Below are 57,671 nucleotides of genomic sequence, written 5' to 3'. Positions count from 1 at the left end.
CACCCCGACCGGCGACGCCCTCCTCGACGAGACGCTCGCCCGGCTCGGGCAGCGCGACGGGGACAAGTTCGCCCAGCTCGTGCGCGACCGGAAGCTCAACCCGGAAGCGGCGGTGGGCAAGCGGCTGGCCGAGGCGGGGATCCTCGGTCTGCAGGACGCCCGCCTCGGTGGGCTGGTGCCCGCCAAGCACCCCACCCTCGACCCCGCGCCCGAGCAGGATCTGCGGGCCCGGCTGCGCACGGCCCTGACCGGCGGGGCGGCGACCGACCGGGACCTGTCGATCCTGTCCATCCTGGTCGGCCTGGGCGTGCACAAGACGGTGCTGGGGCCGGACCTGCCCGAGGTGTCCGCCCGCGAACTGCGAGACCGGATCAGCGAACTCGGCGCCGCCTCCCCCGCCGGGGATGCCGTGGCCTCGGCCATCCGCACCATCTCCGTGGCTGTCGCAGCGGCCGGGGCCATGGGCGCGATCGGCTCGAACTGAAACAGCCCTGAAGAACACCGACCCCGGCCACGTCCGCGGCCTGTCAGCCACGCGGACGTGGCCGGACCCCTGTCGAGCACAGCAGCATTGAGGACGCTCGCCAGGGGCTTGGCAGCCCCACTCACCTACCGCTCGGCACCAGTTCCCGACAGCACCGGAATTCCCTGCGCCGTGAGCTCATCCGCGGTGTCACTGGCGGCTCCGTCCGTCACCACGCCGGCAACCTCCGAAAGCGCCACCACGCCGTAACGCGAAGCGGTACCGAGTTTCTCGGCACTGGCCAGGACGTAGGTCTCCGCCGCCCGACGTGAGAGAGCGCGCTTCATGGCCGCCTCGTCGGCATCGCCTGTGGTCAGCCCGTGTACGGGATGCACGCCGGTGACCCCCAGCAGGAAAATGTCGGCCGAGATGCCGGCAGCGGCCTCGACGGCAGCAGCGCCACAGGTCACCGCCGAGTGCTTGAACAGGCGCCCACCGAGCATGATGACCTCGACCGCCGGGTGGTTCAGCAACTCGACGGCAATGGTCGGACTGTGGGTGACAACCGTGCACTCAAGATCCAGGGGCAGCGCTCGGACAACTTCGAGAGTGGTTGTCCCGCCGTCGAGAATGACCACACTGGAAGGCCGCACGAGAGTCACGGCGTGGGCCGCGACAGCGTGCTTGCTGTCGGGGGCGACGGTGGTACGCCCGTTGTAGTCGGCCAGAGCCGGAGAAACAGGAACGGCTCCCCCGTAAACCTTTTGACACAACCCAGCAGCGGCCAGCTCTCGCAGGTCGCGACGGATGCTGTCTTCGGACAGCCCGAGTTCGGCCGCCAGGTCCTTGGCCACGATCTTGCCGTCGGTGCGCAACCGGGTCAGGAGGAGGTCTCGTCGTTCCGCCGCCAGCATTCGCACTCCTTCACGTTCTTGCACGTTTGTTCACGATGCTTCTATCGTAGCGGTCATGACGAACAAGCCCATGATGATCCTGATCGCCGGCCCCTACCGTTCCGGCACCGGTGACGACCCGGAGAAGATGGCCGCGAACCTGGCCCGTCTCGAGGCCGCCGCCTGGCCGGTCTTCGAAGCCGGTCACGTGCCGATGATCGGCGAGTGGGTGGCCCTGCCGGTGCTGCGCTCGGCCGGGGCCGACCCCTTCGACCCGAACCACCCGCTGAGCGAGAAGGTCATGTACCCGACCGCGGAGCGCCTGCTCGAGCACTGTGACGCCGTGCTGCGCCTGCCGGGAGAGTCGAAGGGGGCCGACCAGGACGTGGCGATCGCGCACCGGCGAGGCCTGCCCGTGTACCACCGCGCCGAAGAGATCCCCGCACGCTAGTTCAGCAGCAGGTCGAATTTCTCCGCCTCGGCCCGTGCGGTGGTGTCGGAGACCAGCTTGGAACCGTTGTCCTGCACCCGCACGTACTCGTGGTCGACATCGGCCTGCAGCGTGACCGACCCGTCGTCGTTGCGCAGCACCCGGAACTTCTCCCACGGCCCGAGTGCGGTGCGGTTGGCGATCAGCGGCTCGGCGCCGGAGTTCTCAGCGGTGACCAAGGTGCTGTTCGCCTGGGCGCGCAGAGCGACCAGGCCCTCACCGGCGTCTTCGATCTCGAACTTCTCCCACGGCCCGGCCGAGGCGATGGTGGCGTTCAGCGGGGACTTCCCGTTCGGGTCGGCCTGCACCCACTTGCCGGTGGTGCGCGAGCGCAGGGCGATCGTGTCACCGTCGGCGGGCAGCGGTGACGAGGCGGTCTGGTGGCTGATCCCGAGCAGGAAGTTCAGTTTCGCCGGGGTGAAGTCGCTCTGCAGTCGGCCGCCCTGGGCCACGTCGGACAGGAATCCGGCCGGCTTCGGGTTGACCCCGTCGCAACTGCCGTTCGGGATGCCGATGTGCACCGAATTGTCTTTGTTACCAGTGATGGTGAAGTCTTTCACGCCGTTCACCGCGTAGCCGTAGCCCATGGTCGAACCCTCGAGCGTGTTGCCGGTGACCGTGCCTCCGGTGACCACGGTGTCGGTGCACGACCAGACCCCCGGGCCCATCGCCAGGCCGATCTTGATCAGCGCCCCGTCGGCCCGGACGGTGTTGTCCGAGACCACGGTGCCCTCGTAGTTCCCGTCCATCGGGCCGTAGTCGACCATGTTGATACCGCCCAGCAGCGTGCGGTTCTGGGCAATGATCGTGTTGTTGCTGACCGTGGACCCGGGGGCACCGAAGACCACGATGGCGCCGTCGGTGGCGTCGGTGATGGTGTTGTTCTTGACGGTGCTGGTGCCGCAGGCCAGGGAGATGCCGTCGGCCCAGCCGTCCGGCGTGCCGGAAGGCCCGATCTGGTTGCCGGTGACGCTCGCTCCCTGACAGCCGGGCACACCCTGCCGGACCACCCCTTCGGCCAGATGCAGGGCCGACCAGCCGCGCGGCTCGAGGAATCGGCTGTTCTCGACCACGAGACCGGTGACGTCGCCGCCGATCTCGACCAGGCCGCTGCCGCCCGCGATCCGCCCGAGGGCCGGCCGCCGGCCGTCGACCTGGATGCTGCGCAGCTTGATGCCGCTCTTGCCGCCGCCTTCGATCGCGGTGGCCTGCTCGGCACCGGTCACCCGCAGCGTGGCCCGGGTGTCGCCGCCGGGCCGGCCCTCGGTCTCGATGGACTGGTTGGCCGCAGAGAACTTGACGGGCTGGGAAAGGTCGAAGGTGGCCCCCGCGCACAGCGTAGCCACCGCACCCTCGCCCGACAGCGCATTCTGAATGTCCTGGCCGGTGCCGGACTCCAGGCAGCCGGCCGGGTTGGCCGCGGTAGCGACGGTGGTGCCGATCACTGCCAGGAGGCCGGCGGTGCCGACCGCAGCGGCTGCGAGGGTGCGTGGTCTGAGCACGGAAATTCCTTAACTGAGGACGTTTGTGGTGCGAAACGGCTCTCAGGCTAAGTATTCGTGCACAAAGGATCGGCAAACCGATCGATAAGGCGGATCTTCGTTCTTCTTGACCTGCCGGAGTGGTGCCCGCCACAGTTGTGAGGCAAGGCTTTACACCCGGAAACTACCCACCAGACCCTGCAGATGAGCGGCCAGCTGTTCCAGCCGAGCGGCGGCGTCCTGAGCCGTCTGGGCATCGTTGGTGGTCCGTGCGGCCACGGCCGAGACGCTCTCCACGGTGGTGTGGATCTCCTGGGCGCTGCGGGCGGCCTCGGAACTGTTGCGGCTCATCTCCTGGGTGGTGGCGCTCTGCTCCTCGACCGCCCCGGCGATGCTGGCACTCACCTCGTCGATCTGCCCCACCACGCCCTGGATCTGACCGATCGAGGAGGCCGCCGACTCCGTGCTCGAGCGGATCGCGTCCACCCGGTTGGAGATCTCCTCGGTGGCCCGCGCGGTCTGCAGGGCCAGTTCCTTGACCTTGGTGGCGACCACGGCGAAACCCTTGCCCGCCGCACCGGCCCGGGCTGCCTCGATCGTCGCGTTCAGAGCGAGCAGATTGGTCTGTTCGGCGATCGCGGTGATCAGCTGCACGGCCACCCCGACCTCGGCCGCCGTCGACTCCAGTTGCACCACTTCACTCTTCGCCGCCCCGGCCACCTCCACCGCCTCGGCCACCACGCTCGCGGCCCGGCCGGCGTTGCGGGCGATCTCACCGATCGCCGCGTTCAGTTCCTCACTGCCGGTGGCCAGTCCGTGGATGCCTTGCGTCACCACACCCGTGGCGGTAGAGGCTTCGCCGGCGCGAAGCGCGGTTTCGTCGGCAGCGCTGCGCAACCGGCCGGCCACCGCGGTCAGCTCGCCGGCCGATCCCGAGAGCGAACCCGAGGCGTCGTTGATGGACGAGATGGCCCGGGCCACCTTGGTGCAGAAACGGTTGAACGCGGCGCCCAGCTGACCGGCCTCGTCGTCCCGAGACTCGTCCAGCCGAGCCGTGAGATCCCCGTCCCCGTCAGCGATCTGGGCCATCCGGTCGCGAGCCCGCTCGAACGGGCGCAGCACCCATCGACTGATCAGGAACGTGACGATCCCCGCGGCGGCCAGGGCGAGCAGGGCCATCAGGACGGTCATGGTGCGCAGCCCGTGGGCGTTCGCCAGGACCGAGGAGGCGGGCACGGTGACCAGCAGCGACCACTTGTCCCCCGGCCCCAGGTTCAGCCCGTTCGCCACCACCAGCTCGTCGGTGCCGTCGAGTTCCAGCCACTGAGAGGTGCTCTCACCGGGCGCCAGGTCGCTCACGATGGCCGAGAGGGCCGCCGAGCTGTCGTTCAGTGCAGAGGTGGCCTCGAACCCGGCACCGCTCGCCACCACGGCGCCGGCCGTGCTCACCAGGGTGGCACGACCGGTGCCGTAGGGAGTGATCTTGGAGACCAGCTCCTGCTGGCTGTCCAGCAGGATGTCCACCCCCGCGACCCCCACCGTCCGGTCGCCGATGATGATCGGGACGGAGACCGAGGTCATCAGGACGTCCACCCCGTCGATGGCGTACGCGTACGGCTCGACGACCTTTTCCTCCCCGCTCTCGAGCGGGACGGTGTAGTAGTCGCTGCTCCCGTCGGTCGCGTCGTAACTGGTCAGCGCCTGCGACTTGTAGGAGCCGTCCGCCAGGTCGGTGTAGACGTAGGTGATGTAGCGGCCGCTGTCGTCGCTGTGGGGCGTGTTCACATAACGGGCGTCCTTGCCGTCGAAAGCGTTCGGCTCCCAGCCCGCCCAGGCTCCGTACAGATCCGGGTGCTCCTTGAGCGTGCCCAGCAGAGTCGCGTCCCCGATCGCCCGGCCGTTCGCCGCCGCGCGCTCGGCCACCATGGCGCTGGCCAGCCCCCGGGCGACCGTCAGCCCGTTGAGCAGTTGCGCCGCGGCACTGTCGGCACCCCGGCCGGCCAGTTCACCGGCATAGAGTTCGGCGTCCTCCTTGGCCCGCTTCTGCACCTGCAGCGTGACCACCAGAGTCAGCCCGCCCAGCGCGACGACGAGGGTGGCCACCACTCCGACCACAAGTCGCGCCTTGAGCGTCGACAGAAACTTGGGCATGGATGAGTCCGTTCTTTCCGTGGTGCAGGGCTCCTCGAGGCCCAGGGCCCTGACCTTGAGCGCGGGCCGTCAGGGGTTCAAGAACCCTGGGGTACGGTCCGACTCCCCCAACATGAGCGAGAAGATCGCCCCCGACGAGCACGTCTGCCCCGGCGAGACGGAGCCCGATCCCCAGGGCCGCACCGAACTGATCAACCCGACCAACAAGCGTCCGGACGGATACACCAAGACCTGCAGCACCTGCGGGGTGCGGATCGCGGTACGGCGCGTCGATCAGAGACTGCCCTACTGGGCCATGGCCTGAGGAAGTCAGACCTGGGTCGTAGACGGACAAGACTCAGGTCTGACGCCCCGCGCCTCTCGTTTCAGCAGGATGGGTGACTGTCGCAACACCCGTCCGAGCGAGAGGCAGTGCAATGAAGAGGAAGACCACGGCCGGAGTGCTGGTTCTGGGCGGGGCGCTGATCGGCGGTGCGCTGCTGGCCCCCGCGGCCCAGGCCGCCACCGGCTCTTCGTTCGTGGCCGCCGAACTGCCCAAGGCCGGGAACCAGACCGCCTACGTGCAGCGTGCCGACACGGTGACGGTCTACCGCAACGGCAAGGTGCAGGCCGAGCTCACCGTCGAGTCCGCCGCCCACCCCCGGGGCAAGGGCAAGCTGGTGATGACCGTCGAGGCCAAGAAGGACTTCTCGCTGCGCGCCGGCCAGTTCCTCTGGGAGGACGAGGGCGGTGCCGACAACGAGGCGGTCAACCCCGAGCGCAAGATCAGCGTGCCCGCCGACACCACCAAGACCGTCACCATCGCCTTCGACGGGGTGGGCGACGGCGACGCGATCTGGGTACCGAACGAGACCACCGTGGCCGGGGCCTGGCTGATCAAGGGCCGCGAGGTGGAGGGTGCCGCCAACCTGCTGCCCGCCAGCTACGTGCAGCGCGGCAGCACGGTCACCGTGTACAAGTCCGGCAAGACCGTGGCCCGGCTGACTCCCCAGGACGCCGTGCTCGAGGACGGCAAGGGCACCCTGACCGTGAAGGTCGAGGCGCTGAAGAAGTTCAAGGTCAACCCGGGCGCGTTCGTCTGGGAAGACGCCGACGGTGAGGACCACGCCGCCGCCAAGGGCCAGAAGAAGGTCACAGTCAAGGCCAGGAGCACCAAGACGATCACCGTGAAGTACGCCGACGTCTCCGAGGCCGGCGGGGTCTTCTGGGCCCCGCGCGAAGACCTCGTGGCCGGTGCTTGGAAGGTCGGCTGACCTCCCCGAACGCGCGCGAGGGGCCGCGGTGTCACCGCGGCCCCTCGCCGGACATCACCTGAGCATCACTTGAAGAGCTTGCGAGCCTTCCCGAGCTTCAGGAACACCGTCTCGCCGGTGGCGTCGTCGAGAGCATCGTTGTCGGTCGAGACGTAGACCTCGCCGTCACCGCCGATCGTCAGGCCCTCGAGCTTCTCCTGGGTCCAGCCGTTGGTGGCCTGCAGGTGAGGCAGCACGTCCACGGCCAGCTTCTTGGGCAGGACGGGCAGGGTGCCGGCGGCCGGGTCGGTCTTCGGCAGCTCGACCGTGTAGATCCGCTTGATCTTGGCGTTCGGGCCGTTGAGCTTGTCCCGCTCGATCACGGCCAGACGGCCGTCACCGACCGCGGTGATCTCGGACAGGCCGATCCAGTCGCCCGCAGTGGTGGTGGTCTCGAGCTGGTAGCCGAACCACGTCCACGTGCCGGTCTTCACGTCGTAGCGGCCGATCCGGGCCACGCCCTTGGGGTCGGTCGAGACCTCGCGCTGCAGAACGGCGTAGACGTGCTCGCCGGACTTGTCGCTGACCGCCGTGACTCCCTCGAAGCCCTGCGACTTCAGGCCCGCGGCGACCTCGGCCGGAAGCGCCACGGTCTTCTCGACCACGCCCTTGCGATCGAGGAGGACGAGCTTGTTCTCGGCCCCGGTGGCGCCCTCGACCGCGAGCCAGTAGCCACCCTGCGGGCGGGCGAAGATGCCCTCGGCGTCCAGGCCGACCGGCTTGCCGTCGGCGTCCTTGACCTCGAGGCGGTCCTTGACCTGGGCCGGGGTCCGGCCGGTGTCGATGGACAGGATCGCGGTCGGGCTGTAGGCCGCGTCGGTCACGCTGACCAGCGTGTCGGACTTGCCGGGGACGGCGGACAGGGCGCCCAGGGTGCCCCAGCCGATCGGCCGGCCCTTCTTCTCCTTGGACTCGATCTGTGGGAAGGCCGGGGCCTTCGAGCCGATCTTGAACAGGGTCACGGCCGAACGCACGCCGTTCTCGGCCTCGTCGGTCTCGCTGGAGACCGCCAGCAGACCGCGCGAGGGGATCGGCAGGATGCCCTCGGGCCCGTTGGTGGTGGGCAGCACCTGCACGAACTTCGGGTTCTTAGGCTTGTCCACGTCGTACACGGCGACGAAGTTGCTGCGCTCGGAGCCGACGAAGGCGTACTTGGTGCCGTCGAACTCGGCGGTGGCCAGGCCCTCGGGCTCGACCCCCTTGTTGTCGGCGCGGTTCTCGGAGTGCAGGCCGACCTGGATCGCCAGCTTCTCGAGTTCGTTGCCGGAGTCGTAGCTGACCTTGCCGGTGCGGCTGTCGAACACCGTCCAGCCGCGCGTGCCGCCCTTCCAGTCACCCTCGTTCGCAGTGGCCAGATAGCGGTCGTCCAGCCAGGCCACGGCGTCGGGCTCGCGCGGCAGGTCGACGATGCGGCCGCTCTGGTCGATCTTGCCGTCGTCCTTCACGTCGATGTCCTCGACGGTGGCCTTCCCCGCGCTGAACACCTTGGTGATCTTCTTGGCGGCCGCGTCGATCAGGACGATGCCGTTGTTCTCCTGCAGCGTGACCGCGAGGTCGCCGCGCTCGTTGAACGAGACGTACTCCGGCTCCGGGTCGACCGGGGTGTCCAGGCTGGCGGCCACGAACGACTTCAGGGCCGAGCCGTCCGGGTTCACCAGGTCCACCCGCGACGCCGTCCAGGTGGCCGGGTCGGAGGCCTTCTTCAGGTCGATGACCTGGACGAAACCGGCCGGGAGCTGCGGAAGGTCGCCCTCCTCGCCGCCCGCCGGGGTGGCCTCCTCGTCACGCTGGTTCTCCATCGCGATGGCCACCCGACGGCCCTGCTTGTCCACGGCGATCGAGTCCGGCTGGCCGCCGAGGTCGATGCTGCGCACCCGGGTACGGTCGGAGATCCGGACGATGTCGACCCGGCCGGAGGCCTCGGTGAAGCTCTTGCTGGTGTCCACCACGACCAGCACGTAGCCACCGACCACGGTGACCGAGGTGGGCTGGTCGTCGGCGTCGCCGAGTTCCTTCAGCGAGAGCGTGCCCAGCCCCTTGACCCGGCCCGGGTCGGAGATGTCGAGGAAGCCGATGCGCTTGCCCGCCGCATCGGTGTAGATCATCGTCCGGCCGTCCTCGGTGACGGTGGAGATCTCGGCCACCGTCTCGTCGCCGATCGCGTCGCCCGCGGGCCGGTTCTGGAAGACCGGGTAGGTGTCGGTGCGGTTGAAGAACTGCTCACGTGAGCCGGCGCTGGCCGACTGGGCCGCGGCGACGAACGCCGAACCCGCCAGGGCCGTCATCGTCAGGACCGCTACCCCGCGGCGGGCCCGGGCCCCGAACTGCTTCTTTCCCACGTCACTCCTCGTATCGTCCCCGGTCGCGACCACCGGGCAGCGCGGCCGGAGCCTGCCACGCAGGGGTGATCCACGCTCGTCCAGCGGATGAACGGGAGTCGACGAACAGCGTGCGGTGGCCTCAGATCAGGACTTCCAGGATCAGGTCGCGTACGGCGGTGGCCTCGAATGTGGCTGCGGAGACGGACGAGTCGGAGCACAGCAGGACCGGGCCGTCCGCCGGGTCGGCCGCTGCCCGGCCGTGGCTTCCCCGCACCAGAGCCCCGTCGAGCGGCACCACCTTCATTGCGTACCTCAGTCCGCTGAACTTCTTGGCCAGGGTCAGCGCGGCCCGGGCCTTCACGAAGCGGTCCTGCGGATCCATGAACAGTTCGGCCGGGTCGTAGCCGGGCTTGCGGTGAATCTCCACCCCCTTCGCGAAGTCCGGCGCCCGCGCATCGTCGAGCCAGTAGTAGTAGGTGAACCAGGAACGCGGCGCCGCCACTGCGACCAGTTCACCGCTGCGCGGATGGTCCAGCCCGTGTTCCTTCTTGCCGTCCGCATCGAGCACCAGGTCCACCCCGGGCAGCTGGGCCAGCAGATCGCGGACGCGAGGAACGTCGCGTGGATCATTCACGTAGACATGGGCCAGCTGATGGTCGGCCACCGCAAAGGCCCGCGAGACCCAGGGGTCGAGATACTCCATCCCGGCCTGGGTGTAGACCTCCAGCAGCCCTTCCCGGCGCAGCATCCGGTTGATGTCCACCGGCTCGTCGACCGCGGTGATGCCGTATTCCGACAGCACGACCACGGTGTAGCCGCTCTCCCGGGCATATTCGACGAGTTCGCCCGCCACTCCATCGATCTCCTTGGCCGCGGCGATCGCCTCGGCGCCGTCAGGACCGTAGCGCTGCAGGTCGTAGTCGAGATGCGGAAGGTAGCAGAGCGCCAGATCCGGTCTCTGGGTCCCGATCAGCCGGCGGGTCGCCTGGGCGATCCAGGCCGAACTGCTTATGGACGCTGTTGGGCCCCAGTACGTGAACAGCGGGAAAGTGCCTAGTTCGTTCGTCAGTTCGTCGCGCAGCGCCGGCGGACGGGTGTAACAGTCGGCGTCCTTCTTGCCGTCGGCGTGATAGATCGGCCGAGGTGTGACGGTGAAGTCGGTGCTCGCACCCATCGCATACCACCAGCACACGTTGGCCGCGGTGAGGTCGGGCCGATGACGACGTGCCGTCTCCCAGACCTTTTCGGCCTCGATGAGCCGATTGTGCTGGCGCCACAGATAGACCTCACCCTGATCGCGGAAGTACCAGCCGTTGCCGACGATTCCGTGCTCGGTGGGAAGCTTGCCGGTCAGATACGTGGCCTGCGCACTGCAGGTGACAGCCGGAAGAATCGTGCCCAGCCCGGCCTGGAACCCCGCGTGGGCAACGCTTGCCACCCGGGGCATGTGGGCCAGCAGACGCGGCGTGAGCCCGACGATGTTCAGCACCAGCACGGGATTCTTGCTCATCGCAGCGGCTCCAGTCCGAGTTCGGTGAGGCGGTCGGCGGTCCAGTTGAGCTCCCCGGCGATGCCTTTGGTGAGAGCCTGCGCCGATTGAGGACGATCGGCGCCAGGAAGCACGGACCACGTGTAGGTCTCGACATCGAGATGGTGGGTGCGCGCGCTCGGCCCGCCGACCAGGGCGCGCAGGGTGCTGCGCAGTTCGGGCTGAGTGGTGCGCTCGGTCTGGTCGAGCGGAAGGTGATAGTGCACCCGCCACTCCTGCTGGGGGTCGAACGACTCACCCGTGTGCTCGGTGAGGTCGTCCTCGCCGTACCCGTCCCGCTGCCGGATCTGGTGCATGAACCGGGGTTCGGCGAAGTCCTTCAGCCAGCTACGGTCAGATTCGTTCACCCGCAGAGCATTCGAGACCTGAGCCTTGAACACGGAGACCTTCTCGGCGTCGCACAGATCCAGCACACCTTCGTCCTCGAACTGAGTGGCGAGGTGACAGGCGTCCAAACACATCCCGATCCACTCGGGAACCGCGAGCCGAGAGACTGCCCGGACACCGGCGTCCATGGTTTCGACCACACACCCAGGTTCCGGCTCCACGGCCAGCCGCACCGGCCGTCCGAAATCTCTGGCCAGGGCCTGAAGCTCGTCGGCAACCTGATGCATCGGCTCGTCCGCCGAAGCCGTTCCTTCCGGAAAGCGCGTGCGCCAGCCGAACGGGAGGGTGGAGATACTGCCTTCGACGGCATCTTCGGGAAGAAGCCGATGCAGCACCCGGGCGAGATCTACGGTGTACTCGAGGCGTTCGGGTTCGAGCCAGTCCGGGCGGTAGACCGCGCCTTTCACCACCTCGGCCTGGAACGCTCGATAAGGGAAGCCGTTGAGGGTGACGACCTCCAACTGCTCCTCCCGCAGCGCGCTCCTGAGCAGGCCCAGAGCTCGAGCGTCCGAGGCCAGCAGTCGCGCGACCGGTGCGGGCAGCCACAGGCCGACGCCCAGCAGCGGCCAGCCGAGCAGACGTCGCACCGGCCCGGCAAACGTGTGCAACTGAGCAATGATGCCGACCAGGTCTTCGGCCGGATGCATGTTGGTGCAGTACGAAAGGTGCACCGTGCTGCCGTCCGGGTGCCGGAACCTCATCAGGGCCGCTCCCCGCGCAGGATCGAGTTGCCCTGCGAGAGTTCGTCGTTCTTCACCGCATCGAGATCGAGTCGCCCGCTCTGCGCGAAGAACGTGACCGGGTTGTCCCAGACCACGCGGGCCACCTCATCCTCGGGAAAACCGCCGTCCAGCATGGCCTGCGCCGTCTTGGCCACTTTCAGCGGATCGCTGCGCCCCCAGTCTGCGGCCGAGTTCACCACCAGCCGCTGCGTGCCCAGTTCGCGGGCGAGCAGGACCATCCGGCGCTCGTCCATCTTGGTGTCCGGATAGATCGAGAAACCCGCCCAGACCCCCGCGTCGAGAACGACCTTGGCCGTGAGCTCGTTGTTGTGGTCGACCAGCACCCGCTCGGGCGCGATCCCGGACTCCTTCACCACGTCGAGGGTGCGCCGGGTCCCGGCCAGCTTGTCCCGATGCGGCGTGTGCACCAGCACCGGCAGCTCGAACTCGACGGCCAGCGCGAGATGGGCGGCCAGCAGTTCGTCCTCCGCCGGGGTGATCGAGTCGTACCCGGTCTCCCCCACCCCGACCACGCCGTCCTTGGCCAGGTAGCGAGGCAGGATGTCCATCACCTCGGCGCGGAAACCGGGATCGTTGGCCTCTTTCGGGTTGAGGGCGATGGTGCAGTGGTGGGCGATGCCGAACTGGGCCGCCCGGTACCGTTCCCAGCCGATCAGCGCGTTGAAGTAGTCGACGAACGAACCGGCGCTGGAGCGCGGTTGCCCGAGCCAAAAGGCCGGCTCGACCAGCGCGGTCACGCCGGCCGCCGCCATCGCCTCGTAGTCGTCGGTGGTGCGGGAGGTCATGTGGATGTGAGGTTCGAAGATGCGCATGGCCAGGCTCCTCGGGATCGGCAGGTGGCTCAGTGACGGGGCCGGCTCTGCAGCGCTGCGGCCGCGGCCCGCCGGCGTTCCGGGTCGCTCGACTCCAGCTCGCTCTCGATGCGCTTGATCTCATCTTCGGTCTCGGCCGGGTACCGGTCGATGACCGTCCAGACGTCCGGGGCCACATCCCGGCCCGCGCAGACCCGTTCGAGCACGAAACCCGCCACCATGCGGGCGGTCCGAGGCGTGGCCCGACGGGTGATGGCCGGAATCCGCTCCAGCGGCACCTCCATGAAGACGCACTTCATCAGCACCTGGCCGACCTCGTCGTCGTCGAGCCTCTGCACGATGGAGGGCTGGGCGCAGGCCGTGACCAGACGGGGATCGTTGCTGCGGAACGCATCCCGGGCCAGGGCGACCAGCGCATCGTCGGCGTTGAGCTGCTCGGCCGAGTGGAGAATGGCCAGACGCTCGTTCACATCGCCGTAGCGGTACAGGCCGGGTATCTCGGTGCGGTCGGGCAGCGCCGCCAGCAGCCGGATGCGCGCCTGCTCGTGCCCCGCCCCCACCTTGCGGGTGACCATCGGGAAGAGCCGGCGGATGGTGGCCGGTTGCAGCGTGACCTGCCGCAGGGCTTCGTCGAGCCAGACCTCGGCATCGGTGGCGATCATGCACCCTCACTTCGTCGTGGTGGCGTTCTCGGCTGCCTTCAGGAACTCGATCGAGCGGGGAACAGTGGTGTGCGCAGTGTGCGAGTGCCGCGAAAGTTCCACGGCTACCAGTCCTTCGAAGCCCTTTAGGGCATCCAGCGCGGGCGGGAAGTCGACATCGCCCTCACCGAAGTCCAGGTGCTCGTGAACACCCCGGGGCATGTCGTCGATCTGCACGTAGAACAGCTCGTCCCGAACGTCTTTGACGACCTCGGGAATCGGCTGCGGCTCGGTGACCAGGCAGTGCCCGACGTCAAGAGTGAGCCCGAACAGGGGGTGGCCCAAGGTGTCCCGCAGCCGACGCCAGTCGTCCACCGAGGCCACCAGCATGCCCGGCTCCGGCTCGAAAGCCAGCTTGACCTGTAGGGGCTCGGCCGTGAGCAGTACCGCCTCACACCCCTCAACCAGCCGCTGCCAGGCCGTTTCGGCGCTCACCCCCGGCCGCCGCACCCCCGACCAGAACGAGACGGCCTCGGCTCCCAGGTCGGCCGCAACCCGCGTCGCGATCCGCAGGAACTCCACCCGCCGCTCCCGGCCCTCGTCACTGAGCAGCGTGGGCTCGTGCTTGCGCCGGGCGTCCAGCACGAACCGGGCCCCGGTCTCCACCACCACCGCCAGCCCCAGATCGCGAAGTCTGTCGGCGGTGACGGCTACTCTTCGAGGCAGATCAGGACCGAAAGGATCCAGGTGATGATGATCCAGACTCAGCCCCACCCCGCTGTAGCCGTGGTCGGCCAGCATCCGCAGGGCATCGTCCAGCCGATGGTCCCCCAGCCCGTTCGTGACGTAGGCGTAGCGCAACCCCATCACGTCACCCGCCTACGCCGCGCCAGCATCCGGCCCGCCCGCCACACCACCAGCAAACCCGCGCTCGTCCCCGGCCTTCCCGTCGCCGCCGTGAGCGCACTCTGCAGCGGGATCATCCCCATCACCCCGGTACCCACGATGCGCTGAACGTTTTGGGGCGAAGGATCCTGAGCCGCGGCCCATGAGGCCCGCACCGAAGGGACGGCGTAGACGGCGGTAGCCAACACCGCGAGCCCCAGCGAAGCCACGCGCCCAGATGAGCTGGGAGCCAGCTCCACCGGCGGAGCGCCACTCATGTTCAACTCAGCCCCCACCCGCAGAGCCTCACTCCCACGCGAAGCCTCACTCCCACGCGAGACCCCTCCTACTTGCGTAGCCTTACCCGCTTGCTTGGCCTTACCCGCTTGCTTGGCGACATCCGCTTGCTTGGCGACATCCGCTCGCGCGGCCCCACCCGCATGTGTGGCCCTACCCGGTCGCGCGGCCCCACCCGCTTGCGTGGCCCCACCCGCTCGCGCCGCTTTACCGAAGCCCAAGGTCCCACCCACACGGGAAGCCCACCCCGCAGGCGAACTTCTCCTCGCAGGGGCGACGTCACTCCCTTGTGCGGCCCTGCCCATGACCGAGGCCCCACCCACCCAGGAAGACCCACCCACTCGCGCAGCCCTACCCACGGCCGAGGCCCCACCCACCCAGGAAGACCCACCCGCCCGCGCAGCCCTACCCACGGCCGAAGCCCCACCCACCCAGGAAGACCCACCCATTTGTGGGGCGCTGCCCGCGGCCAAGACCTCGCCCGGAGCCCCACCTGTACGCGAGCCGCTACCCGTTGGCGAGACCTCACCTACATGCGAGGCCCTACCCGCAGACGAGACCTCGTGCACATCCGAAGCCCCGCCCACTTGTGCGGCCCTGCCCACGGCCGAGACCCCACCCACCCAGGAAGACCCATCCCCTTGTGGGGCGCTGCCCGCGGCCAAGACCTCGCCCGGAGCCCCACCTGTGCGCGAGCCGCTACCCGTTGGCGAGACCTCACCTACATGCGAGGCCCTACCCGCAGACGAGACCTCGTGCACATCCGAAGCCCCACCCGCTGGCGAGGCCCCACCCACGCCCAACGCCTCGCCTAGACGCGAAGCCCAACTCACACGCGAATCTCTACCCACTGAGCGGATCGCACCTACTCGCGTGCCCCTCCCCCCGGCCGAAACCTCACCCACTTGCGAGGCCCGGCTCTGCTCCACCTGCGTGGCCGGAGGTCGCGTGGTGCGAGCGGCCGTGAGCAGGGTGGCGGCGGCGATGGCGGCGGTGGAGGCGGCCGAGGCGTGGGCGAGGGCGGGGGTGCTTCCCCCCACCTCATCTCGGCTCACCCTCGTGATCACGTAGGTGTGGGCGGCGACGAGGCTGGCCGGCCAGAGTCCGGCGCGGAAGCTGGGGCTGCCGCGTTGTACGTCGAGGAAGCGGCAGGCGGCCATGGCCCAGGGGCCGGCGGCGCTGTTCTTGGCTGCGAAATCGTAGGTCAGTACCGCTGTTCCGGTGGCCAGTGAGTAGAGGGCGGCGCGGCGGCCGGAGCAGGTCCAGGCCACCGCCAGGTCGGCCGCCAGCAGGCCTGCCCCTACGGCCAGGGCCTGGTTGCTCGAGATCCGGCCGGACGGGATGGGGCGGTGGGGGCGCTCGGCCGCGTCGATGTGGCGATCGGCGAAGTCGTTGAGCGCCATACCGGCCATGTAGGCCAGGGCTGACGAGGTCACTGCGGCGCTGGTCTCGCGCACACTGGGCGCTGCTCCACTGGCGGCGCCGAGCAGAGGGTCGCCGGGGGCGCTCAGTACTGCCGGCAGGCGCACCAGTTCGGCATAGGGGTTCACGCGCTGCCCTTGGCCCGGCCGGCCTGGTGACCTCGCATGGTGCGGCCCGGCCAGCCCACGTTGCCCGCCCCAGAGGTCTCGGCGGGAGCGGGAGCGGGAGCAGGGTCAGCCAGGTTCTGGGCCCAGGTGACCAGGCGCCGGAACTGGTGGTCCAGGCGGTGCTCGGTGCTGCCCAGTGGGTCCTTGAAGAAGAAGGCCAGCTCGTCCAGTACGCCCACCCGGCCGTTGCGGTGGGCCAGGACGGCGAAGCGGGCCAGGTCGATCACCAGCGGTGCGGCCAGCGCCGAGTCGCAGCCCTGCCAGGTGATCTGCATGGTCATCGGGGTGCCCAGGAAGCCGGTGAAACGCACCTGGTTCCAGGCCGTCTTCCACTCGCCCATGTCCTCGACGTAGTCGATGTGCACCGGGGCCGACACGTCGGCCCCGAAGGTCTCGTGCACCGACCGGGCCTTCGAGGCGAGCTTGGCCTCGGCCCGGGCCGGGTCGGCCAGGGCCCGGCCGTCACCCCCGCCCAGCAGGTTCAGACCCGACCAGGAGGTCACCCGCAGGTTCCGGCTGCCGAACATCGAGGCCAGGGCGGTCTTCACCAGCGTCTCGCCGGTCTTGCCGTCACGTCCGGCGTAGACCGTGCCGCGGGCCCGGGCCAGCTCGTCGAGGGCGGGGATGGCCGCGCCCATGGAAGGCGTGAAGTCGATGTAGGGCAGTGCCGCGTCCAGCGCCGCGTAGGCGTAGACCGCGCTGGCCGGTAGCGGCTCGCTGCCCGCATCCAGGGCCCGGTCCAGCGCGGCGAGCGACTCGTGCACCGGCAGAACGGGCGAAACCGGTTCTGTGGAGGCGATGTTGACCACCACCACGGTGTCCAGGCCGTGCTGGTAGCGGAACGATCTGAGGTCGCGCTGGATCTGCTCGATCTCCGCCCGCCCGCCACCGCGCACCCCGGGGCGCACCCGGGCGTCGATCGCCTCCAGGTCGGGGCGCACCAGGCCGAGGGCGAAGGCGGGCAGGACACCGGCCTGGACCAGCTCTTCGGCCCGGCCCTTGAGCGGCAACTCGGCCAGGTCGTGCCCGCCGATCACGAAGTCCCGCAGGGGCGCCAGCCCGACGCCCTCGAATTCGGCCAGCTCGCTGACCATTCCGACCCTGGCCGCCGCACCCGCCTCGGCCGAGAGCAGCGCGAGCCCCGCGCTCACGGTGGTTCCGATCGAACCTCTGGCACCGATCAGCCACAGCCCGACGGTCATTGTCGGCACCTCCCCGGCACAGCACCGGGTCACCTGCGACGCCGATGTCCGTCAAAAAGGTAACAAGCCGGACGCGAGGTGACAACACTTGATGTCACAGAATCACAGCGGTGGGTAATTCTTTGTTCAGTCGCTGATCAAAGATGCCCAGCCAGGGACCAAAGCGGCGTCAGTCGTCGGCGCGGGCCAGAGCCAGGAACGGGCCGAGGGCCGCCGGGTCGGCCAGCGCGTCCCGGCTGACGGCTCGTTCCACCGGCACCCCGGCCAGGATCTTCTTCACCGGCACCTCGCACTTCTTGCCGTTCAGCGTGCGGGGCACCACCGGAATCCGGATGAACCGGTCGGGTACGTGCCTCGGGGACAGCTGGGACCGCAGGGCCTGACGCAAAGGCTGTTCGACGTCTTCAATCAAGACACCTGGAGCCACCACCAGGAAGCACAGCAGTTCGCCCTCGGTGGCCGCACCGAGCTCGGTGGTGTCGATCACCAGCGAGTCCGCCACCTCGTCGAAAGCCTCGACCACGGCGTAGAAATCGGCGGTGCCCATGCGAACCCCACCACGATTGAGTGTGGAGTCGCTACGGCCGTAGATCACGAACGAGCCCCGCGGCGTGGCGCGCACCCAGTCGCCATGCCGCCACAACCCGGGGTAGGTGCCGAAATAGGCCTCCTGCAGACGGGATCCGTCTGGATCGTTCCAGAACGAGACCGGCATCGAGGGCATGGGCCGGGTGATCACCAGTTCGCCGACCTCGTCGCGCAGATCCTCGCCGTTCTCGTCGAAGGCATGCACATCGGCCCCGAGCGCCGCGCAGGACAGCTCTCCCAGCCAGATCGGGACCGTCGGGGAGCTACCGAGAAAGGCCGTGCAGACGTCGGTTCCGCCCGAGACCGAAGAGATCCGGATGTGTTCACCGACTTCCGAACGGATCCAGCGGAAGTTCTCGACCGACAGCGGCGATCCGGTCGAGCCGATGGTCTCCAGCGCGCTCAGATCGTGCTCGGCGCCCGGGTGGATCCCTGCCTTCACCGCAGCCTGCACGAAGGGGGCGGAGACACCGAAGAGCCGAACCCGGTACCGGGCGGCCAGTTCCCACAACCGGGACGGGCCGGGGTAGGCCGGGCTTCCGTCGTAGAGCAGGATCGTGCTGCCCGCGAGCAGACCGCCGACCAGAAAGTTCCACATCATCCAGCCGGTGGTGGTGTACCAGAAGAACACGTCACCCGGGCCGAGGTCGTGCTGGAGCCGGACGGTCTTCAGCTGCTCCAGCAGGATCCCGCCGTGGCCCTGCACGATGCCCTTGGGCAGACCGGTGGTGCCGGAGGAGTAGAGGACCCACAGCGGGTGGTCGAACGGCACCTGCTCGAAGGCCAGTTCGCCGGGCTGGGAGACGAACTCGGCCCAGCTCACCTCACCGGCCTCGCGCACCGGCTGGGCGTTCTGGTCGAGGTAGGGCAGGATCACCGTGCGCTTCAGCGAGGGCATGCTCTCGCGGAGAGTGGTCACCGTGTCGCGGATGCTGTAACTCTTGCCGCCGTAGAGGTATCCGTCCACGGCGAGCATGACCTTGGGCTCGATCTGGGCGAACCGGTCGGTGACGGCCCGGGCCCCGAAGTCCGGCGAGCAGCTGGACCAGATCGCCCCGAGCGAGGCGGTGGCCAGGAAGAGCACCAGGGCGCCGATGCCGTTGGGGGCGAGGGCCACCACCCGGTCCCCCTTGCCCACGCCGGCGGCCACCAGTCCACCCCTGGCCCGCCCCACCCAGTCGCGCAGCTCGGCGTGGGTGAGAGTGCGTTCCACCCCGTCTTCCCGCACGAAAATGACCGCTTTGTCGGTGTCTTGGCGACCCGGGCCAGGAGTCAGCGCGTGCTCCGCGTAGTTCAGCCGGGCCCCCGGGAACCACTGCGCCCCCGGCATGGCGGCATCCGGAAGCACCCGCACGGCAGGCGCACTGAATCGGACGCCCAGGTATTCGGCGGCAGCGGACCAGAACTCCTCGAGGTTCTCGACCGACCAGCGGTGCAGCGCCGGGTAGTCCAGATCGCCGATGGTGACGCCGCGGTGGGGCTCCAGCCAGCGGGTGAAGGCCGCGATCTGACTGCTGCGCGCAGCCTGGGGATCGGGACTCCAGAGTGCTTCCGGGCCGCCGTCAACCGGGTGCACAGCCATCTCACAGCCTCCTCGCTCGGATAGCACCTCACCCTAGGGCCCTCTAGACTCCGGGCGATATGGCAGAACATTCGCAGAACGGGTGGCCCGTCCTGTCGAGCAACCGGCTGACCTGGTTCTCAGCGGCCGGGGGCCGGTTCGCCGCGGCCGACGCCGACGTGGCGTTCCTGGCCGCCTACCTGATCCGCTGCTTCGACGCCGAGGTGGAGAAGGTCGAGGGCCGGGTGCTGGACGACTGGTCGTGGGCCCCCCGCAACGTGCGGGGCTCGCGGTCGGTGATCAGCAACCACGCCAGCGCCACCGCCTGGGACCTGAACGCCCTGAAGCACGTCCAGGGCGCCCGGGGCACCTTCACCCGCAGCCAGGTGGACAAGGTGCACGCGATCCTGGCGCGGATCACCGACGGCCGCGGTCACAAGATCTTCCGCTGGGGCAACGACTACGTCAACGCCACCATCGACGCCATGCACTTCGAGATCAATGCCTCGAAGGCACAGGTCAGGCGCGCCCGCGCGGTGTTGCAGCAGCGACTGGAGGAAGAGGAAGACATGAAGTGGACCGACCAGATCAAGCTCACCGCCACCGACGCCAAGATCTGGGGCAAGCCCTACAAGACGGGCTCCAAGGTGACGTTCGGGCTGATGGTCCGTTACCCCACCCTGGCCCGTAAGACCCAGGCCGACCTGGCCGCCTTCGCCGCCGCCTCGGCCAAGCGCGACGCGGCCATGAAGGTGCAGCTGGACACCCTGATCGCGGCCGTGGCCGCGTTGTCCACCGGTTCGGCGCCCGAGGTCTCCAAGGCCTTCGCCGACGGCCTGAGCGCGATGCGCGCCGAGGTGACGCGGATCGATGCCGAGGTGAACGCGCTACAGGGCACCGACGTCACCGACGAGGACATCGCCGCGGACGTGGATGCGGCGATCGCCGAGGCCGAGGCGGCCGAGGCAGCCGAAGAGTCCGTCGACGTCACCGAGCGGGCCACCAGCAACGCCTGAGCATCCCGCCTCCTCGTGACCTGGCCCGGTCACGGGGAGGCGGACGTGCCCGGCCCTTCACGGGTGGGATAGAACTGTCACCCATGAAGAGAGGCCTGCCCGCGTCGTGCTGACCGTGCACCGCTGTGCGGACGGCACCGGCCTGGCCCTGGCGCTGGCCGGCCTCCTGGCCGAACCGCTGGAAGACCCGTTCGCCGTCGAGACGGTGGCCGTTCCCGCCAAGGGCGTGGAGCGATGGCTGACCCAGCGCCTCTCGCACGTTCTGGGCACCGGCACCGCCCCCACAACCGGCACTCCCGCTGCACCCGACGGGGTGTGCGCGAACGTCAGTTTCCCCTCGTCCACGGCCGTGCTGGAACGGGCCCTGGAGGAGGCGTCCGACCAGATCGCCCGGTCGGTGCGGGCCTGGGCCCCGGACCGCTCGCGCTGGTCGCTGACCGAGGTGATCGACGCCTCCCGGGCCGAGCCCTGGTGCGCCCCGCTGGACCGCCACCTGAAGGCCGGTGAACAGGACACCGGGCGGCGTCTGGCGGCCGCCACCCGGCTGGCCCGGCTGTTCGACGAGTACGGCAACGCCCGGCCGGGCATGATCACCGCCTGGGCCCAGGGCCGGGACGAGTGCGGTGACGGCCGGCCCCTGCCCGACGACCTGCTCTGGCAGGCCGAGCTCTGGCGGCGGCTGCGGGAGCGGCTCGGGGTGCCGGCCCCGGCCGAACTCCTCGACGAGGCCTGCGCCCGGCTGCGCGACGAACCGGCCACGAGCACGCTGCCGCAACGTCTCTCGGTGTTCGGCGCCAGCCGGCTGTCACCGCTGAAGATCCGGGTGCTGGCCGCCCTGGCCGAGCACCGCGACGTCCATCTGTGGCTGCACCACCCCTCCCCCGCCCTGTGGGAGGTGACCAGTGGGCTCGATCCGGCGGCCCTGCCCCTGCGCCGCAGCGACGACCCGGCCCGCACCCGGGTCCGGAACCCGTTGCTGGCGTCGATGTCCCGCGACCTGCTGGAACTGCAGCAGACCCTGATCCGCTACAGCCCGCAGGCCGGGCACCGCGAGCACCCGGCCCCGGAACCGCCCGACACCCTGCTCGGCCGGCTCAAGCGGGACCTGCGCCGGGGCGAGGTGCACGACGTGCCCGAGCGCCCGGTGCTGCATCCGGACGACACCAGCATCCAGGTCCACTCCTGCTACGGCCGGGTGCGTCAGGTGGAGGTGCTGCGGGAGGTCGTGCTCGGCCTGCTGGCCGACGACCCCACGCTGGAGCCGCGCGACATCCTGGTGATGTGCCCCGACGTGGAGGCTTTCGCGCCTCTGGTGACCTCGGCCTTCGCCCAGAGCGACCAGGCCGGGCAGTTGCGGGTACGGGTCGCCGACCGCTCCCCGCGCCAGACCAACGCGCTCTTCGACCTGCTCGGGCTGCTGCTCGAACTGGGCACCGCCCGGATCACCGCACCCCAGGTGCTCGACCTGGCCGGGCGCGAGGCCGTGCGCCGGCGCTTCGGTTTCGACGACGACGACCTCGCCCGGCTGCGGGACTGGCTGGTGGGTGCGGGAATCCGCTGGGGCCTGGACGATGCCCACCGGCAGACCTGGCACCTGCAGTCGATCCAGCAGGGCACCTGGCGGGCCGGGCTGGACCGGCTGCTGCTGGGCGTCTCGGTGGAGGGTGACACCGAGCAGCTCGGCGGGGTCATCGGCCTGGACGACGTGGACAGCGCCGGCATCGACCTGGCCGGCCGGCTGGCCGAGCTGATCGACCGGCTCGGGGCCGCGCAGGAACTGATGTCCGGCCGTCACCCGATCGCAAAATGGCTCACCGGGCTGGAGAACTCCGTGCTCGACCTGGGCGCCACCGACCGCAACACCGCCTGGCAGGTGAACCAGCTGCGCTCGGAACTGTGGGACGTGGCCGAGGCCGCCGCCGACAGCCAGGCCGACTGCAGCCTGGCCGACGTGCGCAGCGTGCTGGCCGACCTGCTGGCCGGCCGGCCGACCCGTTCCTCGTTCCGCACCGGCACCCTGACCGTGTGCACCCTGGTACCGATGCGCTCGGTGCCGCACCGGGTGGTCTGCCTGCTCGGCCTGGACGACGGCAGCTTCCCGCGCCGGGCCGACCCGGACGGCGACGACGTGCTCGGTCGCGACCCGTGGGTGGGTGAGCGCGATCCGCGCAGCGAGGACCGGCAGCTGTTCCTGGACGCGGTGTGCGCGGCCCAGGAGAAGTTGGTGATCACCTACTCCGGTTCCGACGACCGCACCGGCGCCCCGATCCCGCCCGCCGTGCCGCTGGGCGAACTGCTCGACGCGGTGGACCGCTCCTCCTGGCTGGACGACCGGCGGGTGCGTGACCGGATCACCGTGCGGCATCCGCTGCAGCCGTTCGACCCGCGCAACTTCACCGACGGGGCTCTGGGCCGCCCCGGACCGTTCAGCTTCGATGAGCCCGCGCTGGAGGGCGCCCGGGCGCTGACCCGGGAACGAGTCCCCAGCGGCCGGTTCGTGCCTGCTCCGTTGCCCCCGGCCGGCACGGACGACGTGGCGCTGGCCGACCTGCACCGGCTGCTGCAGCACCCGGCCAAGGGTTTCCTGCGCCAGCGTCTGCAGGTCAGCATGGCCCTGGCCGACGAGGAGCCGGACGACGCCCTACCGGTCGAGCTGGACAACTTGCAGCAGTGGAAGATTGGCGACCGGCTGCTGCGGCAACGTCTTTCCGGTCTGAGCCCGGCCGACTGCATCGCTGTGGAGTCGCACCGCGGTCTGCTGCCGCCGGGCGACCTGGGCCGCCTGCTGCTGACCCGGGTGGGCCGGAAGGTCGAGGACGTGATGCGGGCCTCCACCCTGGAACGCGCCGCCGCCCCCGACTCCCGCGACGTGGACGTGCTGCTGCCCGACGGCACCCGGCTCACCGGCACGGTCGGGGACGTGCGCGACTCGACCGTGCTCACCGTCACCTACTCCCGGCTGGGTCCCAAGCACCGGCTCGGATCGTGGGTGAACCTGCTTGCGCTCACCGCCACCGACCCCGCCCCGGGCTGGTCCGCGGTCACCGTGGGGCAGGGGCCCCGGGGTGGTGCGGCGCGCAGCGTGTTCGAGCCCCTCGACCAGGAACTGGCCCGGCTGGCCCTGGCCGAGCTGGTCGGCCTCTACCGCGCCGGGCTGAGCTCGCCCCTGCCGATCACCTTGAAAACGTCTGCCTCGTACGCCGAACGGCGCCTGCGAGGTACCCGGCACAAGGCTGCCGAGGGTGAGGCGGCGAGGCTGTGGCACGCCGGGAAGACCCGGCAGGGGCAGCGGTTCGACGGTGAGCAGTCCGAGCCGGAGCACTGTCTGATCTACGGCTCCGAGGTCGACTTCCCGGTGCTGCTGGCCGAGCCGCCGACGCCGGACGAGCAGGGCGAGGGCTGGGTGGCGGACGAGCCGCACCGGTTCGGGCGGGTCAGCCGCAGACTCTGGGACCGGCTGCTTACGCACGAACGGCTGGAGGGCCGATGAGTTCGTTCCCCGGCCAGCCGATCCTGAGCCGGCAGACCCCGTTCGACCTGTTCGGGGAACTGCCCGAAGAGGCCACCACGATGCTCGAGGCCAGTGCCGGCACCGGTAAGACGTTCACCATCGCCGCCCTGGTCACCCGCTACGTGGCCGAGGGCCTGGCCCGCATGGACGACCTGCTGGTAGTCAGTTTCAGCCGGGAGTCGACCCGGGAGCTGCGCGAGCGGGTACGGGAACGGCTGGTCAGCGCACGCGACGGGCTGGCCCTGGCCGACCCCTCGATGATCGACCCGAACGACCGGGTGCTGGTGCACCTGGCCGACACCGTCGACGAGGCCCGGCGCCGGCGCCGGCTCGAACGGCTGGAGATCGCCCTGGCCGCCTTCGACGCGGCCACCGTCACCACCATCCACGGCTTCTGCCAGCAGGTCCTGACCACGCTGGGCACGAACGGCGACCACGACCCGGGCACCGTGCTGGTGGAGGACATCGGCGACCTGGTGCGGGAGGTGGCCGACGACCTCTACCTGCGCAAGTGGGGCTTCCCGGGGGCGGGCACCCCCGACCTCGGCCAGGCCGAGTTCCACCAGCTCGCGATCGACGCCGTGGCCGAGGCGGCCGACCTGGTGCCCGATCCGGGCGTGGGTGGCACCCCCGGCCTGCGGGCCCGGATCGCCCAGGCGGTGCGGGCCGAGGTGGAACGACGCAAGCGCCGGCTGGGCGTGTTCGGCTACGACGACATGCTGACCCGGCTGGCCGGCACCCTGACCGATCCGCAGTCCGGGCCGGCCGCCTGCCGAAGGCTCCGGGAGCGCTACCGGTTCGTCCTGGTGGACGAGTTCCAGGACACCGATCCGGTGCAGTGGGAGATCATCCGCCGGCCGTTCCACGGCCACTCCACGCTGATCCTGATCGGCGACCCGAAGCAGGCCGTCTACGGTTTCCGCGGCGCCGACGTGCAGGCCTACCTGAACGCCTTCGAGAGCGCCGAGACCGTGCGCACCCTGCCCACCAGCTACCGCAGCGACGCCGCGCTGCTGCGGGGACTGGACACGCTGTTCCAGGGCGCGGCGCTCGGCGACGAGCGGATCCGGGTGCAGCCGGTGCAGGCCTTCCACCCCGGCCCGATGGTCACCGTCGAGGGCAGTCCGGCGCCGGTGCGGCTGCGGGTGCTGCCGCGCGACGCGGTCGCCTCCACCCAGCAGAGCGATCTGCCGCAGGCCCCGCTGGCCCGCGACGCGGTGCAGAAGGACCTGGTGGCCGAGGTGGTCCGGCTGCTGTCCGGGGCGGCCCGGGTACAGCCGCGCGACGGCTCGCCCGAGCGTGACCTGCGTCCGGGAGACATCGCCGTGCTGGTGCGGGCCAACTATCAGGCCCAGGACGTCAGCGCCGGGCTGGCCGCGGCCGGTGTGCCCGCCGTGGTCACCGGCCGGACCAACGTGTTCAGCACCCCCGCCGCGCAGGAGTGGCAGCTGCTGCTGGAGGCGATGGAACAGCCGCACCGCACCACCCGGGTGAGGCGGCTGGCCCTGAGCTGCTTCGGCGGCCACACCGCGCCGGAGCTGGACCAGCAGGGCGCGGCGATCGACGAGGAACTGGCCCTGCGGCTGCGGGACTGGGGCCACCTGCTCACCGAGAACGGCGTCGGGGCGATGTTCGAGACCGTCGCCCGGCAGACCGGCCTGCAGCGGCGCCTGCTCGGGATGCCGCGCGGCGAAAGGCTTCTGACCGACCTGCGGCACGTGACCCAGGCCCTGCAGGAGGCTTCGGAGACCAGCCGGCTCGGCCTGAGCGGGTTGTTGCTGTGGCTGCGGCACCGTCAGGAGGAGGCGGCCGGCTCGGAGGGGGCGCTGGAACGCAGCCGGAGGCTGGAGTCGGACGCCGCCGCCGTGCAGGTGATGACCGTGCACACCAGCAAGGGCCTGGAGTTCCCGGTGGTGCTGGTGCCGTTCGCCTGGAACCAGAGGGGATCGTCGCGGGACGACGTCACGGCGGTCACCTTCCACGCGGACGGCCGACGGTTCAAGGACATCGGTGGGCCGGGCTGGAAGGACTGGGGGCGCCACGTGGAGGCCGCCGACGCCGAGGACGCCGCCGAGGAACTACGCCTGACCTACGTCGCCCTCACCCGGGCGCAGTCGCACCTGGTGCTGTGGTGGGCCCCCACCCACAACACCCGAACCGCGCCGCTGCACCGCATCCTGTTCAACCCCGACCCGGAACAGCCGGTGCCGCAGAGCGTACGGGTGCCGAGCGATCCGGGTGCCCTGGCCGACTTCGAGCGTCTGGCCGGACGCAGCGGCGGCACGCTGGCCGTCGAGCTGATGCAGCCCCGCCGTCCGGAGCAGTGGGAACAGCCCGCACCACAGGCAGTTCCACTCCGAGCAGCGACCCTCGGACGGGAGCTCGACCAGGACTGGCGCCGCACCTCGTACAGTTCGCTGACCGCGTCGGCCCACGAGAACCAGGGCTCCTCCAGCGAACCGGAGGTGGCCCTGAAGGACGACGAGGGCCCGGACGAGCTCGCCCCTGGGCCACTGGACGACGGTCCCGACGAGCCCCTTCGCCGGATCGCGTCGGCCTGGAACGACCTGCCCGCCGGGGCCCGCTTCGGCACCCTGGTGCACGAGGTGCTGGAACTGGCCGCCGACGCCGGCAACGAGGACGAGTTGCGCACCACGGTCGCCGCCCGGGTGGCCCGCTCCGGACCCGCCGTCGACGTGGAGACCCTGGTGAGCGCCCTCGTCCCGGCCGTCTCCACCCCCCTGCACCTGAATCAGCTGACACTTCGGGACATCGACGCGCGAGACCGGCTCTCCGAACTCGACTTCGAACTCCCCCTGGCCGGTGGCGACGATCCGGTGACCACCCGCGTCCTCTTGTCGGATCTGGTTCCGCTCTGGCGCCACCACTGCCCACCGGGCCAGCTGCTCAGCCGCTACGCCGAGGCCCTGGACGACCTGGAGGCCGTGCCGCTGCGCGGCTACCTGACCGGAAGCATCGACGCGGTGCTCCGGGTGCACTCCGATTCCGGGCCCCGTTTCGTGGTGGTCGACTACAAGACCAACCGGCTGGGCACTCCGGACGAGCCGGTGACGGCCTGGCACTACCGGCCCAGCGCGATGGAAGAGGCAATGATCGCAGCCCACTACCCGCTGCAGGCCCTGCTCTACGGCGTTGCCCTGCACCGCTTCCTGCGCTGGCGCCAGCCCGGCTACGACCCGGCCCAGCATCTCGGTGGCGTGCGCTACCTGTTCCTGCGCGGCATGTCCGGACCGGACGTGCACAGCGAAGACGGCACTGCCCCGGGCGTTTTCTGCTGGGAACCACCCACCGCGCTGGTCACCGCCACCTCCGACCTCCTGGCCGGCCGGTCGTGACCGCCGCACTGAAGGACGAACCGGGCCACCCCCACCGCATCGCGGTGAACGCCACCGGCCTGCTCGGCGACTTCAACCGGGCGGGCATCCTGACCGCGGCCGACATCCACGTGGCCCGGCGCCTGGGCGCTCTGGGCGGCGAACCGGACGAGGCGGTGCACCTGGCCGTGGCCCTGGTGGTGCGCTCGGTGCGGCACGGTTCGGTGGTGCTCGACCTGGCCTCCGCGGCCGGGACGATCAGCCCGGACGACGAGGACGAGGCCGAGGAGCCCCTGGAACCGGCCGTCACCCTGACCTGGCCGGAACCGGGTGAGTGGGCGAAACGCTGTGCGGTGAGCCCACTGATCGGCGGGCCGCTGCGGATGACCGGCTCGAGTCTGTGGCTGGCCCGCTACTGGGAGCAGGAGCAGACCGTGGCCGCCGAACTGCTGCTGCGCGGCGCCGACCGCCCAGCCGACCTGGACGAGGAGGTGCTGCGAGCCGGCCTGCAACGACTCTTCCCCCAGGCCGAGTACGCCGACCAGCAACTGGCCGCCGCCGTCTGCGCGCTCTCCCGGGTGGGGGTGCTCGCCGGTGGGCCGGGAACCGGCAAGACCACCACCGTCTCCCGCCTGCTCGCCCTCCTGCGCGAGCAGCACCCGGAGTACCGCATCGCCCTGGCCGCCCCCACCGGCAAGGCCGCGGCCCGGCTGCACGAGGCTGTGCGTTCCTCCACCGCCGACCTGCCCCCGGCCGACCAGGCCCGGCTGGGCGCCGATCTGTTCGCCACCACCCTGCACCGGCTGCTCGGCTGGCGCCCGGACGCCCGCAGCCGGTTCCGCCACGACCGCACCAACCGCCTGCCGTTCGAGGTGGTGATCGTGGACGAGAGCTCGATGGTCTCGCTCACCCTGATGGCGCGGCTGCTGGAGGCGCTGCGCCCGGCCACCCGGCTGATCCTGATCGGCGACCCCGACCAGCTGGCCTCGGTCGAGGCCGGGGCGGTGCTCGGTGACCTGGTCGACCGCTCCCGGCTGAACCACCGCACCGAGGACTTCTCCGCCGTCCTGCAGCGCGTGCTCCCCCAGAACCAGCCGGGCGAACCGGTTCCGGACACCCCGACGGCGCGTTTCCGCAACGGAGTGAGCACCCTGCTCTCGACCCGCCGCTTCGCCGCCGGTGGCGACATCGCCGCTCTGGCCGCGGCGATCCGCGACGGAGAGGCCGACCGGGCCGTGGACGTGCTGCACTCCGCCTCCGAGGCCGTGGAGTTCGTCGAGCTGGCCGATCAGGAGCGTCCCGGCCCGCACCAGCTGGAGCCGATCCGGGCCGAGGTCCGGGCCGGAGCCGCGCAGGTGATGGCGGCCGCCGCGGCCGGTGACGGGGTGGCCGCCCTGGCCGGCCTGGAACAGCACCGCCTGCTCTGCACCCACCGGCGCGGGCCGCGCGGGGTTCAGTTGTGGAGCGACCTGGCCGCCGGATGGATCTTCGAGGACCATCCGGTGGTGCCGCGCAGCGACGGCCGCTACGCCGGGGAACCGCTGCTGATCACCACCAACGACTACGAGTCGGGGCTCTACAACGGCGACACCGGCGTGGTGGTCTCGAACCAGGACGGTTCGCTGACCGCGGTTTTCGGGCGCGGTGGGGATCCGATACCGGTGCCGCTGGCCCGGCTGGGCGCGGTGCGCCCGCTCTACGCGATGACCGTGCACCGCAGCCAGGGCAGCCAGTTCGACCGGGTGAGCGTGCTGCTGCCGGCCGCCGCCTCGTCGCTGTGCACCCGTGAGACGCTGTACACGGCCGTCACCCGGGCCCGCCGGCACGTGCGGGTGATCGGCTCGGTGGAGGCCCTGCGCACCGCGATCGCCCGCCCCGCGGCCCGGGCCACCGGACTGCGCGGACGGCTCTCACCCGGAGCCTGACCTGCGCAGACGATAACACTTGCATTAACACATGGCATGGTAAATGCCCATAGGCGCAGCGCGAGTGTTCGGTCACACAATGATCAACTATCGGATTCCATAGTGCGCGTTTACTGTGAAGTACGTGTAAACCACACCGGGAATTCGGGAGTTGGCCATGAACAACGACGTTGCGCTGACCTCAGCAGCAGAATCCTTCCCCGGCTCAAACTCCGTCCCCCTCCTGGGTTCTGAGAGTGGCACGATGATGTCGTGCGACACCTGCAACCTGGTGGGTGGACCGTTCCCGGCCGCCGAGGCGGCCCATCTGCGGGCGATCCATGATCGCCTGCACCACGGCATGCTCTTCGCCGCCTGATCCTTTCCCGCCTCGTCCAGAAGTCCCCGGCCGTCGCGACCGGGGACTTCTGCCGTTCTCCAGGCCCGCAGCAGCCGGGAGTTGCCTGGGAATCGGCTGACCGACTCGCCCTGGAGCGAGGCGGCGGGAGACGATGGTCCGGTGACCCGCACAGAACGTCCTCGCCCCACCGTCCGCCCGACGAAGGTGCCCGCATGAGCCTGAGCGGCCCCACCAGCGGGCCCGTCGAGGGCGGCCGGGCCCTGTTCAAGGGCCGGCTGCTGGGCTTCCCGGTGCACCTGGACCTGTCGTTCATGGTCGTGATGGCGGTGCTCGGCTGGATGTCCACCTACGGCGATCTGGAAGGCATGATCGTCTGGCTGCTGATCACCCCCGTCGCCGTGCTGGTGCACGAACTGGGCCACGCCGTGGTCGCTCGCACCACCGGTGCCAAACCGGAGATCGCGCTGGCCGGTTTCGGCGGGGTCACCAGCTTCACCCCGCCCCGGGAACTGTCCCGCGCCCGCTCGATCGCGATCTCGCTGGCCGGCCCGGCCGTCGGTCTGGCGATCGGCCTGGTGCTGGTGCTCGTCGACCGCACCGTGGCGGCCGACCTGACCAACGAGTGGGCCTGGTGGGCGCTGCGGATCGGGATCTTCACCTCGATCGGCTGGAGCCTGCTGAACCTGCTGCCGGTGCTGCCGCTCGACGGCGGTCAGGCGATGCGCGAGTTCCTGCCCGGAGACCCGGTGACGAGGTTGCGCCGGGCCGCGATCGTCTCGATCGTGGTGGCCGTGCTGGCCGCCGCCGCGGTCTACGTCTATCGCCCGGGCAACCTCTTCCTGGCCCTGTTCCTGCTGTTCTTCGCGGTCAGCAACTACTTCACCCTGCGCGACCTGTCGCAGAACCGGTCGGTCAGCTCCGACGGTCTGCGCGGGCCCCGTCCCGGGCAGACCCCGGAGACGATGATCGTCGAGATGCTCTGGCGCAACCAGGCCGAGCGGGCCCGCCAGGTGATGCACACGCTGCCTGAGGGCGTCACCATCGACCTGGCGCTGCACGGTGCGGTTCTCAGCCTCACCGGTGATCCGGAGCAGGGGCACGCGCTGCTGGAGCAGGAGACGGCCCGCCGGCCCGATGATCCCAACCTGGCCGCCGTCCTGGCCCTCACCCAGGCGCTGGAACACGACTGGGACGCCCTGATCCACACCATGCAGGGCCCGCTGGGCAAGCTCATCCCGGCGCCGGTCCTGGACCGCACCATGGTCGAGGCGCGGGCCACCGGCCGCGACGACGTGGCCGGGCGCATCGCGTTCCTCCGGTCGCAGAACACCCCGTCCTGAAAAGCCACTACCAACTGAAGACGTCGGTGGGCACCGAAGGCGCACCGACGTCTTCAGTTCGTACTACAGAAGAACCACCAGACCGATCGCGAAAACCGGGTACAGCAGCGCGGTCAGGGCCAGCCGCAGCGGGGTGAGCCGGTTCGTCGCCATCGTGGCCAGCAGGTAGCCGATGGCCAGCATGGTGATCACCGCCGACCAGACCAGCGGCGCGTCGAAGTGCCAGTCGGCGAACAGCATCGCCGAGGCGCTGGGCACCGTCACCTGGATCATCATCGCGCCGGAGATGTTGGCCAGAGCCAGTTTCGCCTTGCCCTGCCGCACCCAGATCACCGAGTTCATGATCTCCGGCAGCTCGGTGGCGACCGGGGCCAGCAGCAGAGCGGTGACCGCCCCGGAGAGGCCGATCATCGGGCCGATCGCCCCCAGCTGGCCGACGAAGACCTGGGAGGCGAAGAAGATCACGGCCAGCGTGGCGGCGAGCTGCGCGACGATCGCCCACGAGGCCGGAGCGGCCTGGTTCGGCTGCAGTTTCAGCGGTTCCAGCTCCTCCTCGTCGGCGTCCCCGGCCTCCGGTTCGTCCGCGCGGCTCATCTCCTTGAACACGTACAGCGCGTAGACCCCCAGGAACAGCAGGCCCAGCCACGGTTTCCAGGCGAAGACGACCAGGCCCAGGAACACCTTGAACACGAACACGGCCAGGAACCAGCGCTGGTCGCGGGAGAGCCGGGCGACGTCGCGGGGGCTGCCGAGCATCGCCCGGTCGTCGGCCGGGCGTTCCTCGGGCGAACTGGTGGGGGCGCCCACCGACACCAGCTCCCGGGTCAGGATCCGCTTGCGGAACAGCAGCATCACCCCGGTGACGCCGTAGGCCAGCGTGGCCAGGGCGAGCGGGCCGCCCATGGCCGCGCCGACGCCGATCTCCTTCTGCTCGTCGCCGCCGGTGGTGACGGCCACCAGGGTGACCACCGATTCGGGCAGGGCGGTGCCGAAGGCCGCGAGAATGGTGCCGACGGCCATCTTTCCGACGTTGAGCCGATGGCCGAGCCATTCCACAGCGTTGACGAACCACTCACACGAGAGATAGATCGCCACCGCGCACGCGATGAGCAACACGAAGTGCCACACGATTTTTTGTCCTCAGCCTGGTCCGGCGCGTCCACGGACGGGGCCGGAGGCATTCGGGGTGAGCAGGCCTCGGCCCCGGAAGCAGACGCACTTGTGCGTTCACCTGCGGGACCGAAGGTCTCGTCCACCCACCGGTGACGGTGGGCCTCACGACCGGAGAACCAGGTTCTCAGTGTGTCGATCGTGGGATTCGCGGACTACTCCCCCTCGGAACGCTACGAGCCTCGCACAGGGCGATCCGGGCGCGCAATCGCCCGGGCGAGTGTGTGGCGCAGGCGACAACCGGCTCCGGCCGGGGCATGCTCGGGCACATGCCCTTCTCCTGGCCGGATCTCACGGTGCGCCAGCGACTGGAGGCCGTCGGGCCGGTGGACGCGGCCCGGGCCTGGCAGCGCTATGCCGAACCGGCACTCTGGCCCACCTGGTCACCGCACCTGCGCCGGGTGGACTACGCGCACGAGCGACTGCGCGCGGGCACCCCGGGACGGGTGTTCGGCCCGGGCGGGGTGTGGCTGGACTTCTGGATAGAAGACGTCAGTGAGCCCGAACGCTCGTGGACCTGGCTGGTGCGGCGGGGACCGGTGTCGATGGTGCTGGAGCACGGCGTGGAGGCCACCGCCGAGGGCTCGCGCACCTGGCTGGCCGTGCGGGGCCCGGCCCCGCTGGTGGTGCCCTATCTGCCGGTGGCCCGGATCGCCCTGGGCCGGCTGGTGACGCTGCCCTGGAGCCAGACCTAGGCTGCCCCGGGACCGGCCCGCAGCCAGGAGAGCACGGCCAGCACGCGGCGGTTGTCGTCCGACCCGGCCGGGATGTCCAGCTTGCCGAAAATGCTGGCGGCGTAGTTCTCCACGGTCTTGTGGCTGAGGTTGAGCACCGACGCCACCCCGGCGTTGGAGCGGCCCTCGGCCATCTGCCGCAGCACCTGGCGCTCGCGCACGGTCAGGGCGGCCAGCGCGTCCTGCCGCCGGGAGTGCCCGATCAGGCTGTCCACCAGCGTGGTGTCGACCAGTGACTCCCCCGCCGCGAGCCGGACCAGCGCGTCGCGCAGGGTGGCCACGTCGTCCACCCGGTCTTTCAGCATGTACCCGCGGCCCGAACTGCCGTTGGCGAACAGTTCTGCCGCATAGGTGGTCTCGGCGTAGGTGGAGAGGATCAGCACACCGATGCCGGGGTCGATCTCGCGGATCCGGGCGGCCGTCTGCAGGCCCTCCCGGGTGTAGGTCGGGGGCATCCGGATGTCCAGGATGGCCACCTCGGGCCGGGCCTCGGCGATCCCGGCCAGGAGCTCGTCGCCGTTGCCGGCCTCCAGGCAGACCTCCACCCCCACCTGACTCAGCAGCAGCCTCAGCCCACCCCGGAAGAGGGTCGAGTCGTCTGCCATCGCTACCTTCACACCGGCCTCCGGTTCCCGCGTAGTTCTGTCACTGGTCGCTCTTCGGTCATCGGTAGGGGATCTCCGCCGTCAACGTGGTCCCGGCCCCGGCCGGGCTGTCCAGGTGCAGCGTGCCGCCGCCGGCCAGCACCCGTTCGCTGAGCCCGCTGAGCCCGGTGCCGGCGCCCAGGTCGGCCCCGCCGCACCCGTCGTCCTCGATGGTCAGGCGCAGGCTGTCGCCGGTGTCCGCGCCGCGGACCGCGATCCGGGTGGCCTCGGCGTGCCGCACCGCGTTGGTGATCGCCTCGGCCGCGACGAAGTAACCGGCCACCTGCACCGGCATCGGCAGCCCGTGCTCGGGCAGGTCGACGTCGACGGTGACCGGCTGGGCGGCGCCGATCCGGCGGACCGCCTCGGCCAGGCCGACCTGGTCGAGGATCGAGGGGTGCAGGCCGGCCGCGATCTCGCGCAGCTCGCCCACGGTCAGGCTCAGCTGCTCGGAGGCGTACTCCTGGGCGGCCCGGATCTCGCCGACCGGCTCGGCCCGGATCTGCTCGAGCAGCTCGCGCACCCGGCGCAGGGCCCCGTCGTCGAGGTCCTTCTCGAGCGCCTGACGCTCGGCCAGCTGGGCCGCCACGATCCGGGCGTGCGAGGCCCGCACCAGTTCCAGCTGGGCCCGGGCCTCCACCTGGAGCCGGGCGTTCTCGATGGCCAGCCCGGCCGCCGAGCCGACCGCCTCGACCAGGTCGGGGTAGCGCCACAGCGCCTGGTCGGCCCGGATCATCGCCAGCCGGGCGCCGTTGGTCGAGGTGATCGGCAGCAGCAGGCCGTTCTCACCGCTCTCCGCCCCCGGCTCGGCCGAGGTGGCGCCGTGCCGGTCCACGTAGGCGCCGATCTCCGCCGCCCAGTAGTGGATCTCCAGCCCGGGATCGGCCAGCACCTCGCGGAAGGCGGCCTCCAGGCGTTCCGGCGTGCGGTCGACCCGTAGCTGCGGCAGCAGGTCGGCGATCACGACGCTGGTCAGGCGCCGGCGCACGGTGGCGATCACGAAGGCCACCGGCACGGTGAGCAGCAGCAGGGTCTGGACCACCAGGATGTCCTCGCGCAGCTCACCGCGAACCCCCAGCCGCTGGGCGAACGACACGGCCGTGCTGGCGGTACCGGCGAGCGCGGCGGCGGCGGCCACCGGCAGGATCAGCTTGCGGTCCAGGCCGCGGATGCGCCGGCTGCGGCGGACCCAGAGCACCAGGAAGGCGACGGTCAGCAGCAGCTCACCGGCCGAGGACAGGTAGGTGAGCCAGCGGTGCAGGCCGGGGTCGCCCGGCACCATCGGCCACCAGGCCGTCCCGGCCCCGCGGTGGGTGGCCAGGTCGGAGCTGATCGCCACGACCAGGCGGCCGACCAGCAGCCAGGCGGTGAGGGCGAGAAGGACCCGGCGCTCGGCCCGGCCGACCGTGGAGTGGCCGGGGTAGGCGTAGATCGCCCAGGCCGCGAGCAGCAGGGTGAGCGGGCCGGCCAGGAAGGCGATGAGGTGGTAGTCGCCCCGGCTGATCTCGGAGATCCAGCTCAGCGGCCAGACGCAGCCGGCCACGACCAGGGCCCGGCCGGCGTTCAGCTGGCCCGGCTCGCGGGAGAGGATCACGCCGGCCGCGACCAGCGCCCCGGCGAAGGCCACCACCGGGGCCGCGAGCTCGGGGCTCTCGGACCAGATCGAGGTGGTGCCGAGCGAGGCCAGCAGCGTGACCAGTGAGCCGGCCAGCACCGCCCCCAGCCAGGGCACCGGGCGGGGCCGGCCGACCGGCGGGCCGGCACCGCCCCCCGGCCGTCCGGGGAACCCCGGTGACCTGGGCGCCGAGGAACGCCGGACGACCCCGGCGAGCCTGGCGGCCCTGGTGTTGGCTGACAATCCGTACCTCGCGCCCGCAGGTGGGCAAAGGTTCCCCGAACCAGCCGCTCAGGGAACGACAGTGACTGGACAGCATCAGAGAGTATCGGCTGCCCGGCGCAATGACCCCATCCAGGACGGATCTCCTCGGCTTTTGGCGCAGCGTGACCGGCCCCTCAGGTGCAGGGGATGGCCGCGACCATCAGTGAGCCGCCGCGGGCCAGGGTGGAGATCATGACGTCCCCGCCCAGCGCCCGCACCCGGTCGAGCATGCCGGGAAGCTCGGCGTCGAGCCGCAACTGGGCCGGGCGCCGGGCTTCGTCCTCGACCTCGATGGTGAGCACTCCGTCGGCCTCGTGGCCGCGGATGCTGACCCGTGAGACGTCCGCCGCCCCCTTCAGGGCGGCGCAGATCAGGTAGTAGGCGGTCTCCTCGGTGGCGGCGGGGAAGCGCCCGGCGGGCAGGCTGGCCTCCACGGCCACCGGCTGCTGGTCGGCCACCGCGCCGACCGCCGCCGACAGCCCGGCCTGGCTGAGCACCGCCGGATGGATGCCGCGGGCCAGGTCGCGCAGTTCGTTCAGGGCCAGCGCGATCTCGTGGTTCATCCGGCGCAGCCGCTCCCGGGCCGGGCCGGGCAGGCCCGGGTGGTCGGAGGCGGCCAGCACCAGGCGCAGGGCCAGCAGTCGCTGCTGGGCGCCGTCGTGCAGGTCGCGCTCGACCCGCCGGCGCTCGGCCACCCCGGCCTGCACCGCCTGCATCCGCAGGGCCCGGACCTGGCTGAGCCGCCCCAGCACGGCGGCCTGCAACTGGGCGTTCTCCAGGGCCAGACCACTGGCCGCCAAGGCGTTCGAGAGCACCAGCGGATGCCGGCTGAGCGCCGGGTCGGCGTCGATCACCGCCAGCGGGCCACCGGTCGGCGCGGTCACCGGCAGCACCAGCCGGTCCGCATCGGCCGGGGGCCCGGCCGGGGCCCCGGTGACGTCGACGTGGGTGTTCAGTTCGGGGGCCCAGTAGCGCACCCGGAGGGTGGCGTCGCGCAGGGCCGTGCGCAGAGCGGTCTGCACCGCCTCGGGGGTGGGGCGGCGCTGCAGGAGCTGGATCAGGGTGAGCACGGCGTTGTCGGCCAGCCGCCGGCGCACCACGCTGATCAGGAAGGCCAGCGGGATGACGGCGAGCACGGCCGGCTGCAGCGCGTACACCCGGTCCATCGTCTGCTCGGTGAAGCCGAGCAGTTTGGCCACCGGCACCGCGCCGACCGCCACCGCGATCACCGGCGAGGCCGTCGCCATCGGGGTGAGCAGCTCCCGGTCCAGGCCGCGCATCCGCCGGATCCGGACGATCCACAGCAGCAGGAAGACCCCGATCACGAGCACCTGCACCGGGCGCAGCAGGTGGCCGAGGGCGGTGTTGAACTCCTGGTCGGCGAACACCGTGAGCCACCAGGTGTCCGCCTCGAAGCCGCGCCACTGCGGCCGCGCGGTGAGCGTCTCGGCCAGGATGCCGCCGACCGCCACGGTGGCCAGCACCCGCACGAACACCCGCTCCCGCCGGTTCATCAGGGCCGGGTCGGGGTAGCGGAACATCGCCCAGGCGGCCAGCGACAGGGCGAGGTAGCTGGCCGGCCCGGACAGGAACGGCAGCGGCCCGAACCTCCACTCCTCGCTCCAGCCCAGGGCCCAGAACTGCCCGGCCAGGATCAGCAGCACGGCGGTGCGGCGGTGCCCGGGCTCGTCGAGCAGGATCACCCCGGCGCCGCTGAACATCGCGGTGAACAGGATGCTGCCCGCCGCCACCTCGGGATAGCGCTGCCAGAGCGGGCCGAAGATCAGGGCGCCGACCACGGTCAGTACGGCGGTGAGGGCCAGGGTGCGCGACCACTGACGGGTCGGCGAGACCGGGGCCGACCCCGGCTGCCAGGTCGGGGCCACGGAGCTCGGCGGCACCGCGTTCACCCTGTTGGCCCAGCCGAATTCGGGCAAGCGGGGTATCCCTGGGCACAGCCCGGGCGGACTCGGCCGAAAGGGTTGAAGCTGACACCAGCCGGTGCAAGCCTGAGCGCATGCCCACCCTGCGCGGTCCCGGGACCGACGACCGCTTCGACTCCACCGACCTGGACGACGTGCGGCTGCGGGTGGTGCTTCCGGTGCTGGAGGGGTTGCTGCGGGAGGGCGAGCTGGAGGCGGTGGAGCTGGGCCGCGGACCGGACCGGGAGATCTGGCTGGCGGTGCGGGCGGCCGGGCAGACCTGGCGCTCGGCCTTCTGGTTCGGCCCCCAGGACGATCCCGCCGAGACGGTGGGCGAGGTGGCCTATTTCCTGGCCGACCGGCTCGAGGACTGGGTCTGCGCCGACGTGGCCTGGGGTGAGCAGCGGATCGCGGACATCCACATCCCGGCCCGGCGCCGGAACCGGGCGAAGCAGGACTGAGGCCGCGGTTCCCATCGTCCGAATATAGGACGGGCGGGCGACGTCCGACGTCGCCCGCCCGGTCCTGGTGGTACCGGCGCCGGTACTGATCAGCGCACCGACTCCCCGCCCCGCGGTTCGCCGTGCCCGGGCATGCTCGGCACCGCGTCGCGCGGGGTGGAGGCGTCGGACCAGCGCAGCAGCGCACCGATGCCGTCGTTGAGCCGCGGGGTGCCGTGCTCCAGCACGGTGATCCCGGTCTGCGAGGCCAGCGCGGCCCAGGCCAGAGCCGTGTCGGCGCGCAGCTTCACCGGCTCGGCGGTGCCCATCGCCCGGACCTCGGCGGCGTCGGTGGCGATCTGCAGAGGCCCGTCGCCGACCCACAGGTGGTAGGTCGAGGACGGGTCGTCGTGCAGCAGGATCTCCTCCGCCTGCCCGCGGCGCAGCACGTCGACCACTCCGTCCAGCCCGGACACCGCCGTGTCCTGCCGGCCCTCGCCGAGCTCGAAGCGATCGGCCAGTTCCGCCTCCCGGGCCTGGCGGTGCTCGTTCAGGCAGGCCTCGACCGCCTCGGCCACCGCCTCGGCGGAGATGCCCTCGGCCCGGCCGCCGGTGGGCAGTCGCCGGGTGACGGTGGACGCCTCGCTGCCCAGGTGCTTCTGGAAGTGCGAGACCGCGTGGTCCTCCCCGGCCACCATGACCAGTTCGGGGCGGTGCCGGCGGAACAGCTTCTCCACCGCCTGCGCCACCTCGGCGGCGTTGCGCTCCCAGGAGTCCTCGGCACGGTGCTGGTAGCGCAGGTGCGACCAGCCTCCGCCGGGAACCTTGCGCAGTTCGTCGTTGCTGCCCTCGATCTCGATCTGCTGCACCGGCTCACCGGTGGCGCCGTGCAGTTCCAGGTCGGCGCCGGCCCGGTCGATCCGCACCAGCAGGTAGGGCGTGACCCCCTGGTGCGTGCGCACGGCGGGCATCAGCACCGGGGCCGCGTCCCAGGCGGCCACGGCTGCGGACGGCGGCCGCGGCAGCGGCACGTCCAGCACCAGGCCGTCTTTCTCGGTGGCGATCAGGAGGCGGCCGGGGAACGCCGCACCGTCGCTCTGCAGCGCCGCGCCGATCGCGTCGGCGACCGGTTCGGGGGTGCCCTGGCCGGTGAGTTCCCGCCGGGCGTTCTCCCAGCGGGTGGTCACCCCGGCGGCCCCGGCCTCGTCCGGCCGGGAGGTGTCCAGGGCGACAGTTGCGTATGGGCCGCTGTGATCGAGCAGTCCGTGCCAGTTGTCCAGCTTCACGGCGCTCCTCTCCTAGGCGAGCTTGCTTGCAGCGAAAACCCTAGTGAGCAACGGATGAGGCGCAGTTCCAGCCGACCCTCGGGGAGAACCACGTCAGTCGCGGTAGCGGAAACCGTCGAGGAACCGCCGGAAGACACCTCCCTGGGGAGGCAGCGGGGCAGCCGGCACCGGGGCGGTGCGGCGCTGGGTGGCGACCGGCTGGTCGTAGTCGGTGCGGGCGATCGTGTCGACCACCTGGGCCTCGTCGAAGTTCTCGGAACCGGGCACCGTCGGCACGAACCCGACCAGCACCCCGTTACGCATCACCTGGGCCTCCAGCCCGGCCGAGCCGTCGGTGTCCCAGATCGCCTCGCGCCCACCGCTGATCCGGATCCAGAGTCCGAACTGGTAGACGCCGGCCTTCTCCATCCGTGCGTCGATGCCTCGTTCCCGCAGCGCGTTCACCACGCGCCGGGCCCGGTTCTCTTCCATGCCGGCCAACGTAACGCGCAGTTCCTGGGAAACACCTGGATGTTGTCCGCAAAGCCGATCGGGGATTTCCTTAACCCCGGCCGAAGGTGCACCTGACACCAGCCCCTCCAGGATCTGCCGACGTGTCGCGAAAGAAGATCGATGTCCGGCCGGCCGCCGCCCTGGTGGCGTTCGCCGTCGTGGTGGTGACCGGAGGCGTCTTCTACGCCCAGTCCGGCACCAGCACCGACGCCTCCCTGGTGCTGTCCCGCCCCGACCTGGCGATCAGCACGCAGCAGGCCCAGGCGCCGCAGGAGGCCCCCGACCTCGGGGCCACCCCCACCCCGTCCGCCGACGCCACCCCGGACAGCGACACCTCCGAGGCGGCCGAGCCGGTGCTCAAGGCCGCCCAGACCTCGGCCACGAAGAAGCCCGAACCGAAGAAGAAGCCCGAACCCGCCAAGCCGAAGAAGAACGCCGCAGCCGGCCCCGGCTCGACCGACGCGGTGGCCGCCCGCAGCGCCGCGAACGACCGCATCAAGTTCGGCGAGAAGTACTCCGGCATCGCCACTTTCTACGGGGCCACCGGGGCGGGCAACTGCTCCTACGAGCCCACCGGCGACCTGATGGTGGCCGCCATGAACGAGCAGGACTACCAGGGCTCGCAGGCCTGCGGCAGCTTCGTGGACGTGACCGGCCCGAAGGGCAACACCGTGCGGGTGAAGATCGTCGACCGCTGCCCGGAGTGCGCCCCCGGCCACATCGACCTCTCCGCCGAGGCCTTCGCCGAGCTGGCCGAGCCGGTGCAGGGCCGGATCGACATCAGCTGGAAGCTGGTCAGCCCCAGCGTGTCCGGCCCGGTGAAGTACGTGTATAAGGACGGCTCGTCCCAGTGGTGGTGCAGCATCCAGGTGCGCAACCACCGCAACCCGATCCGCTCGGTCGAACTCAAGGGCAAGAACGGCTGGGTCGCCCTGCCCCGCGAGATGCACAACTACTTCACCTCTGCCAACGGCGAGGGCTGCGGCGGCCAGGTCCGGATCACCGATGTGCAGGGGAACCGGCTCACCGACAGCGGCATCCAGGTGAACCCGAACCAGGAGCAGGCCGGCGCCCAGCAGCTCCCGGCCGCCTGAACCGTCTGAACCACCCCGACAACGACCCGGCTCCCCGCAGAGGGGAGCCGGGTCGTCCTTCGTTTGCCTCCTTGACGTATGCCTATATGGGAATACGATGAGGTCATGGCGAGGGCAGCGACAACGACAGATGCATTCAACGCGGTGGCCGAGCCGCGCCGGCGGCAGATCCTGGAACTGCTGGCGCAGGGGGAACGACCGGTGGGTGAGCTGGCCGGGCTGACCGAACTGGCCCAGCCGGTGGTCTCGAAGCACCTGCGGGTCCTGCGCGAGGTCGGGCTGGTCACCGTGCGGGAGGTCGGACGGCAGCGGGTCTACCGCCTCGATGTCGCTCCACTGGGCGAGATCCGCACCTGGCTCTCGTCTTTCGAGCAGCTCTGGCAGGAGCGGTTCGACGCGCTGGACACCGTGCTCGAAGAACTGATCACCGAGGAAAAGGGGCAGGGACGATGACGGCACCAACCACCACCGGGACGGCCAAGGTCGAGCTCCCGAGTGCGACCACCATCCTGATCACCCGCGAGTTCGCCGCACCGAGACACCTGGTGTGGCGCGCCTACACCGAGCCCGAACTGGTCAAGCGCTGGTGGGCCGGCGAGAAGGGCGAGGTCACCCTGGTCGAGTCGGACTTCCGGGTCGGCGGGCGCTGGCGTCAGGTGATGGTGGCCGGGCCGGGCTTCGAGGTCGGCTTCAACGGTGAGTTCCGCGAGATCGTCGAGTTCGAGAAGATCGTCTGCACCGAGACCTTCGAGGGGATGCCGGACGCCTACTCGGTGAACACCATCTCGTTCGCCGACTCGGCCGGCGATCCCGGGCGCACCACGCTGACCATGCTGATCGGGCACACCGAGGCCGCCCACCGCGACGCGCACATCAACTCCGGCATGGAAGAGGGCATGCAGGGCTCGATGGACGCGCTCGAGCGGGTCGCGGTCAGCCTGCGCTGACCACCCGGTCCCGCCCGGTGCGCTTGGCCTCGTACAGGGCCGCGTCGGCCCGGTTCATCAGGTCGGTGGCACTCGGGGTGCTCCGGGCGGGATCCCACTCGCAGTAGCCGATCGAGATGGACTGGCCCCGGGGCATCGCCTGACGCACCCGCTCCAGCACCTGCCGGGCGTCGGCGTCGCGGCAGTTCGGCAGGGCGATCGCGAACTCCTCGCCACCCCACCGGGCCACCACGTCGACCACCCGTAGTTCGGCCTTGGCCGCCTGCGCCACCTCGCGCAGCAGCACGTCGCCCTCCAGGTGCCCGTGGGCGTCGTTGTAGTTCTTGAACCGGTCCACGTCGGCGAGCGCGACCACGAAGGGCTCACCCCGGCGGCGGGCCGCGGCGATCAGGACCGAGAGCCGCTCGTCCCAGGACCGCCGGTTGGGCAGCCCGGTCAGCTGGTCGGTGCCGGCCAGGTCCTCGTACCGGCGCAGCAGGGCGTCGTGCTCCAGGGCGAACGCGGCCTCGTCGGCCAGCAGCGCCACCGCCGCCAGCCGTCGGTCGGTCAGGTCGGTGAGCACCTGGTCCCAGCTCACCAACAGCAGCGCGATCATCTCGTCGCCCGACTTCACCGGCTGGTACAGGATCGACTTCACCCCCATGGCGCGGACCAGGTCCTGGTTGATCAGCGGGTGTTCCTCGGCCCGCTCGATGAACAGGGCCTCCTCCTCGCGCCAGACCGCGGCGGTGGCCGGCACCGCGTCGGGGTGGAAGCTGGTGCCCACCAGCCGGGGGTCCGAACTGCCGGTGATCACCGTGTCCGCGCCCGGGCCCCGCTCCAGCAGGCTGGCCAGGTTCGCACCGGCGATGTCGACCAGCGCCGTCACGATCGCCCCCCGGGCGTCCTCACCGGAAAGGATCCGCCGGGTCACCACGTTGATCGCGGCCAGGTTGGCCTCGCTGTCGGCCAGCGCCGTCTCGGCCCGGCGCCGGTCGGTGACGTCGAAGACGTGGGCCATCAGGTGCGGTTCCGGGTCGCCGTCGTGGATCCAGCTCAGCCAGGCCGAGGCCCAGGCCAGCACCCCGTCGTACCGCTGGTACCGGACCAGCACCTCCATGCTCTCGCCCGGCCGTTCCATCAGCTCGCGCATCGCCCCCGGGTGCAGCGCGGCGTCCGCCGGATGGACGAATTCCGAGCGCAGCCGCCCGATCAGCTCCTCCTGAGGCACCCCCAGCAACCGGCACATGGCCGGGTTGGCGGAGATGATCCGGCCGTCGGTGTCGGTCAGGGTGATGCCCATCGGGGACCCCTGGAAGATGCTGCGAAGTCGCTCCTCCGAGCGGGCGATCCGGCCCGCCGCGTCCACCCGCTCGGTGACGTCCCGCGCCGCGCAGTGGATCTCGAGCTCACCCCGGTCCGGGTCGTAGAGCGGGGCCAGGGCGCACTCCAGCCAGCGCCAGTTCTCGTCGCCCGCCAGCACCCGCACCGTGCAGGTGGTGCTCTCGCCCTCCCGCACCCCCTCGGCCGCCTCGCGCAGGTGCGGCCGGTCGTCCGGGTGCACCCGGGCGAGCAGGTTGACGCCGGCCTCCAGGGCCGTCCCGGCACCGAGCACCGAGGCGGCCGAGGGGCTGATGTAGGTGATCCGGCCGTCCAGGGCGAAGCGGGCGATCACGTCGCCGGAGTTCTCGGTCAGCAGCCGGTACTCGCTGCGGGAGCGGGCCAGCCGGCGCTGGGCCGCGGTCCGCCGCTCGATCTCGCGGGCCTGTTCGACGGTCAGCCGGCGCAGCTCCAGCTGTGAGGAGACCTGGCGGGCGAGGGCCCGCATCTGCTCGCGCTGGGTCAGGGTGAGGTTGCGCTCGACCAGGTCGATCACGCAGATCGTGCCGAGGACCGCCCCGCCCGGGGTGCCGATCGGATAGCCCGCGTAGAACACCGCGTGGGGCGGACCGGTGACGAACGGGTTGTCCGCGAACCGTGGGTCCCGGCGCAGGTCGCCCACCTCCAGCTCGGTGCGCCCGCGCACCACGAAGTCGCAGAACGCCACGTCCCGGCCGGTCTCGCAGAGGTCGACCCCGACCCGGGCCTTGAACCACTGCCGATGCTCGTCGATCAGCGAGACCAGGGCGATCGGGCAACCGGTGACCTGCGCGGCGAGCGTCACCAGGTCGTCGAAGCCGGGTTCGGAGGGGGTGTCGAGGATGCCCAGCGAGTGCAGCTCGGCCAGGCGCGCGGACTCGGCAGCGGACGCTGTGGCGGAGGCTGCGGAGGGCTCCGTGGGGGTGAACTGCCGGGGCATCGCCGGGCGCGCGTCGGCGGACGCCGCCGGGGTGTCCCGGGGCGTCGGTTCGGCTGCGGCTCCACCCATGGTCATCTCGACCCCGGTATCGGCAGGTCCGGCGCCGGAGCTGAGCCGTCCGGATACCAGGCAGAACTTCTGCCCGTGCGGGCGGAGTCTCCTTCGCGTCGGGCGAGGAGTGGTGCCATCATCGAAGTTGTGTCCGATCTAGCACCCCAGACGATTTCCTACCCGGCCCCCGGGTCACGGCCGTCGCGGAAGGGTGAGGAGCCTCTCGCCCCGCACGTGATCGTGCTCTTCGGGGCGACCGGCGACCTCGCTCGCCGCAAGCTGTTGCCCGGCATGGCACACCTTGCCGCCTCCGCCCTGGCTCCGGACATCCGCGTGGTCGGCACCTCGCTCGAGGACATGAGCGACGACGCGTTCCGTTCGTTCGCCCAGGCCGCCATGCAGGAGTTCGGTACCCACAAGCTCACCCCCGAGCAGTGGGACACCTTCGCCAAGAACCTCTGCTACGTGCCCCAGTCGGCCGGGCCCGAGGCCCTGGCCACCGCCGTCAACGACGCCGAGGCCCAGCTCGGCCCGGACGCGCGCCGCCTGCACTACCTGAGCGTGCCGCCCAAGGCCGCCCTGGCGGTGATCACCATGCTGCGCGACGCCAAGCTGGTCGAGCGCTCCCGGGTGGTGATGGAGAAGCCGTTCGGCACCGACCTGACCTCGGCCATCATCCTCAACGACCAGGTGCACGAGACGTTCCGGGAGAGCCAGATCTTCCGGATCGACCACTTCCTGGGCAAGGAGGCGGCCCAGAACATCCTGGCGTTCCGTTTCGCCAACGGCCTTTTCGAGCCGATCTGGAACCGCAACTTCATCGACCACGTCCAGATCGACATCCCCGAGACGCTCGGGCTGGGCGGGCGGGCCAACTTCTACGAGAGCACCGGCGCCTACAAGGACATGGTGGTCACCCACCTGCTCCAGGTGATGGCGTTCGTCGCGATGGAGCCGCCGACCGCCCTGGAACCGCGGGCGATCAGCGAGGAGAAGAACAAGGTCTTCCGCTCGATGCTGCCGATCGACCCGCGCGACGTGGTGCGGGGGCAGTACAGCGGCTACCGCGGTGAGGAAGGGGTCGCCCGCGACTCCGACACCGAGACGTTCATCGCGCTGCGGGCCGGCATCGACAACTGGCGCTGGGCCGGGGTGCCGTTCTACCTGCGCACCGGCAAGCGGCTGGCGGAAGGCGCGCGGATCATCTCGATCGCCTTCAAGGAGGCGCCGAAGTCGATGTTCCCGGCCGGCTCGGGCGTCGGCGCGGCCGGTCCCGACCACCTGACCTTCGACCTGGCCGACGCCTCCAAGGTGTCGCTGTCGTTCTACGGCAAGCGGCCCGGCCCGGGCATGAAGCTGGACAAGCTGTCGATGCAGTTCTCCACCCAGGAGACCGAGCGGGCCGGCGACGTGCTCGAGGCCTACGAGCGGCTGATCCTCGACGCGATGCGCGGCGACCACACGCTGTTCACCACCGCCGAGGGCATCGAGAGCCTGTGGGAACGCTCGATCCCGCTGCTGGAGGACCCGCCGCCGGTCAAGCCGTACGCCCCGGGCACCTGGGGGCCGAACGCGATCCACCAGCTGATCGCCCCGCACGCCTGGCGTCTGCCGTTCGAGCGGGCCTGGCGCGAGCACCGTTAGGCGACAGTTCGGTAGCACGACAAGAGCAACAACGTAGGACGCTCGGAAGCTCGGCTTCCGGGCGTCCTGCGCGTTTTGCCTGCCCAGTGGCCTGAATCGGCCGCCGGGCGAGGTTACCGACGCGTGTGGCGCGCGTTTCGCCCATTGTTCGCCTGCGTGCCCTTCCGCCCGGTCGGGCAGATCGTCCTGATCCACCCCTTGACGGCGTCCGGACGCGTGCGCGAGCCTTACGGCCAAATCGTAAGGCGTCTTTATAAACCCCTCCGTAACCGGTTCCGGGGCGGACCGGAGCGTCGGAGAAGCACCTCGCGCATCACCTCTTGACGGCCTCTGCCCAGCACACAGGAGTACTGCGATGAACAGACGAACCCAGGCCCTGGCGATCGGTGTCACCGGCCTCGCCCTCACCCTGGCCGCGTGCGGCGGCGGCACCGGCGCCGGTGACTCCGAGAGTGGCGGCGGCGACGGCGGCAAGGTCGAGTCGATCAAGCTGGTCGCCGCCGAGTACTCGGCCGAGACGGCCGGTTTCTGGGAGGACTTCGCCAAGACCTACCAGGAGAAGACCGGGACGAAGCTCGAGGTCCAGGTGGTCAGCTGGGACGACATCGACCAGCAGAGCAGCACGATGATCCAGAACGGCAACCCGCCGGACATCCTGAACCTGAACGCCTACGCCAGCTACGCCCAGGACAACCTGCTGTACAGCGCCGACGAGGTGCTCTCGCCCGAGGTGAAGTCCGACCTGCTGCCGAACTTCGTCGAGAGCGGCACGTTCGAGGGCAAGCTCTACGGCATGCCCGACCTGTCCTCGGCGCGCGCCCTGTTCTACAACAAGGCGCTGTTCGAGCAGGCCGGCATCGACGCCCCGCCGACCACCTGGGACGAGTTCGCCACCGACGCCAAGAAGATCGCGGACGCCACCGACTCGGCCGGCTACGCGATGCCGCTGGGCCCGGAGGAGTCGCAGGCCGAGTTCTCGATCTGGATGTTCAACAACGGCGGCAACTGGAAGACCGACGGCGCCTGGTCGATCAACTCGCCGCAGAACGTCGAGACGCTGGAGTTCCTAAAGAAGCTCGCCGACGACGGGGTCACCCAGAACAACCCGGGCAAGACCAACCGCACCGACGGCGCCTTCGCCGACTTCGCGGCGGGCAAGGCCGGCATGGTGGTGGGCTTCTCGCCGCTGGCCGCGCAGCTCGACGAGGCCGGCAAGGTCGAGTACGGCGTCGCCCCGATGCCCTCGAACACCGGCGAGGAGCCGAAGTCGTACGGCGTCACCGACTACCTGATGGCGTTCAAGAAGGACGGCAACGCCGAGGCGGTCAAGGCCTTCTACGACCTGTACTACCAGCCCGACCAGGTGAACACGTTCATCGAGAACGAGGGCTTCCTGCCGGTCACCCAGTCCGGGGTGGAGAAGTTCAGCTCCAACGCCGATCTCAAGGTCTACCTGGACACCCTCACCGGTGTGCAGCTGACCCCGACCGACGACCCGAAGTGGGACACCACGAAACTGGCTGTGCAGCAGGAACTCGGCGCAGCGGTGGGCCCCGACGGCGACCCCAAGGCGATCCTGGACGACCTGCAGGAGCAGGCGGAGTCCGGGAGCTGACTTGACCGCCGAACAGCTCGACGCTCCCGCCGGTGCGGCCGATTCCTCGGCCGCGCCGGCGGCGGCGCCCCGGTTCCGTCGCCGTCGGCACGAAACCGGCTACGCCAGCGGATTCTCCGCCCTGCCCTGGCTGATCGTGCCGGTGGCCCTGATGGCCGGTGTGGTGGTCTACCCGGTCATCGCCCTGGTGCAGGCCTCCCTGTCGGAGTACTCGTTCACCGGCCTGCGCACCGGCTCGGCCGGTCTGGGCAACTACACCGACGTCCTGAAGCACGACGACCTGTGGACCGTGCTCGGCAACACCGCGCTCTGGGTGTTCGCCACGGTCGCCCTGACCATCCTGTTCGGCCTGGCCCTGGCCCAGTTCATGAGCAAGGACTTCTACGGCCGCACGGTGATGCGCTGGGCGATCATCGTGCCCTGGGCCGCCTCGCTGGTGATCACCGCCCGCCTGTTCACGCTGATCCTCGACTACGAGCACGGCATCCTGAACCAGTGGCTGACCACGCTGCACATCGTCGGCGAGCCGATCGACTTCCTCGGTGACGACACCTGGGTGATGCCCTCGATGATCGGGGTGGGGGTGTTCGTCTCGCTGCCCTTCACCGGGTACGTGCTGCTGGCCGGGCTGAACGCGATCCCGCACGACATCGTCGAGGCGGCCCGGGTGGACGGTGCCTCGCCGTGGAAGATCTACCGCCACATCACCCTGCCGCTGCTGCGCCCGGCCCTGCTGGTGGCCAGCGTGCTGAACCTGATCTACGTGTTCAACTCGTTCCCGATCCTCTACACGCTGAACGACCGCAATCCCGGGTTCACCCACGACACCTCCATCACCTTCAGCTACAAGCTGGCCTTCAAGGCGGCCGAGCGCAGTGTGGGCATGTCGGCGGCGATGGGTGTGATCAACGTTCTGCTGATCCTGGTCGTGGTGCTGATCTACCTGAGGATCATCCGCTGGAGGGAGGTGACCCAGGCGTGAGTGTCACCACCGCACCCCGGGCCCCACGAACGTCCATAAGCAAAAAGGTTCGCCCCTACTACCTTTCGCTGATCGGCCTGGTGGTGACCACGGCGTTCGCCTGGCCCTACGCGGTCATGCTGCTGGATGCGCTACGGCCGGCCTACGACGTGCTCAGCTCCCCGCCCTCGTTCTTCCCCCGCGACTGGCAGTGGAACACGTTCGGCACGGTGCTGTCGGACAGCCGCTTCCTGAACTGGCTGAAGACCTCGCTGATCGTGGCGGTCAGCTCGACCGCGGTGGTGCTGGTGGCGGCGGTACCGGCGGCCTACTTCACCGCCCGGTTCCGCTTCCCCGGCCGCACCGCGTTCCTGCTGGCCGTGCTGGTCACCCAGATGTTCTCGCCGACCTCGCTGGTGGTCGGGCTGTACCGGCAGTTCTACGACCTCACGCTGGTCAACACCTACCTGTCGATCATCATCACGAACGCGGCCTTCAACCTGGCCTTCGCGATCTGGATCCTGCAGGGCTTCTTCGCCTCGATCCCGCGCGAGGTGGAGGAGGCCGCCCACCTGGACGGCTGCGGCCGGGTGCGCACGCTCTGGCACGTCATGCTCCCGCTGACCCTGCCCGGCCTGGTGACCACGGTGATCTTCACCTTCATCGCCGCCTGGAACGAGTACGTGGTGGCCCTGACCCTGATGACCGAGGAGACCCGCAAACCGCTCACCGTGGGCATCAACAGTTACGTGACCGGTTACCAGCAGCACTGGGACGAGTTGTTCGCGGCCTCGCTGGTCGCCGTCGTCCCGGTGGTCATCCTGTTCGCGCTGATCGAGAAGCACCTGGTGGGCGGGCTGACCGCGGGCTCGGTGAAGTAGGGCCTTCCTCACTGTTTCTGTCGAGAATGTTGACATTACGGAAGGCCGATCTAATATCGAGTGAAGCAGCGTAAGACGTTGCAGCTGCCGTCGCGACACAAGAACGCGGCGGATGAATGTCCCTGTACCGCAGGCGGTTAGGGCCGGCCGGGAGCGCGCGACCCGGGTGGCGGGCCGGCGGTCGGGGGCGGACCATCTCGTCAGCGCCGCGTTACCGAAAGGGTGCGCGGCGCCCGGCCGCTGTGAAGGATGTGTGCGAACGGTGAAGATCGCCGTGGTTGTGGGTAACCCCAAGCCCGCCTCCCGAACCCTCCGCGTGGCGGAGGCCGTCACCGACGTGATCGAGAAGCTGCTGCCCGGCGAGAACGCCGAGCGCCGGGTGATCGATCTGGCCGACCACTCGAGCAGGTTGTTCGAGTGGCCCGAGCCGACCCTGGCCGAGCTCAACGACGCGGTCGCGGCCAGCGACGTCCTGGTGGTGGCCTCGCCCACCTACAAGGCCACCTACACCGGCCTGCTCAAGGCCTTCCTCGACCGCTACCCCAGCAACGGCCTGAACGGCGTGGTGGCGGTGCCGGTGATGACCGGCGCCGCCGACACCCACGCCATGGCCACCGAGGTCAACCTGCGCCCGCTGCTGGTCGAGCTGGGCGCGACCGTGCCCAGCCGCGGCCTGTACGTGGTGATGACCCGGATCGCCGAGCTCGAGGCGACCGCGGCGGAGTGGGGCGAGGCGAACGCCGCCGCGCTGGTGCCCGCGATCACCGGGCGGCTGGGGGTGCGGCATGGCTGAGAACACCCTGGACTTCGACTCCGCGCAGTTCCGCAAGGTGGTCGGCGGCTTCGCCTCCGGCATCACCGTGGTCACCGCCGTGCTGGACGGCGAACCGGTGGGGATGACCTGCCAGTCGTTCTTCAGCCTGTCGCTCGACCCGCCGCTGATCGCCTTCTCCCCCGCCCTCACCTCCAGCAGCTATCCGCGGATCCGGGAATCGGGTTCGTTCTGCGTGAACATCCTGGAGGCCGGGCAGGAGGGCCTGTGCGGCCAGTTCGCCCGCAGCGGAGGAGACAAGTGGCGGGGCGTGGAGTGGGAGCCCGGAGTCACCGGCAGCCCGCGCCTGAAGGGCGTCCTGGCCAGCATCGACTGCGACCTCGAGAACGAGTTCGTGACCGGTGACCACTACCTGACCGTGGGCCGGGTGCGCTCGTTGCACGCCACTCCCGGCCTACATCCGCTGCTCTACTTCAACGGCGGCTACCGGCGGCTGCACCCCCACCAGGAGCTCGGAGCCCGGAGCGCGTAGCGCCCGGACTGCCTGCCTCGGGCAACCACCGGGGGCGCCCCCACTGACGAAGGCGTCCCCGGTCGGGCAGACTGCCACTCATGGAAGACGACGACGACGAGCTGACCATCCTGGTGGGCGCCGCTGAGGGTTCGACGGCGCTGGAGCGCGACGGCATGCTGCGCCGACTCGAGGAGTCGGTCACGCTGGCCATCGCCGAGTGCACCAACGAGGGCTACCTGACCAACGGCCTCACCGGCGACGTCGACATCAGCCTGACCGTCGCCGCCCCCGGCCTGGCCGCCCCCGAGGTGCTGAGCCTGGTCGGCGACAGCGTCGCCGCGCTGATCAACGATCCGGCCAACCCGGGCTGGGGACCGTTCTCGGTGAGCGTCACCGGTGAGTCCGCGGACGTCACCGAGGGCCTCGACGACGTGGGCACCGACCTGCAGGTGCTGGACGACCTGGACGATCTCGACGACCTGGACGAGACCGAGACGCTCGTGGTGATCGAGGGACCGGACGGGCTGAGCCTGACCGGCATCGCGACCACCCGCAGCACCGAGGCCGGCCGGGCCCGTCTGCTGACCAGCGCCGAGCTGCTGACCAGCGTGGACCTGGCCCAGCTGACCCCGCTGGACCTGCAGGCCGAGGACGAGGAGGCGCGCCAGGAGGCCGAGGCCCAGGCCCGCTTCGTGGCCGGCGCCCTGTTCCAGGCCTCCGTGGCGGTGGTGGACCAGCTGTTCATCGACCTGGACACGCTGACCCGCGACGGCACCACCGAGACCGTGGCCGACGCCCCGGACGACGTGTTCTTCGTGCTCGGCGGGCTGCCCGACCGCTACGCCGACCGCTACGACGCGCTGTTCACCCAGCGGCTGATCATCGCCACCGCGGACGTCACCCGGCGGCTCACGGCCGGCTGGGAGCCGCTCGCCTGCGTGGCCCACGAGCTGGCCCTGCGGCTGATCCTGGACGCCACCGAGGTGCAGCTGGACCTGGTCGACGTGGAGCTGGAGCCGGGCTGGCGTCAGACGATCGAGGAACACCTCTTCGCCGACACCGAGCACGAGATCCTGTACGACCCGCAGACCGAGGACGACGAGGACGACGAGGACCTGCGGGCCCGCCCGGACTCGGCCCCGCTGGGGTTCGCGCACTGGTTCACCCCGTTCGGCGCCGACCTGCACCTTCCGCCGTACCTGGTGGAGGGCTACACGGAGGACGACCTCGAGGACTTCGACGAGGAGGAGGACGACCTCGAGGACGAGTTCGAGGACGACCTCGAGGACGGCGAGGGGCCCCGGCAGGAGCACCAGCAGCACTGATCACCGTCTGATCCCCCTGGAACACGGGAAAGGCCCGGTACCCGCAACTGCGGGTACCGGGCCTCTCTGTCGTGCCTCAGGCCGTGGCGTCGGCCTTGGAGGTGGCGGACTCGCTGGCCGCCGGGTCGGGCTGCGGCACGGGGTCGCACTGCTTGTCCGACTTACGGCCGGCCACCCGGTCGGGCAGCGTGCCGTCCTTCAGGTAGGCGGCGATCGTGTCGTCGGTGCAGGCGATGCCGTTCAGCGAGCCGGAGTGGGTGGTGCCTCCGACGCCCTCGACGAGCACCGACTTCGGGAAGCGCTTGCGGACCTCGAGCGCACCCTCGTACGGCGTGGCCGCGTCGTGGGTCTCCGAGATCAGCAGGATCGCCGGGGCCTTGGTGCCGTTCACCTTGACCGGCTTGCCGACCTCACCGCCCCAGTTCAGGCAGGGGGCGTTGAACCAGGCGTTGGACCAGGTCATGAACGGGGCCTCGGCGTGCACGGCCCAGTTGTCCTTCTTCCACTTCGACCACTTCTTCGGCCACTGCACGTCGGTGCACTGGGTGGCCAGGTACACGGCGTAGCCGTTGTCGGCGCCCGGGCCCTGCGGGTTCGAGTCGTCGAACAGCGTCTTCAGGGTCTTCCAGTCCTTGTCGTGGACCCAGCCGGAGAACGCCGAGGCGACCTCTTCCCAGCCGAAGACGTAGTAGCCGGCACCCAGGAAGATGTCCGTCCACTCGTCGCCGCCGATCTTGCCGCCGGCCGCCTTCTTGTCCAGGGCCTTCAGCTGCTTGTAGTACTCCTTCTTCACTGCGGCGCCGGTCTTGCCCAGCTTGTAGGTGGCGTCGTTCTTGGCCACCCAGGCGAAGAAGACGTCCATGTTCTTGTCGAACGCGACGTCCTGGTCGAGGTTGGCCTGGTACCAGACGTTGCGCGGGTCGACCACGCCGTCGAGGACCATCCGGCGCACCCGGGTCGGGTACTGGGTGGCGTAGACCTGACCGAGGTAGCTGCCGTAGGAGAAGCCGTAGAAGTTGATCTTCTTCTCGCCCAGGGCCTTACGCAGCACGTCCATGTCCCGGACGTTGTCCCGGGTCTTCAGGTTGTCCAGCAGCGCCCCGCCGGCCTTGTCGCAGGCCTTGGCGTAGGCCTTGGTGCGCTTCAGCCAGATCTTCTCGCCCTTGGCGGTGTTCGGCACGTACTTCGGCCGGTCGTAGGTGGTGTACTTGCCGTTGCAGGTCAGCGCCGGCTTGCTCGAACCGACCCCGCGCGGGTCGAAACCGATCCAGTCGTAGGCGCTCCCGGCGTTGTCCGGCACGTACTGGCCGAGCGACGAGAGGGTGAGGCCGGAACCGCCCGGGCCGCCCGGGTTGACCAGCATGACGCCCTGCCGGTCGGCCTTCTTCACCGACGCCTTGATCCGCGAGACGGCGATCTGGATCTTCTTGCCCTTGGGCTTGTCGTAGTCGAGCGGAACGCTCAGGTAACCGCACTTGGCGCCGAGCTCGGTCAGCCCGGCACTCTCACACTTGCCCCACTTGATCGGCTTGGGCTTGAACGCCACCTCGGTGGCGACCGTCGCGCTGCTCGCGGCCACCGTGCTCGCCGTGGCGGCGGTGCGCGGACCCTCCGAGTCGCCGGAGTTCGCGGCCCGGGCCACCGAACCCCCCACCACCGTGGTGGTCACCAGCGCGGCGGAGGCCGCCACGACCACCAGTTTCTTCTTCAGCATCAGCCCTCTTCGTCAGCCTCTTGGTCCGATTCGGCGTACTAGGTCGTGCTTGATGAGTTCTCGGTAACCCGCCGAGTGTTCCGCCCATGTGTCCGGTTGGCAATAGAAGGTGCCGATCGGGAGGCGACGCAGGTCACATCCGGCACTTCCGGAAAAGAAGCGGAATCTGCATTCCGGCGCGGTTACGCTGCTCGCAGCGGAATCCCAGTTCCGTTTTGCGATGACAAGGAGCACGATGCAGTCCGCTCACCCGAGCGCTCCCCTTGAGAAGTCCTTGAAGCCCCTTCCCCGACGCACCCGCCCGCAGGTGACCTTCGCCGTCCTCACCCTGGCGGTCGGTGCCTTCACCCTTCTGCAGTCGCTGGTCATCCCGGTGATGGCGACCATCCAGCACGACCTGGGCACCACCCAGAACGGGGTCACCTGGGTCCTGACCGCCTACCTGCTCTCCGCCTCGGTGGCCACCCCGATCATGGGGCGGATCGGCGACCTGGTGGGCAAGGAGCGGGTTTTCGTGGCCGCCCTGGCCGCGCTGGCGGTCGGCTCGCTGCTGGCCGCGCTGGCCCCGAACCTGGCCGTGATGATCGTCGCCCGGGTGATCCAGGGCATCGGCGGCGGCGTGCTGCCGCTGGCCTTCGGCATCATCCGCGACGAGTACCCGGCCCACCGGGTCACCGGCGCGGTGGGCACCCTGGCCTCGCTCAGCGCGATCGGCGGCGGACTGGGCCTGGTCCTGGCCGGGCCGATCGTCGACCTGCTCAGCTACCGGTGGCTGTTCTGGATCCCGCTGATCATGACCGGGATCGCCGCGGTCGCCGCGCACCTGCTGATCCCGGCCTCCCCGGTGCGCTCGGGCGGGCACATCTCCTGGCGCCCGGCCCTGCTGCTGTCCGGCTGGCTGGTCTGCCTGCTGCTGGCGCTCAGCCAGGCCTCGTCCTGGGGCTGGGTCTCACCGCAGGTGCTCGGCCTGCTGGCCGCCGCCGCGGCGCTGGCCGGGCTCTGGATCCGGGCCGAGACCCGGGCCACCACACCGCTCATCGACATGCGGATGATGCGGCGCCGGCCGGTCTGGACCGCCAACCTGGTGGCCCTGCTGCTCGGGGTGGCCATGTACGCGGTGTTCGGCTTCCTGCCGCAACTGCTGCAGACGCCGGTCGAGGCGGGTTACGGATTCGGCGCCGGGATCACCGCTTCCGGGCTGCTGCTCGCCCCGCAGTGCGTGGTGCAGCTGCCGGTCGGCATCCTGTCGGGCAACCTGTCGGCCCGCTACGGCGGCAAGTGGTTCACCGTGGCCGGCTGCGCGATCACCCTGCTGTCGCTGCTGATGTTCGCCTTCGCCCACGACACCCGTCTTCAGATCATGCTGGGCTGCGCGGTCTTCGGACTCGGTATGGGGATGGTGTTCTCGGCCCTGTCCGGGCTGATCGTGCAGGGCGTGCCGCAGGAGCAGACCGGGGTCGCCAGCGGGATGAACGCGAACATCCGCACCATCGGCGGGGCGATCGGTTCGGCGGTGATGGCCAGTGTGGTCACCGCGCACCAGGGCCCGGCCGGTTTCCCGCAGGAGTCCGGCTACACCTTCGGTTTCGCCCTGCTGGCCGGAGCCCTGGTGCTGGCCACCCTGGCCGGACTGCTCATCCCCGACCTGCGGCCGGCCCCTCCGGTGGTCACGGCGGTCACGGCGGTCACCACCGGGGACCCCCGGACCGCGCCCGGGCACGAAACACGGCCTGTACCCGTGGGCGGTACGCTCGTGGGTGATGAACCGGATTGACCGGGTAGCTGGGGTGAACGCCGTGGGAACCATCGAACGCCCGATGCGGAAAGACGCGGCGCGCAACTCCGGTGCCGTGCTCACCGCGGCGCGCGAGGTGATCTCCGAGTTCGGCGTCGAGGCCAGCATGGAGCTGATCGCCTCGCGGGCCGGGGTCGGCGTCGGCACGCTCTACCGGCACTACCCGAACAAGCAGGCCCTGGTCGACGAGCTGGTCCGGATCATCCTCGACGAGCTGATCAGCACCGCCCGGGCCGGTCTGGAAGACGAACGCGGTCACGGCCTGGAGACCTTTCTGCGGGCGTTCGGCCGCTCGCTGGCCCGGCACCACGGCTACTCGGCCAAGCTGTTCAGCCCGGGCAACTCCGACCACCAGCAGAAGCTGAACGCGCTGATCGCCGACCTGCACACGCAGGCCTGCGAACACGGCCGGATCTCGGCCGAGGTCAGCCTCGGCGACGTCCGGGCCCTGATGTGGGCGCTGCGCGGGATCGTCGCGGTCACCGGGCAGAACGCGCCGGACGCCTGGCAGCGTCACCTCGACCTGCATCTGGCGGCCTTGCGCATCGAGCCGGTACCGAGCACCCGCCCCTCGGTCACCGCCGAGCAGCTGCAGCGGATCTCCGAGGCGCACCGCAAGGGTCGCTAGGCACATCAGAGTCGGCCGGACCGGGAGCTTCCCCGGGCCGGCCGACTCTGGTCGTTCTCTGGTCGTTCTCTGCTCGTTCTCTACTCGTTCTGCGGTCAGCGGGCGCCGATCTCGGCGTCGTGCTGGGCCGAGCCCGAGGGCCAGCGGGTCTGCGGGTCGGCCGAGTGCAACGGCATCACCACCAGTTCCACCACGTTGCCGAGCAGGCTCGCCCCGGCCCGGATCGCGTCCGGCGCATCCCCCTCGTGCTCGAAGGCGAGCTGGGCCGAGGGCAGCGAGAGCTGACCGTTGTGGCACAGCAGCGACTTCACGTTGCCCCCGGCGATGTTCCCGAGTTCCGCGATGACGTCGAGCATGTCGTCCGGCGCGGGCTCGGCCACGCCGAGCAGGGTGGCGGCCAGCGTGGTGATCAGGTTGCCCTCGGCCCGCACGTCGACCCCGAGGTACGAGCCGTCGGTCGGGTCCTGGATCACCAGGCGGGAGACCGCCAGCCCGACCGCGGCCGGCAACGGCTCGGGGGTCGGCTCGGCCTGCTCGCCGAGCACCGAGGCGATCATCTCGACCAGCAGGATCTCCAGATCCGGCTGGGCCGCCGCCAGTTCGGCCGGGTCGATCACGCCGCACCCCCCAGGTGCTGGAACACCACTGCGCGGTCCACGTCCACCCGCTTCCAGTGGGGCCCGAGCGAGGGGGCGGTCTCGGCGCCGCCGAGAACCAGGTACCCGCCCGGCCGCAGGGCCGAACGGCAGTTCTCGATGACCTTCTTCTTGGTCGGCGGATCGAAGTAGATCAGCACGTTCCGCAGGAAGATGATGTCGCACTGCGGATGGCCGACCGGCAGCTGCGCCAGGTTGCCCCACTTGAACGAGGCCAGGTCGCGGACCTCCTTCTTCAGCACCCAGTCGCGGCCGACCTGGTCGAAGTACTTGACCAGGTAGGGAACGCGCAGGCCGCGGTTGATCTCGAGCTGCGAGTACTTGCCGGCGTTGGCCCGCTCGACCATCTTGTGCGAGATGTCGGTGCCGACCACCCGGGCGTCGAAACCCGGGTTCCGGGGCAGCCAGTCGAGCATCAGCATGGCCAGCGAGTAGCCCTCCTGACCGGACGAACAGGCGGCCGACCAGACCGTGATCTTCTTGGTCAGCGACGACTTGGCCACGTCGGGCAGCAACTGCTTGGCGAAGACGTCGAACGGCGCGGTGTCCCGGAACCACAGGGTCTCGTTCGTGGTCAGGGCGTCGATGACCGAGTCGATCAGCTTCTGGTCCCCCCGCCGCAAGCGGCTGACGAACGCGCCCAGGTCGCTCTCTCCGCTGGTCCGCATCAGCGGAACCAGACGGGACTCCACCAGGTACTCCTTACCTGGCTGCAGGTCGATGGCGCTGCGCTGGCGAACCAGGTCGGCCACGAAGGTGAAGTCCGTGGACGCGATACTCATCGGGGGAATCCTCCTTCACCCACTAGTGAACCCACTTCCGGATTTTCGCCGCTCACCGCTCGATCAGCCCCAGCATCTCCAGCTTCTCGGCGATGACCTCGTCGGTGAACGGCTTGATCACGTACTCGTGGGCGCCGGCCGCCAGCGCGCGGACGATGTTCGCCTGCTCGCTCTCGGTGGTCACCATCATCAGCACGACATCCCGGTACTCCGGGTTCTGCCGGCACTTCTTGATGAAGGTGAGCCCGTCCATGACCGGCATGTTCCAGTCCACCAGGGCCACCTCCGGACGGGCGCCGGCGTCCAGGGCCGCCAGCGCCTCAGCTCCGTCGCCGGCCTGAACCACGTCGAAGTTCAGGTTGGTGAGCAGCTTGGTCAGGATGGTCCGCATCACCCGTGAGTCGTCGACGACTAGTGCCTGCATGATCCGCCTATCTCTCTCGTGCTGATCTCAGCCGGTCGGTTCGATGTCGTCACCGCAGGCGGGAATGCCTGCGGCGGAATGGGTCAGAGCCGGAAGCGGGCGACCAGCTGACGTAGCTCGGTCGAGAGCCCGGCCAGCTCACCCGAGGCCCGCTCGGCCTGCTGGATACTGGAACTGGAGGCCTGCGCCGCACTCGCCACCGAATCCACAC

At 70.2% G+C, this 57,671-nt stretch carries 47 protein-coding genes (1 of these 47 only partly in view); 24 read left to right on the top strand and 23 right to left on the bottom strand.

The features are described 5' to 3' along the window. On the top strand, positions 1-484 hold the 3' portion of the coding sequence (locus tag QSK18_RS07205; RefSeq protein ID WP_232813880.1) for a GOLPH3/VPS74 family protein. 200 nt of this gene lie to the left of the window's left edge; 484 of the gene's 684 nt are visible here — the last part of the coding sequence; its start codon lies beyond the left edge, outside the window; it ends in the stop codon at positions 482-484. Positions 485-609: 125 nt separating this feature from the next. On the opposite strand, the gene QSK18_RS07200 is transcribed toward QSK18_RS07205, so the two are convergent. Then, complete coding sequence (locus tag QSK18_RS07200; RefSeq protein WP_269810925.1) at positions 610-1,377, bottom strand: DeoR/GlpR family DNA-binding transcription regulator; 768 nt, start codon at positions 1,375-1,377, stop codon at positions 610-612. Positions 1,378-1,432: 55 nt separating this feature from the next. Here QSK18_RS07200 and QSK18_RS07195 point away from each other — a divergent pair, with 55 nt between their 5' ends. Then, positions 1,433-1,807, top strand: coding sequence for a DUF4406 domain-containing protein (locus tag QSK18_RS07195; protein WP_285617369.1), 375 nt, complete (start codon positions 1,433-1,435; stop codon positions 1,805-1,807). Here the strand turns inward: QSK18_RS07195 and QSK18_RS07190 are convergent. Then, positions 1,804-3,348 carry a right-handed parallel beta-helix repeat-containing protein gene (locus QSK18_RS07190; protein ID WP_232813883.1) on the bottom strand — a complete coding sequence of 515 codons (1,545 nt, stop codon included), beginning with the start codon at positions 3,346-3,348 and terminating at the stop codon, positions 1,804-1,806. The two genes, QSK18_RS07195 and QSK18_RS07190, sit on opposite strands and share 4 nt — an antisense overlap. 150 nt (positions 3,349-3,498) lie before the next feature. After that, the gene (locus tag QSK18_RS07185; protein WP_285617366.1) at positions 3,499-5,478 is read right to left on the bottom strand and encodes a methyl-accepting chemotaxis protein; all 1,980 of its coding nucleotides are present in this window, start codon (positions 5,476-5,478) and stop codon (positions 3,499-3,501) included. A gap of 112 nt (positions 5,479-5,590) precedes the next feature. Here QSK18_RS07185 and QSK18_RS07180 point away from each other — a divergent pair, with 112 nt between their 5' ends. Then, entirely contained in the window at positions 5,591-5,782 is a 192-nt protein-coding gene (locus QSK18_RS07180; protein WP_285617364.1) for a hypothetical protein, read from the top strand. 112 nt (positions 5,783-5,894) lie between these two features. After that, positions 5,895-6,731, top strand: a complete 837-nt coding sequence (locus tag QSK18_RS07175; protein WP_285617363.1) for a hypothetical protein — start codon at positions 5,895-5,897, stop codon at positions 6,729-6,731. A 65-nt stretch (positions 6,732-6,796) separates the two neighbouring features. On the opposite strand, the gene QSK18_RS07170 is transcribed toward QSK18_RS07175, so the two are convergent. From QSK18_RS07170 to QSK18_RS07135, 9 genes are all read right to left on the bottom strand, one after another. Continuing rightward, positions 6,797-9,055 (bottom strand): esterase-like activity of phytase family protein, encoded by a 2,259-nt coding sequence (locus tag QSK18_RS07170; protein ID WP_352396488.1) that lies wholly within the window; start codon positions 9,053-9,055, stop codon positions 6,797-6,799. 175 nt (positions 9,056-9,230) lie between these two features. Beyond that, the gene (locus tag QSK18_RS07165; RefSeq protein WP_285617358.1) at positions 9,231-10,601 is read right to left on the bottom strand and encodes an alkaline phosphatase family protein; all 1,371 of its coding nucleotides are present in this window, start codon (positions 10,599-10,601) and stop codon (positions 9,231-9,233) included. Next, positions 10,598-11,728 carry a metabolite traffic protein EboE gene (gene eboE / locus QSK18_RS07160; protein ID WP_285617356.1) on the bottom strand — a complete coding sequence of 377 codons (1,131 nt, stop codon included), beginning with the start codon at positions 11,726-11,728 and terminating at the stop codon, positions 10,598-10,600. Before eboE ends, QSK18_RS07165 begins: the two co-directional genes overlap by 4 nt. Beyond that, positions 11,728-12,582 (bottom strand): TatD family hydrolase, encoded by an 855-nt coding sequence (locus tag QSK18_RS07155; protein ID WP_232813890.1) that lies wholly within the window; start codon positions 12,580-12,582, stop codon positions 11,728-11,730. The genes eboE and QSK18_RS07155 overlap by 1 nt, the downstream gene beginning before the upstream one ends. A 29-nt stretch (positions 12,583-12,611) precedes the next feature. Then, a complete protein-coding gene (locus QSK18_RS07150; RefSeq protein ID WP_232813891.1) occupies positions 12,612-13,244 on the bottom strand; it encodes an EboA domain-containing protein in 633 nt (210 codons plus the stop codon). A gap of 6 nt (positions 13,245-13,250) precedes the next feature. Then, positions 13,251-14,090: a sugar phosphate isomerase/epimerase family protein gene (locus tag QSK18_RS07145; RefSeq protein ID WP_285617346.1), complete on the bottom strand. Its 840-nt coding sequence runs from the start codon at positions 14,088-14,090 to the stop codon at positions 13,251-13,253. Further along, positions 14,090-15,934, bottom strand: a complete 1,845-nt coding sequence (locus tag QSK18_RS35860; protein WP_352396487.1) for a UbiA family prenyltransferase — start codon at positions 15,932-15,934, stop codon at positions 14,090-14,092. The genes QSK18_RS07145 and QSK18_RS35860 overlap by 1 nt, the downstream gene beginning before the upstream one ends. Positions 15,935-15,951: 17 nt before the next feature. Further along, on the bottom strand, positions 15,952-17,196 hold the full coding sequence (locus tag QSK18_RS07140) for an inositol-3-phosphate synthase (RefSeq protein ID WP_285617344.1): 1,245 nt from the start codon (positions 17,194-17,196) through the stop codon (positions 15,952-15,954). 169 nt (positions 17,197-17,365) lie between these two features. Then, positions 17,366-19,366, bottom strand: a complete 2,001-nt coding sequence (locus QSK18_RS07135) for an acetoacetate--CoA ligase (protein ID WP_285617342.1) — start codon at positions 19,364-19,366, stop codon at positions 17,366-17,368. Positions 19,367-19,425: 59 nt separating this feature from the next. Between QSK18_RS07135 and QSK18_RS07130 the strand changes: the two genes are divergently transcribed. The 6 genes from QSK18_RS07130 to QSK18_RS07105 all read left to right on the top strand — a co-directional run bounded on the left by QSK18_RS07130 (position 19,426) and on the right by QSK18_RS07105 (position 30,812). Then, positions 19,426-20,361 carry a M15 family metallopeptidase gene (locus QSK18_RS07130; RefSeq protein WP_232814580.1) on the top strand — a complete coding sequence of 312 codons (936 nt, stop codon included), beginning with the start codon at positions 19,426-19,428 and terminating at the stop codon, positions 20,359-20,361. 106 nt (positions 20,362-20,467) lie between these two features. Beyond that, the gene (gene recC, locus QSK18_RS07125) at positions 20,468-23,851 is read left to right on the top strand and encodes an exodeoxyribonuclease V subunit gamma (protein ID WP_285617340.1); all 3,384 of its coding nucleotides are present in this window, start codon (positions 20,468-20,470) and stop codon (positions 23,849-23,851) included. Then, positions 23,848-27,228, top strand: a complete 3,381-nt coding sequence (locus tag QSK18_RS07120; protein WP_285617338.1) for a UvrD-helicase domain-containing protein — start codon at positions 23,848-23,850, stop codon at positions 27,226-27,228. Before recC ends, QSK18_RS07120 begins: the two co-directional genes overlap by 4 nt. After that, a complete protein-coding gene (recD, locus tag QSK18_RS07115; RefSeq protein ID WP_285617335.1) occupies positions 27,225-29,132 on the top strand; it encodes an exodeoxyribonuclease V subunit alpha in 1,908 nt (635 codons plus the stop codon). Before QSK18_RS07120 ends, recD begins: the two co-directional genes overlap by 4 nt. 157 nt (positions 29,133-29,289) lie before the next feature. Further along, on the top strand, positions 29,290-29,490 hold the full coding sequence (locus QSK18_RS07110) for a hypothetical protein (protein WP_232814584.1): 201 nt from the start codon (positions 29,290-29,292) through the stop codon (positions 29,488-29,490). A 194-nt stretch (positions 29,491-29,684) separates the two neighbouring features. Next, on the top strand, positions 29,685-30,812 hold the full coding sequence (locus QSK18_RS07105; protein ID WP_232814585.1) for a zinc metalloprotease: 1,128 nt from the start codon (positions 29,685-29,687) through the stop codon (positions 30,810-30,812). A 63-nt stretch (positions 30,813-30,875) separates the two neighbouring features. Here QSK18_RS07105 and QSK18_RS07100 read toward each other — a convergent pair whose 3' ends face one another. Beyond that, positions 30,876-31,940 carry a sodium:calcium antiporter gene (locus QSK18_RS07100; protein ID WP_332879948.1) on the bottom strand — a complete coding sequence of 355 codons (1,065 nt, stop codon included), beginning with the start codon at positions 31,938-31,940 and terminating at the stop codon, positions 30,876-30,878. A 311-nt stretch (positions 31,941-32,251) separates the two neighbouring features. Between QSK18_RS07100 and QSK18_RS07095 the strand changes: the two genes are divergently transcribed. Then, the gene (locus tag QSK18_RS07095) at positions 32,252-32,677 is read left to right on the top strand and encodes an SRPBCC family protein (RefSeq protein ID WP_232814586.1); all 426 of its coding nucleotides are present in this window, start codon (positions 32,252-32,254) and stop codon (positions 32,675-32,677) included. On the opposite strand, the gene QSK18_RS07090 is transcribed toward QSK18_RS07095, so the two are convergent. From QSK18_RS07090 to QSK18_RS07080, 3 genes are all read right to left on the bottom strand, one after another. Beyond that, positions 32,674-33,321 carry a response regulator transcription factor gene (locus QSK18_RS07090; protein WP_232814587.1) on the bottom strand — a complete coding sequence of 216 codons (648 nt, stop codon included), beginning with the start codon at positions 33,319-33,321 and terminating at the stop codon, positions 32,674-32,676. The genes QSK18_RS07095 and QSK18_RS07090 overlap by 4 nt on opposite strands. Before the next feature lie 58 nt (positions 33,322-33,379). Beyond that, positions 33,380-35,092: a sensor histidine kinase gene (locus tag QSK18_RS07085; protein ID WP_285617331.1), complete on the bottom strand. Its 1,713-nt coding sequence runs from the start codon at positions 35,090-35,092 to the stop codon at positions 33,380-33,382. A gap of 281 nt (positions 35,093-35,373) precedes the next feature. Next, entirely contained in the window at positions 35,374-37,140 is a 1,767-nt protein-coding gene (locus QSK18_RS07080) for a sensor histidine kinase (protein ID WP_285617329.1), read from the bottom strand. A gap of 116 nt (positions 37,141-37,256) precedes the next feature. Between QSK18_RS07080 and QSK18_RS07075 the strand changes: the two genes are divergently transcribed. Beyond that, entirely contained in the window at positions 37,257-37,622 is a 366-nt protein-coding gene (locus tag QSK18_RS07075; protein ID WP_285617327.1) for a hypothetical protein, read from the top strand. Between the two features lie 89 nt (positions 37,623-37,711). Here the strand turns inward: QSK18_RS07075 and QSK18_RS07070 are convergent, their stop codons facing one another. Together QSK18_RS07070 and QSK18_RS07065 are read right to left on the bottom strand one after the other, a co-directional pair. Next, complete coding sequence (locus tag QSK18_RS07070; RefSeq protein WP_232814591.1) at positions 37,712-38,887, bottom strand: baeRF2 domain-containing protein; 1,176 nt, start codon at positions 38,885-38,887, stop codon at positions 37,712-37,714. A 93-nt stretch (positions 38,888-38,980) separates the two neighbouring features. Beyond that, on the bottom strand, positions 38,981-39,358 hold the full coding sequence (locus tag QSK18_RS07065; RefSeq protein ID WP_232814592.1) for a hypothetical protein: 378 nt from the start codon (positions 39,356-39,358) through the stop codon (positions 38,981-38,983). Positions 39,359-39,480: 122 nt separating this feature from the next. On the opposite strand from QSK18_RS07065, the gene QSK18_RS07060 reads away from it, so the two are divergent. The 3 genes from QSK18_RS07060 to QSK18_RS07050 all read left to right on the top strand — a co-directional run bounded on the left by QSK18_RS07060 (position 39,481) and on the right by QSK18_RS07050 (position 41,420). Continuing rightward, on the top strand, positions 39,481-40,473 hold the full coding sequence (locus QSK18_RS07060; RefSeq protein ID WP_285617323.1) for an expansin EXLX1 family cellulose-binding protein: 993 nt from the start codon (positions 39,481-39,483) through the stop codon (positions 40,471-40,473). Between the two features lie 105 nt (positions 40,474-40,578). After that, a complete protein-coding gene (locus tag QSK18_RS07055; protein ID WP_232814594.1) occupies positions 40,579-40,926 on the top strand; it encodes an ArsR/SmtB family transcription factor in 348 nt (115 codons plus the stop codon). Next, entirely contained in the window at positions 40,923-41,420 is a 498-nt protein-coding gene (locus tag QSK18_RS07050) for an SRPBCC family protein (RefSeq protein WP_285617320.1), read from the top strand. Before QSK18_RS07055 ends, QSK18_RS07050 begins: the two co-directional genes overlap by 4 nt. On the opposite strand, the gene QSK18_RS07045 is transcribed toward QSK18_RS07050, so the two are convergent. Next, complete coding sequence (locus QSK18_RS07045) at positions 41,407-43,773, bottom strand: diguanylate cyclase domain-containing protein (protein ID WP_285617318.1); 2,367 nt, start codon at positions 43,771-43,773, stop codon at positions 41,407-41,409. The two genes, QSK18_RS07050 and QSK18_RS07045, sit on opposite strands and share 14 nt — an antisense overlap. Positions 43,774-43,896: 123 nt before the next feature. Here QSK18_RS07045 and zwf point away from each other — a divergent pair, with 123 nt between their 5' ends. The 7 genes from zwf to QSK18_RS07010 all read left to right on the top strand — a co-directional run bounded on the left by zwf (position 43,897) and on the right by QSK18_RS07010 (position 51,461). Beyond that, complete coding sequence (gene zwf, locus QSK18_RS07040; RefSeq protein WP_352396473.1) at positions 43,897-45,393, top strand: glucose-6-phosphate dehydrogenase; 1,497 nt, start codon at positions 43,897-43,899, stop codon at positions 45,391-45,393. 355 nt (positions 45,394-45,748) lie between these two features. Further along, positions 45,749-47,008, top strand: a complete 1,260-nt coding sequence (locus tag QSK18_RS07035) for an extracellular solute-binding protein (protein WP_232814597.1) — start codon at positions 45,749-45,751, stop codon at positions 47,006-47,008. A 1-nt stretch (position 47,009) separates the two neighbouring features. Beyond that, a complete protein-coding gene (locus QSK18_RS07030; protein ID WP_232814598.1) occupies positions 47,010-47,990 on the top strand; it encodes a carbohydrate ABC transporter permease in 981 nt (326 codons plus the stop codon). Beyond that, complete coding sequence (locus tag QSK18_RS07025; RefSeq protein WP_232814599.1) at positions 47,987-48,850, top strand: carbohydrate ABC transporter permease; 864 nt, start codon at positions 47,987-47,989, stop codon at positions 48,848-48,850. Before QSK18_RS07030 ends, QSK18_RS07025 begins: the two co-directional genes overlap by 4 nt. A gap of 262 nt (positions 48,851-49,112) precedes the next feature. Continuing rightward, entirely contained in the window at positions 49,113-49,643 is a 531-nt protein-coding gene (locus QSK18_RS07020) for an NADPH-dependent FMN reductase (RefSeq protein ID WP_232814600.1), read from the top strand. Further along, positions 49,636-50,154 carry a flavin reductase family protein gene (locus QSK18_RS07015; protein ID WP_232814601.1) on the top strand — a complete coding sequence of 173 codons (519 nt, stop codon included), beginning with the start codon at positions 49,636-49,638 and terminating at the stop codon, positions 50,152-50,154. Before QSK18_RS07020 ends, QSK18_RS07015 begins: the two co-directional genes overlap by 8 nt. Before the next feature lie 80 nt (positions 50,155-50,234). Beyond that, positions 50,235-51,461, top strand: coding sequence for a hypothetical protein (locus tag QSK18_RS07010; RefSeq protein ID WP_285617311.1), 1,227 nt, complete (start codon positions 50,235-50,237; stop codon positions 51,459-51,461). A gap of 76 nt (positions 51,462-51,537) precedes the next feature. On the opposite strand, the gene QSK18_RS07005 is transcribed toward QSK18_RS07010, so the two are convergent. Further along, entirely contained in the window at positions 51,538-53,175 is a 1,638-nt protein-coding gene (locus QSK18_RS07005) for an alpha/beta hydrolase (RefSeq protein WP_285617309.1), read from the bottom strand. Between the two features lie 235 nt (positions 53,176-53,410). Here QSK18_RS07005 and QSK18_RS07000 point away from each other — a divergent pair, with 235 nt between their 5' ends. Both QSK18_RS07000 and QSK18_RS06995 read left to right on the top strand, forming a co-directional pair. After that, complete coding sequence (locus tag QSK18_RS07000) at positions 53,411-54,949, top strand: MFS transporter (RefSeq protein ID WP_232814604.1); 1,539 nt, start codon at positions 53,411-53,413, stop codon at positions 54,947-54,949. After that, positions 54,936-55,598, top strand: coding sequence for a TetR/AcrR family transcriptional regulator (locus QSK18_RS06995; protein ID WP_232814605.1), 663 nt, complete (start codon positions 54,936-54,938; stop codon positions 55,596-55,598). Before QSK18_RS07000 ends, QSK18_RS06995 begins: the two co-directional genes overlap by 14 nt. Positions 55,599-55,693: 95 nt before the next feature. Here the strand turns inward: QSK18_RS06995 and QSK18_RS06990 are convergent, their stop codons facing one another. The 3 genes from QSK18_RS06990 to QSK18_RS06980 are packed head-to-tail and all read right to left on the bottom strand — an operon-like array spanning position 55,694 to position 57,460. Then, positions 55,694-56,215, bottom strand: a complete 522-nt coding sequence (locus QSK18_RS06990) for a hypothetical protein (RefSeq protein ID WP_232814606.1) — start codon at positions 56,213-56,215, stop codon at positions 55,694-55,696. After that, positions 56,212-57,036: a CheR family methyltransferase gene (locus QSK18_RS06985; protein WP_232814607.1), complete on the bottom strand. Its 825-nt coding sequence runs from the start codon at positions 57,034-57,036 to the stop codon at positions 56,212-56,214. The genes QSK18_RS06990 and QSK18_RS06985 overlap by 4 nt, the downstream gene beginning before the upstream one ends. Before the next feature lie 52 nt (positions 57,037-57,088). Continuing rightward, a complete protein-coding gene (locus QSK18_RS06980) occupies positions 57,089-57,460 on the bottom strand; it encodes a response regulator (RefSeq protein ID WP_052527093.1) in 372 nt (123 codons plus the stop codon). Positions 57,461-57,671 lie beyond the last annotated feature (211 nt).

It is taken from the genome of Kineosporia sp. NBRC 101677, assembly GCF_030269265.1.
Classification (GTDB): Bacteria; Actinomycetota; Actinomycetes; order Actinomycetales; family Kineosporiaceae; genus Kineosporia; species Kineosporia rhizophila.
This window is presented reverse-complemented; position numbering and strand designations above follow the sequence as displayed.

What these genes read in the sequence shown, in the direction of transcription:
- QSK18_RS07045 (WP_285617318.1), bottom strand. Translation starts at nt 43,773, where the DNA reads ATGACCATGGGTGGAGCCGCAGCCGAACCGACGCCCCGGGACACCCCG.
- QSK18_RS07050 (WP_285617320.1), top strand. Translation starts at nt 40,923, where the DNA reads ATGACGGCACCAACCACCACCGGGACGGCCAAGGTCGAGCTCCCGAGT.
- QSK18_RS07095 (WP_232814586.1), top strand. Translation starts at nt 32,252, where the DNA reads ATGCCCTTCTCCTGGCCGGATCTCACGGTGCGCCAGCGACTGGAGGCC.
- QSK18_RS07075 (WP_285617327.1), top strand. Translation starts at nt 37,257, where the DNA reads ATGCCCACCCTGCGCGGTCCCGGGACCGACGACCGCTTCGACTCCACC.
- QSK18_RS07005 (WP_285617309.1), bottom strand. Translation starts at nt 53,175, where the DNA reads ATGCTGAAGAAGAAACTGGTGGTCGTGGCGGCCTCCGCCGCGCTGGTG.
- QSK18_RS07010 (WP_285617311.1), top strand. Translation starts at nt 50,235, where the DNA reads ATGGAAGACGACGACGACGAGCTGACCATCCTGGTGGGCGCCGCTGAG.
- QSK18_RS07105 (WP_232814585.1), top strand. Translation starts at nt 29,685, where the DNA reads ATGAGCCTGAGCGGCCCCACCAGCGGGCCCGTCGAGGGCGGCCGGGCC.
- QSK18_RS06985 (WP_232814607.1), bottom strand. Translation starts at nt 57,036, where the DNA reads ATGAGTATCGCGTCCACGGACTTCACCTTCGTGGCCGACCTGGTTCGC.
- QSK18_RS07130 (WP_232814580.1), top strand. Translation starts at nt 19,426, where the DNA reads ATGGCAGAACATTCGCAGAACGGGTGGCCCGTCCTGTCGAGCAACCGG.
- QSK18_RS07145 (WP_285617346.1), bottom strand. Translation starts at nt 14,090, where the DNA reads ATGGGGTTGCGCTACGCCTACGTCACGAACGGGCTGGGGGACCATCGG.
- QSK18_RS07200 (WP_269810925.1), bottom strand. Translation starts at nt 1,377, where the DNA reads ATGCTGGCGGCGGAACGACGAGACCTCCTCCTGACCCGGTTGCGCACC.
- QSK18_RS07175 (WP_285617363.1), top strand. Translation starts at nt 5,895, where the DNA reads ATGAAGAGGAAGACCACGGCCGGAGTGCTGGTTCTGGGCGGGGCGCTG.
- QSK18_RS07180 (WP_285617364.1), top strand. Translation starts at nt 5,591, where the DNA reads ATGAGCGAGAAGATCGCCCCCGACGAGCACGTCTGCCCCGGCGAGACG.
- QSK18_RS07055 (WP_232814594.1), top strand. Translation starts at nt 40,579, where the DNA reads ATGGCGAGGGCAGCGACAACGACAGATGCATTCAACGCGGTGGCCGAG.
- QSK18_RS07135 (WP_285617342.1), bottom strand. Translation starts at nt 19,366, where the DNA reads ATGGCTGTGCACCCGGTTGACGGCGGCCCGGAAGCACTCTGGAGTCCC.
- QSK18_RS07110 (WP_232814584.1), top strand. Translation starts at nt 29,290, where the DNA reads ATGAACAACGACGTTGCGCTGACCTCAGCAGCAGAATCCTTCCCCGGC.
- QSK18_RS07140 (WP_285617344.1), bottom strand. Translation starts at nt 17,196, where the DNA reads ATGACCGTCGGGCTGTGGCTGATCGGTGCCAGAGGTTCGATCGGAACC.
- QSK18_RS07195 (WP_285617369.1), top strand. Translation starts at nt 1,433, where the DNA reads ATGACGAACAAGCCCATGATGATCCTGATCGCCGGCCCCTACCGTTCC.
- QSK18_RS07000 (WP_232814604.1), top strand. Translation starts at nt 53,411, where the DNA reads ATGCAGTCCGCTCACCCGAGCGCTCCCCTTGAGAAGTCCTTGAAGCCC.
- QSK18_RS07090 (WP_232814587.1), bottom strand. Translation starts at nt 33,321, where the DNA reads ATGGCAGACGACTCGACCCTCTTCCGGGGTGGGCTGAGGCTGCTGCTG.
- QSK18_RS07170 (WP_352396488.1), bottom strand. Translation starts at nt 9,055, where the DNA reads ATGACGGCCCTGGCGGGTTCGGCGTTCGTCGCCGCGGCCCAGTCGGCC.
- QSK18_RS07150 (WP_232813891.1), bottom strand. Translation starts at nt 13,244, where the DNA reads ATGATCGCCACCGATGCCGAGGTCTGGCTCGACGAAGCCCTGCGGCAG.
- QSK18_RS06995 (WP_232814605.1), top strand. Translation starts at nt 54,936, where the DNA reads ATGAACCGGATTGACCGGGTAGCTGGGGTGAACGCCGTGGGAACCATC.
- QSK18_RS07035 (WP_232814597.1), top strand. Translation starts at nt 45,749, where the DNA reads ATGAACAGACGAACCCAGGCCCTGGCGATCGGTGTCACCGGCCTCGCC.
- QSK18_RS06980 (WP_052527093.1), bottom strand. Translation starts at nt 57,460, where the DNA reads ATGCAGGCACTAGTCGTCGACGACTCACGGGTGATGCGGACCATCCTG.
- QSK18_RS07065 (WP_232814592.1), bottom strand. Translation starts at nt 39,358, where the DNA reads ATGGAAGAGAACCGGGCCCGGCGCGTGGTGAACGCGCTGCGGGAACGA.
- QSK18_RS07015 (WP_232814601.1), top strand. Translation starts at nt 49,636, where the DNA reads ATGGCTGAGAACACCCTGGACTTCGACTCCGCGCAGTTCCGCAAGGTG.
- QSK18_RS07155 (WP_232813890.1), bottom strand. Translation starts at nt 12,582, where the DNA reads ATGCGCATCTTCGAACCTCACATCCACATGACCTCCCGCACCACCGAC.
- eboE (WP_285617356.1), bottom strand. Translation starts at nt 11,728, where the DNA reads ATGAGGTTCCGGCACCCGGACGGCAGCACGGTGCACCTTTCGTACTGC.
- QSK18_RS07165 (WP_285617358.1), bottom strand. Translation starts at nt 10,601, where the DNA reads ATGAGCAAGAATCCCGTGCTGGTGCTGAACATCGTCGGGCTCACGCCG.
- QSK18_RS07120 (WP_285617338.1), top strand. Translation starts at nt 23,848, where the DNA reads ATGAGTTCGTTCCCCGGCCAGCCGATCCTGAGCCGGCAGACCCCGTTC.
- QSK18_RS07185 (WP_285617366.1), bottom strand. Translation starts at nt 5,478, where the DNA reads ATGCCCAAGTTTCTGTCGACGCTCAAGGCGCGACTTGTGGTCGGAGTG.